Source organism: Arcicella gelida, from assembly GCF_034931025.1.
Lineage (GTDB): Bacteria > Bacteroidota > Bacteroidia > Cytophagales > Spirosomataceae > Arcicella > Arcicella gelida.
On sequence record NZ_JAYGIL010000017.1, the window covers coordinates 1 to 45857 of the forward strand.

At 35.3% G+C, this 45857-nt stretch carries 31 protein-coding genes; 15 read left to right on the forward strand and 16 right to left on the reverse strand.

The window, feature by feature from the left end; genetic code table 11:
* The first annotated feature begins 643 nt into the window (after window positions 1-643).
* The 3 genes from VB776_RS14295 (at window position 644) to VB776_RS14305 (ending at window position 4962) form a co-directional block, all read left to right on the forward strand.
* On the forward strand, window positions 644-1051 hold the full coding sequence (locus tag VB776_RS14295) for a hypothetical protein (RefSeq protein WP_323697393.1): 408 nt from the start codon (window positions 644-646) through the stop codon (window positions 1049-1051).
* 196 nt (window positions 1052-1247) lie between these two features.
* Window positions 1248-3134 (forward strand): SPFH domain-containing protein, encoded by a 1887-nt coding sequence (locus VB776_RS14300; RefSeq protein WP_323697394.1) that lies wholly within the window; start codon window positions 1248-1250, stop codon window positions 3132-3134.
* 400 nt (window positions 3135-3534) lie between these two features.
* Window positions 3535-4962, forward strand: a complete 1428-nt coding sequence (locus tag VB776_RS14305) for an amidase (protein WP_323697395.1) — start codon at window positions 3535-3537, stop codon at window positions 4960-4962.
* 31 nt (window positions 4963-4993) lie between these two features.
* Here the strand turns inward: VB776_RS14305 and VB776_RS14310 are convergent, their stop codons facing one another.
* Complete coding sequence (locus VB776_RS14310) at window positions 4994-5590, reverse strand: Crp/Fnr family transcriptional regulator (protein ID WP_323697396.1); 597 nt, start codon at window positions 5588-5590, stop codon at window positions 4994-4996.
* A 396-nt stretch (window positions 5591-5986) separates the two neighbouring features.
* Between VB776_RS14310 and VB776_RS14315 the strand changes: the two genes are divergently transcribed.
* On the forward strand, window positions 5987-6463 hold the full coding sequence (locus VB776_RS14315) for a cytidine deaminase (protein ID WP_323697397.1): 477 nt from the start codon (window positions 5987-5989) through the stop codon (window positions 6461-6463).
* Between the two features lie 40 nt (window positions 6464-6503).
* The gene (locus VB776_RS14320; RefSeq protein WP_323697398.1) at window positions 6504-7181 is read left to right on the forward strand and encodes a TVP38/TMEM64 family protein; all 678 of its coding nucleotides are present in this window, start codon (window positions 6504-6506) and stop codon (window positions 7179-7181) included.
* On the opposite strand, the gene VB776_RS14325 is transcribed toward VB776_RS14320, so the two are convergent.
* From VB776_RS14325 to VB776_RS14335, 3 genes are all read right to left on the reverse strand, one after another.
* Window positions 7178-7855, reverse strand: coding sequence for a DUF2306 domain-containing protein (locus VB776_RS14325; RefSeq protein WP_323697399.1), 678 nt, complete (start codon window positions 7853-7855; stop codon window positions 7178-7180). The two genes, VB776_RS14320 and VB776_RS14325, sit on opposite strands and share 4 nt — an antisense overlap.
* A gap of 250 nt (window positions 7856-8105) precedes the next feature.
* Window positions 8106-9002, reverse strand: a complete 897-nt coding sequence (locus VB776_RS14330; RefSeq protein ID WP_323697400.1) for a metallophosphoesterase family protein — start codon at window positions 9000-9002, stop codon at window positions 8106-8108.
* A gap of 715 nt (window positions 9003-9717) precedes the next feature.
* On the reverse strand, window positions 9718-11166 hold the full coding sequence (locus VB776_RS14335) for a Gfo/Idh/MocA family protein (protein WP_323697401.1): 1449 nt from the start codon (window positions 11164-11166) through the stop codon (window positions 9718-9720).
* A 211-nt stretch (window positions 11167-11377) separates the two neighbouring features.
* On the opposite strand from VB776_RS14335, the gene VB776_RS14340 reads away from it, so the two are divergent.
* Together VB776_RS14340 and VB776_RS14345 are read left to right on the forward strand one after the other, a co-directional pair.
* Window positions 11378-12499, forward strand: a complete 1122-nt coding sequence (locus tag VB776_RS14340) for a trans-sulfuration enzyme family protein (RefSeq protein ID WP_323697402.1) — start codon at window positions 11378-11380, stop codon at window positions 12497-12499.
* Window positions 12500-12648: 149 nt separating this feature from the next.
* On the forward strand, window positions 12649-13812 hold the full coding sequence (locus VB776_RS14345; protein ID WP_323697403.1) for an acyl-CoA dehydrogenase: 1164 nt from the start codon (window positions 12649-12651) through the stop codon (window positions 13810-13812).
* Between the two features lie 30 nt (window positions 13813-13842).
* Here the strand turns inward: VB776_RS14345 and VB776_RS14350 are convergent, their stop codons facing one another.
* From VB776_RS14350 to VB776_RS14360, 3 genes are all read right to left on the reverse strand, one after another.
* Window positions 13843-17028, reverse strand: coding sequence for a PAS domain S-box protein (locus VB776_RS14350; protein WP_323697404.1), 3186 nt, complete (start codon window positions 17026-17028; stop codon window positions 13843-13845).
* 338 nt (window positions 17029-17366) lie between these two features.
* Entirely contained in the window at window positions 17367-20201 is a 2835-nt protein-coding gene (locus tag VB776_RS14355) for a PAS domain S-box protein (RefSeq protein WP_323697405.1), read from the reverse strand.
* A 382-nt stretch (window positions 20202-20583) separates the two neighbouring features.
* On the reverse strand, window positions 20584-21288 hold the full coding sequence (locus tag VB776_RS14360; protein WP_323697406.1) for an MIP/aquaporin family protein: 705 nt from the start codon (window positions 21286-21288) through the stop codon (window positions 20584-20586).
* Between the two features lie 225 nt (window positions 21289-21513).
* Between VB776_RS14360 and ruvB the strand changes: the two genes are divergently transcribed.
* Entirely contained in the window at window positions 21514-22539 is a 1026-nt protein-coding gene (ruvB, locus tag VB776_RS14365) for a Holliday junction branch migration DNA helicase RuvB (protein WP_184135932.1), read from the forward strand.
* 48 nt (window positions 22540-22587) lie between these two features.
* Here the strand turns inward: ruvB and trpC are convergent, their stop codons facing one another.
* The 4 genes from trpC to VB776_RS14385 all read right to left on the reverse strand — a co-directional run bounded on the left by trpC (window position 22588) and on the right by VB776_RS14385 (window position 26522).
* A complete protein-coding gene (gene trpC / locus VB776_RS14370; RefSeq protein ID WP_323697407.1) occupies window positions 22588-23382 on the reverse strand; it encodes an indole-3-glycerol phosphate synthase TrpC in 795 nt (264 codons plus the stop codon).
* Window positions 23383-23398: 16 nt separating this feature from the next.
* Window positions 23399-24385 carry an anthranilate phosphoribosyltransferase gene (gene trpD, locus VB776_RS14375; protein WP_323697408.1) on the reverse strand — a complete coding sequence of 329 codons (987 nt, stop codon included), beginning with the start codon at window positions 24383-24385 and terminating at the stop codon, window positions 23399-23401.
* Between the two features lie 34 nt (window positions 24386-24419).
* Complete coding sequence (locus VB776_RS14380; RefSeq protein WP_323258396.1) at window positions 24420-24986, reverse strand: anthranilate synthase component II; 567 nt, start codon at window positions 24984-24986, stop codon at window positions 24420-24422.
* Between the two features lie 111 nt (window positions 24987-25097).
* Complete coding sequence (locus VB776_RS14385) at window positions 25098-26522, reverse strand: anthranilate synthase component I family protein (RefSeq protein ID WP_323697409.1); 1425 nt, start codon at window positions 26520-26522, stop codon at window positions 25098-25100.
* A gap of 830 nt (window positions 26523-27352) precedes the next feature.
* Between VB776_RS14385 and VB776_RS14390 the strand changes: the two genes are divergently transcribed.
* Window positions 27353-27925, forward strand: coding sequence for a hypothetical protein (locus VB776_RS14390; RefSeq protein ID WP_323697410.1), 573 nt, complete (start codon window positions 27353-27355; stop codon window positions 27923-27925).
* 73 nt (window positions 27926-27998) lie between these two features.
* Window positions 27999-28742: a class I SAM-dependent methyltransferase gene (locus VB776_RS14395; RefSeq protein ID WP_323697411.1), complete on the forward strand. Its 744-nt coding sequence runs from the start codon at window positions 27999-28001 to the stop codon at window positions 28740-28742.
* A gap of 112 nt (window positions 28743-28854) precedes the next feature.
* Here VB776_RS14395 and VB776_RS14400 read toward each other — a convergent pair whose 3' ends face one another.
* Window positions 28855-30645 carry a MutS-related protein gene (locus VB776_RS14400; protein WP_323697412.1) on the reverse strand — a complete coding sequence of 597 codons (1791 nt, stop codon included), beginning with the start codon at window positions 30643-30645 and terminating at the stop codon, window positions 28855-28857.
* A 36-nt stretch (window positions 30646-30681) separates the two neighbouring features.
* On the reverse strand, window positions 30682-31344 hold the full coding sequence (locus tag VB776_RS14405; protein WP_323697413.1) for an oxidoreductase: 663 nt from the start codon (window positions 31342-31344) through the stop codon (window positions 30682-30684).
* Between the two features lie 56 nt (window positions 31345-31400).
* On the opposite strand from VB776_RS14405, the gene VB776_RS14410 reads away from it, so the two are divergent.
* From VB776_RS14410 to VB776_RS14420, 3 genes are all read left to right on the forward strand, one after another.
* A complete protein-coding gene (locus VB776_RS14410) occupies window positions 31401-35396 on the forward strand; it encodes an AAA domain-containing protein (protein WP_323697414.1) in 3996 nt (1331 codons plus the stop codon).
* Window positions 35397-35564: 168 nt separating this feature from the next.
* Complete coding sequence (locus VB776_RS14415) at window positions 35565-36434, forward strand: UbiA family prenyltransferase (protein WP_323697415.1); 870 nt, start codon at window positions 35565-35567, stop codon at window positions 36432-36434.
* 75 nt (window positions 36435-36509) lie between these two features.
* Window positions 36510-37886 (forward strand): L-serine ammonia-lyase, encoded by a 1377-nt coding sequence (locus VB776_RS14420; protein ID WP_323697416.1) that lies wholly within the window; start codon window positions 36510-36512, stop codon window positions 37884-37886.
* A gap of 8 nt (window positions 37887-37894) precedes the next feature.
* Here the strand turns inward: VB776_RS14420 and VB776_RS14425 are convergent, their stop codons facing one another.
* Both VB776_RS14425 and VB776_RS14430 read right to left on the reverse strand, forming a co-directional pair.
* Entirely contained in the window at window positions 37895-38584 is a 690-nt protein-coding gene (locus VB776_RS14425; RefSeq protein ID WP_323697417.1) for an outer membrane beta-barrel protein, read from the reverse strand.
* A gap of 74 nt (window positions 38585-38658) precedes the next feature.
* Window positions 38659-39513: a hydroxymethylglutaryl-CoA lyase gene (locus tag VB776_RS14430; protein ID WP_323697418.1), complete on the reverse strand. Its 855-nt coding sequence runs from the start codon at window positions 39511-39513 to the stop codon at window positions 38659-38661.
* 603 nt (window positions 39514-40116) lie between these two features.
* Between VB776_RS14430 and lon the strand changes: the two genes are divergently transcribed.
* A complete protein-coding gene (lon, locus tag VB776_RS14435; protein ID WP_323697419.1) occupies window positions 40117-42603 on the forward strand; it encodes an endopeptidase La in 2487 nt (828 codons plus the stop codon).
* A gap of 53 nt (window positions 42604-42656) precedes the next feature.
* Here the strand turns inward: lon and VB776_RS14440 are convergent, their stop codons facing one another.
* On the reverse strand, window positions 42657-44645 hold the full coding sequence (locus VB776_RS14440; protein ID WP_323697420.1) for an OmpA family protein: 1989 nt from the start codon (window positions 44643-44645) through the stop codon (window positions 42657-42659).
* A gap of 524 nt (window positions 44646-45169) precedes the next feature.
* On the opposite strand from VB776_RS14440, the gene VB776_RS14445 reads away from it, so the two are divergent.
* Window positions 45170-45857: hypothetical protein (locus VB776_RS14445; RefSeq protein WP_407653834.1), on the forward strand; the 688-nt coding region annotated here is incomplete at its 3' end.

A 45857-nucleotide genomic window follows, 5' to 3' on the forward strand; every position in this document is an offset into this window, starting at 1 on the left:
AAGAATCCTACCAAAACCTTTATGCAACTCTGGACTGAATGTATTAATATATTCACCAAATGGACAAATATTCAAGTGTCTCATAATCAAATATTTACAAAAACCTTCGGGTAGAGTACATTTTTGCTTACAAGGTTTCGTGTTTTTTATATTGAGTACAATTCTTGTAGTATTAAGACTGAATTAATTGAGGATGAAAATATATAATAAAGGCTTTATTATTATTAATCTTCACTCATGGCATGACTGACAGAAGGATGTTAATACTCAAAATAATTTGATATTCATGCTATGAGTATAGTATTGATGTGAGCGTGATACCCTTTTTACTTTTGAGTCGTAGAAGACAGACCTTCTACTAATTGATGCAAAGAAAAGTGAAAGGGATAAAAAAGTAGTTGTGACTGCAAATAATTGATTGTAATATAGTGTTGGAGCTATTGTTTATTGAAATATTTTGCTACATTCGACCTTGTTAGAGTTATCTCCAATTGTAAAAGCGACAGCAAAAACAAATGTTATATAATTGTTGAATGATGACTTTCTGACGTTCGTGTTGTGTTTGAAAATATACCAATAATGGCTAAAGAATCACTCTCTCAAAAGTAAGTTCAATATATTTTACACATAAAACATTAACAAAATGAAAAATGTAATATGCTTTTTGTCCTTACTCTTTTGTTCTTCTTGCACAATAAATCAAACAGAATACTATGCCATAAGCAAAACGCAAATTAAAGTCTATTATGCTGGAGAAACCTTTATAGATTATATAAAACCGAATGAAGTTTTTATACTATATAATAAAAGCTGGAAGAGTAAATCCAAAGTGAAATATGATAATCTAAAAGGATATATTTACACTAAATCTTCGCTGGATTACACATACACCACTAAACCAAATGTAAGTATAGAAAAAGATTTTAATTCTAATTCGAGCATCCCAAGAATAATTAATACTGGACCTCGTGGGGGCAAATATTATATAAATAAAAATGGCAATAAAACTAAACTTACCGCTATTGAGAACTCTACTAATTGTATCAATTGATACAGTTCAGAGAACACGCTATTATGAAATTTTGACGTTCTTTTACTAATGTTAAAGGTCATAAATTCCCCCCAATCCATTTAAGCTTGCCCCAAACCATTCTTCACAAAACGGAATAATTTCACTCGGTTTTCCTCAAATTTGGTTCATGAACTTAAACATCTGAGTTCAGAAAACAACCAAAACATTTATAGCAATGAACTTTCCTATTTCCACCATCATCAGCATCGCAATTCCTTTGCTATGTTTAGTTTTCTACAAATTTATTTTTCGCTTGTTGGGCATCATTATTATTCCAGAAGACAAAATCGGTTTAGTCACGAAGAAATTTGTCTTGTTTGGTGACAAAAAATCTCTGCCCGAAGGACGAATCATCGCCACCGAAGGCGAAGCCGGTTATCAAGCAAAACCTTTAGCACCGGGGATTTATTTTTGGTATTGGATTTGGCAATTCGACATTACGCTTCAATCACTTACCATTATTCCAACGGGTCAAATTGGTTTGATTTTAGCCAAAGATGGTAAAGAACTTGAAACAGGGTCTATTTTAGCCCGAAAAATTGAATGTGATGGTTTTCAAGATACAGAATCTTTCTTGAAAAATGGCGGTAGAAAAGGGCGACAAACAGCCGTGATTACCGCAGGTTCGTATAGAATCAATACTTTTTTGTTTGAAGTAGTCATTACCGATATTACTGAAATCCATGAAAACATGGTTGGCATTATTACCACAATGGACGGTGCATCAATTGATGCGGGACAAATTGCTGGTAAGTCGATTGAAGGTCATAATAATTTTCAAGATGCCGACGCATTTTTGAGCAAAGGCGGCAATAAAGGTTTGCAGCAACAAGTAATTTTAGCAGGTTCGTACAACTTGAATCCGTGGTTTGTGAAAGTTGAAGAAATTCACATGACCGAAATACCGATTGGTCATGTCGGCGTAGTAATTTCTTATGTGGGCGAAGAAGGTGTTGACCTAAGTGGCACAGAATTCAAACATGGAAATATTGTTGCAAAAGGTTACAAAGGCGTGTGGGCAGAGGCTTTTGGCCCGGGTAAATATCCAGTAAATACTTATGTACAAAAAATTGAAATTGTACCTACAACCAATTTGGTATTAAACTGGGCAAGTGCAAGGTCGGAGTCGCATCAATTAGATAAAAATTTGTCAACCATTACGGTACGTTCAAAAGATGGTTTCCCATTTAATTTAGATGTTTCGCAGATTATCCACATTCCTAATTATGAAGCACCCAAAGTAATTGCCCGTTTCGGAAATATGCACAATCTTGTAAGTCAAGTACTTGAGCCAACGATTGGGAATTACTTTAGAAACTCAGCACAAGATTCAGACGTGATTTCATTTTTAGGTTCAAGAAAAGAGCGTCAAGAAACAGCCAGAAGATACATTGGCGAAGTACTTTCGCAATACAATGTAAACGCTGTGGATACTTTGATTGGTGATATTGTTCCCCCAGAATCATTAATGAAAACTTTGACAGATAGAAAGTTAGCCGAAGAACAAAAAGTTACTTACGACACCCAGAAAATGGCACAGGAAACTCGCCAAGCTTTGGAAAAAGAAACAGCGATTGCCGACATTCAAAAAGACATCGTAAAAGCTGATCAAGGTGTAATCATTGCTGAAAGAATAGCGGATGCTTCGGTGAAAAAAGCACAAGGTGAAGCCCAAAGTTTGAAATTGCAAGCAGGTGCAGAAGCTGAAAGAGTAAGAGTACAAGCCAGTGCGGAGTCTGAAAGAATTAAGTTAATTGCCAATGCAGAAGCTGAAAAAATCAGTAAAACAGGTACTGCCGAAGCTGAGAAAATTTTAGCGATTGGTAAAGCTGACGCAGAAGCTTACAAATTGGCTGTTTCGGCAATGGGCGAAGGAAATTTTACACAATTGAAAATCACCGAAAGTATTGGTAAAGAGAAAATAAAAGTAATGCCAGATATTTTAATTACAGGCGGCTCGAACGACCAAAACGGAGCTTTGAGTGGTTTGTTGGGCTTACGTTTGATGGAAGAAGTAGGTAAAAAAGCTGATAAAGTAGCGACTGAAACCCCAAAAGAATAATTTAACAGAACAGTATTCCCCAAAACCCGTGAGATTTTCTTACGGGTTTTGTTTTTTGCAGGTTTCGGCAAAATAGAGATTGTCTGTAAAACAGTAGAACAAGTTTCCAACTCGTCAATACAATTGATGATTTTTACGAGTTGGAAACTCCTCCTAAGTTCAATTTCATGCTCTTGCTTGGCGTTGTGCTTCACAACGTAAGAGTCTCAGGCGTTCTCGTATTACATTAATTATATAAGTCACATAATTTAATTATTCTAATCTTCTTTCAAAAAATGAGACAAATGTCTCGCTCTAATTGTGTCATATAGCTTCGTCTTGATATTTGTTGTATTCTACTTTTGTATCAGTATTTAAAAGAAAAAAATGCTGTTTATAATAACATTTAAAAAGAAACAAAATGGAAATGCAACAAAGTAAAACAGACGAGCTTTTCTATCAAGATGCGAGTGCTTTGGCGGAACTAATCCGAACAAAAAAAGTATCGCCTGTTGAAGTAGTGAAAGCACATCTTAATCGCATTGAAGATGTCAATCCCAAAATCAATGCAATCGTAACTATTGCAAACGATGTTCTCGAAATTGCAAAGGAAGCTGAAAAAGCAGTAATAAGAGGTGATGAATTAGGTCCTTTGCACGGTGTTCCTTTCACAGCAAAAGATTCTATTGATTCTGCTAAAATCCTTACACAACGTGGTTCACCTATTTTCAAAGGTCGTGTTCCGGATAATGATGCTACAGCTATTGCTCGTATGAAAAAAGCTGGCGGAATTTTGTTAGCCAAAACCAATCTTCCTGAATTTTCTTATTGGATTGAAAGTGACAATTTACTCACAGGGAAAACAAATAATCCGTGGGATTTAACAAGAACCCCGGGCGGTTCAAGTGGGGGAGAATCTGCAGCAATTGCAGCAGGAATGTCGCCAATTGGATTAGGAACAGACTTGGCAATTTCAGTTCGTGGCCCGGCAGCACAAACAGGAATCGTTTCGCTGAAAGCAACTCACGGACGAATTCCTATGACAGGTGTTTGGCCTCGTGTTCCGCATCGTTTCTGGCATCTGGGACCAATGGCTCGCAGTATTCGAGACCTTGCACTTTCATTTTCGCAATTAGCTGGTGCGGATGGACTTGATAGTTTTTCAAGTAGTGTACCTCGCTTTGACAAAAATGTTTGGCAGCTACCTTATCGTCCTTTGCGAGTTGGTTGGATGACAGGACCTGGATTTGGTCCTGTTGATGCGGAAGTTACAGCAACAGTTAAAGCTGCCGTAGAGGCCCTACAAAGTATAGGAATTTTTGTGGAACAAGTGGGTATTCCAGCACTTGAACGTGACTTTGCGTTAGACGTTTTCAATCGCTTACACATCATGGAAATGAAACCTGCATTTCGACAAGCCACTGCTGGCCGTAGTGAAAATGAAATTTATAAAATGGCGAAAACAATGTTGTCTTTGCCTGACACTTCAATGAATGATTTTATTGATGCAGAGCAAGCCGCAGAACGTATTAAGGACGGTTATGCACAATACTTCCAAAAGTATGATGCACTTATAACGCAGGTGTTGCCAATTCCTGCACACAAGCACGGTGTGGAAGAATTTATAATCGACGGACAAAAAGTAGATGCAATTTATTTGCAAGGTGCAACCGTTCCACTTAATGTAGCAGGTTTGCCGGGCATTTCAATGCGTTTTGGAACAAGCAAAGAAGGTTTACCTATAAATATCCAAATTGTCGGCAGTTGGTTTGCAGAATCAACCATATTGTACGTAGCTTCACTGTTAGAAAAACTAAGTCCTACTCAGGGGCTTCACCCAAGTTTTTAAATTAAAACGATAAAATAACAGTTCTTCCCATTTATTCGGAAGAACTGTTATGTGGTCGAGCAAATTCATTTCTGACACGACTTAGTGTTTTACGAGAAATCCCTAAGTAAGAAGCTACCATATGCAAAGGAACTTTGTTAAATACTTTTGGATATATTTTTTGAAACTCTAAATAACGTTCTTCGGGTGAACTACTGATGAGCAAATAGATTCGTTGCAAACTTGTTTCGTATGCACGGGCTGTGAGCGCATCGTAAAATTGTTTGAAAGCAGGGATTGTCTCAAGTAATTTCAACCAATCCGATTTTTGCCAAACAATAACAGAACTTGCTGTCAACGCTTCAACGTTGTAAAGAGAAGGCGTTTCGTTGTTAAAACTTTCTTGGTCTGTCATCCACCAATTTTCTACGCCAAAACGAACCGTATGTTCGTCTCCATTTTTATCATAACGATAAAGCCGGCAACAACCACTCAAGATAAAACACATTTTTCGCCAAACTTCGCCATCGTGCAAAATCGATTGTGATTTTCGTAGCTTCTTTATAGTACCCAATGCAAGAATAGTCTCAATATCTTCATCTGATATTGCAACTGATGAACGTAGATATTTTTCAAAAACTTCGGTCATTTGCTTAAAATTCAATTTGCTTGCATTAGTAAGTAGTTAGTCAGTTTGACAGGTTTGTAATGCAAGTTTTTGTATATTTTACATGTGTCTATTCATTAATAGTGCATCGCTTAAAATGATCGCCAACTCGTAAATATACACATGTTTGCTGTTTTTAAAGTTAATTAATTGTTACAAACAAAGCTATTATTAGCTTTGTTATAATTTATTTCCGTGGCTGGTCTCCCGACCATAGTTGCTAGGAAATAACGCCAAGAGGGTTTTTTCCTAACTATTAATACCAGTTTTCTTTCATACAATCATCTTTTCAAAAATATCATGAACTATTCTAAAGTCTTTTTTCGTTATAGTTTTCCCCATCTAAAAAACTAATGAAAAAATATAGAAAGAACTGATATGCAGAAACTTAATTTAACAATCACCCTCGAAACGTACAATAACGACACTGAGCTGTCGGTATTAGAAAATAAATTATTGAACGAAGCTCGCAAAGCTACCTACAAATCGTATGCACCTTACTCAAATTTCCATGTAGGTGCTGCCATTCTTTTAGATGATGATACCATTGTGATGGCAAATAACCAAGAAAATGCAGCTTTCCCATCAGGTTCTTGTGCTGAACAATCGGCTATTTTTTGGGTCGGGGCGAACTATCCTGAACGAAAAATAAAATCTATTGCAGTAATTGCTCGTCCCGGAAAAGGTGATGTATTCAGAGGTGTTTCTCCTTGTGGAGCTTGCCGACAAGCGATGTTGGAGTATGAAGTTCGCCAGCAAGAACCTATTCGTTTTATCATGTTAGGAGCAAACAATCAGATTTTGGTCACAGAATCAATTGGAGATTTACTCCCAATCAAATTCACTGATTTTTAAGTTTTTTGTAGAATGCCTAGTAGGCATCTATCTTTGTGCAATGTTAGATTTCCTCCAGAAAAATACTTTTTCAATAGTTTATACTTTCTTTTTGGGCTTAATGCCCATTTTTGCTAGCTCCAGTATAAGCTATTGGCTCATTATGCACGAGCAGGAAGTCCAACATTTTACGATACTTCAATGGACTTTGGTTTATATCGCTTCATGTTTTAGCATGGCTTTTGCCCTTACTCCTACTACTTTCATTGCTTTATTGAGTGGCTATTTCTTGGCCTGGAATGCCTTCGCTCCTATTGCCATTAGTTATTGGCTAGCTTCATACTTGGGTTTTAAAGTAGCGAAATTGATAGATGGTGGAAGATTTCTGAATAAACTTTCAGAAAAACCTAAAGTAAAAGAAGTATTGGATAATCTTCAAAAAGACGAATTCAAGATTATTTTATTGGCTCGTCTTTCGCCTGTTTTGCCTTTTGCCGTTACCAATGTGCTGTTTTCTTTCTCAGGAACGAAACTAAAAAACTTTCTGACCGCAGGTTTTATCGGAATGCTACCAAGAACTATTCTATCAATTTGGTTAGGAACACAAGCACAAGAAATCCGTAAACTGATAGAACACCCAAGTCAGGGAAGTAGTATTCAGTTTATCATTTTTGGATTAATATTGGTGTCTATGTTGGGGTTGGGATACTTTATTAAGAAAGCATTTGGTCGTGGCTAAAGCTTCCCCTTAGCCTTCTCCATATAATACCTACGAGTTCTACCAATTATCACTCCGCCGATTACTCCTGGGGCAATCCAAACTACTAAGCTGGGAATATAAGGAGGATTATTCACCACCAAAAATGCTGTAACCGTAGCAATGTAAGCTCCGCCCATTCTGGAAATATGATTCTGAAACCAATATCTTGCCTGAAAAGGAACAGTATTATCAATTAGTTTCTTCCCTGAAAATACTCTTAAATCTTCTGTAGCCATCAGCAAAGAAAAGATGCCAAAAACATTAAATAAAATGGCATAAAAAGTAATCCCTTTTTGATAAGCCAATACTCCAAAAGTCATCATGGCGAAGGCACTTATGATGGTTAAGATAGCACCAATCCAATCAATTAATTCGGGGGCTAAATTTTTCTTCATACGTACTAATCTTGCTCCCGTGAAAGTATTATAAAAGCTAAAAACAGCAATTCCTGCCAAGAATATCAATCGAAATTCCATTTTGAAGCGAATTAATGCCGTTAATGCTACTAAGAACATCGCCCAATAAAATACATTTCCCCAAAATACATGTGCCTTCCCACCTTTTTGGGCAAACATGGGTACTAAACCAGCAGCGAGTGCTGTAAAACCTGCTACAATATGTACGTACAAAGCCATTTTTAAAATCATTTCCATCTGCGTATTCGTTTTGTGATTTGTGTTTAGATTTTTGTTTTTTGAATGGCTCAAAGGTAGGGCTACCTCACAAAATGGTAAAATACTTGGGGAAATGAACAAGAGATTGGGATGTTTGACAAAGTGGAGGGGACTTTGAACAAATTTGGGACATTTGACAAAGTGAAATTGAGGAAAATAATAGCAGGGAAGTATTCAAAAATCAGGTTGTCGTGTTATGAGTACTACAACCTGATTAATTTTTTATCTATCAATAATTAACATATTTTTCTTCAAAACTACCATCTGCATACAAATCCAAAACACCATAACCCGGAGCTGTTTGCTTATTATTACCTTTCCACCAAGCACCACTTACAGCACCATTACAGATATAGGTTACATTATTATATTGTACTTTATCTCGCAAATGTACGTGTCCGCTCAAGCAAATTTTAACATTGGGATGTCGATAAAATAGATTGATAATTTTAGCGGTATCGGTGTGCATATTACCTCCTGACATTTCCCATTTGTTTACAATGTTATCTTTAATCATTAAAGTAGCTGTAAGAATAGGAATATGCGATAGTACAAGGATTGGCGTGGCTGGATTGGTATTTTTTAGCTCATTTTCAAGCCAAGCAAATTGTTCATCACCTAGTTTACCAATGTACCAAGTATTGTCAAGGTCGAGGTGGACGCTATCGAGGATGATAAACTTCCAGCCACCTTTTTCTATGCTATAATAGGGTTTTGTAAGACTCAATTTATCTAAAGTATATTGTTTGCCATAAACGGCTTGTCCTTTATTGTTTTCACTCCACCAAACATCATGATTTCCTAAACAGTAATGAGCAGGGATAGAAGATTCGGCTTTGATGATGTCTTCCAATAATTTCCATTGACTATTGATGTTGGTCAAGTTTTCTTTGTTCATATCAAAAACAATATCGCCGCCATTCAAGATAAAATCTACTTTAGGACTTTGTTGCTGAACGTGACGAAGACATTTAGCAAATTTTGCAGGAGCTTCTAACTCGTTTTTTAAATGAACATCGGTAAGATGTGCTACTCTTAATACAGGTTTTTTCTCTTTTGAGGAATTAATCAATGAAGGGACTAACATCAAACCTCCAATATTTTTAATGACTGATCTTCTTTCCATAATTGTTCTTATTGAATGAATAGTTTTGAGTATAATAAGCACAAAAGTAAAGCCTTGATGCCTACAATAGATATTGGTACTGTGATGATATTATTAAGAGATGATAAACCACATAACTCATCCTTAATTAGTTAGAACGAACTTTAAAAATTGAAGAGGATACAAGATACAAATACTTACTGTATTGAGTAAATAAAGGGCTTATTCGGTAGATTGAAGGAGCTATTGAGTAACATAAGCTAGTTGAATGTTAAAACTCCTTACATGATTAAGATATAGAGCTTGGGCAATTAGATTTATTGGATTGTACTTTAGATATATAGCTCAGGTATTTAGATTTATTAATTTGGCTTTTAGATATATAGCTTAGGTATTTAGATTTATTGATTTGGATTTTAGATATATAGCTTAGGCAATTAGATTTATTAAATTGGAATTTAGATATATAGTTTAGGCAATTAGATTTATTGGATTGGATTTTAGATATAAAGCTTAGGTAATTAGATTTATTGAATTGGAATTTAGATATATAGTTTAGGTATTTAGATTTATTGAATTGAAATTTAGATATAGAACTTAGGCAATTAGATTTAATGGACAGGCTTTGAAAGATAGTAATTAGGTTTTCATTAGAGTGCGACTTAAGTCGCACCCTAATGAAAGAAATATTTGAATAATCTTTCTTGTACCTAAAAAAAAGTTTATTTCCTTGATACTATAAATTCCAACCCTGACGGTACTCTCGCTTCACAAACTGATTTGCTTCGTCGAAATTGGTGATTTTCATCTCTTTCCCATCCCAAAGCAGTTTCTTTCTTCCATTATAGTCAAATTCTTGTAACCATTGCTTGTCTTTTTTAGGAGTACGGAAGAAGTAACTTCTAATGGCTAAATTTCCCATCAAAACCGCTTCCGACATTGGTCCAGAGTAATCAAAAGAAGAACTTAAAGGCTTATGTTTTCCGTAACCATCTCTACAAGCTTGCAACCATTGTTGGTAATGTCCAGCACCATCCGAACCTACAACTCTTTCAATCGTGATAGGCAGTTTTTCGCCTTTTGCTTTTAGGCTATCACTTCCCCAAAGTGTAGGATTTGAGCCATATACACCACACATCATTACGCCTTTTGTACCAAGCAATAATACGCCACCACTCCAGTCACCTAATTTTACATCAGCAGGAATTTCATCAGGACGCTCAGGCATCAATCCTCCATCGTACCAAGTCATTTTTACATCAGATTTTCCTTTTCTTGGAAATTTCAAATGAATCATAGAAGCAGCAGGATAACTTTCTGGGAAATATCCTTCTTTGAAAGGCCCCGTCCAAGCAGTGTTCGCAATACTACATTCTACTTCCGAAGGATAACCCAAACCTAATACTCTGTAAGGCGGATCCATCATGTGGCAAGCCATATCGCCCAAAGAACCAGTTCCGTAATTTACCCAACCTCTCCAGTTGAAAGGATGATAATCTGGTTGGTAATCTTCCCAAGGTGCAGGGCCAAGCCATAAATCCCAATCTACTTCTTTGGGTACTTCTACTTTTCCTGTGGGTTTAGCAATACCTTGTGGCCAAACGGGGCGGTTTGTCCAAACATGAACTTTTGATACTTCACCAATCAATCCTGCTTTATACCATTCCATCATTCTACGTACACCATCGCCCGAAGAACCTTGGTTTCCCATTTGCGTTACTACTTTTTGTTGTACTGCCGCTTCGGTCATTTTACGCACTTCGTAAATATTATGAGCCAAAGGTTTTTGTACATACACGTGTTTACCCAAACTCATCGCTGCCATTGCTGAAACATAGTGCGTGTGGTCGGGCGTAGAAACAGTCACGGCATCAATGTTATCTTTTTCTTTTTCCAGCATGATGCGGAAATCTTTATACTTTTTAGCCGCTGGAAATTTCTCGACTGATTGCTTCATTTGGCGATCGTCTATATCACAAAGTGCTGCAATATTATTTCTACCGCTGTCATAAGCTCCCATAATATCCGACCAACCTTTACCTCCGCAACCAATGGCTGCAATATTGAGTTTATCGGAAGGAGCAATGAAGCCCTTTCCTCCTAAAACATGGCGAGGTACAATGTAGAAACCCGCCATTGCTAATGAGCTTTTCTTGAGAAAATCCCGTCTTGAATTGTTTTCCATATTCATAAACTCCTTTGCCCAAACAGGAGTGGTTTAAAGCTTTTACTGATTCGAATGGGCAAATGAATCAGTTTGGTTTGCTAATGATTCTTGAATATAATAAGTTTATTGATTCATTACTAAAGATATACTCGTTGAAATTAGCTTTTGTACTGTGATATGATGAATTGATTATGTTATTTTGAGAAAGAATTCCAAACACTTCACTCAAATGAAAATTGAAACTTTAGCGATACAGTCCACCCAAATGCACGATGCAAACGCTGGTGCTGTTATTTCACCCATTTATTTATCCACTACTTTTGAGCGAGAAAGCGATGGCTCATATCCACACGGTTATGTTTATTCAAGAGCTGATAACCCGAACCGCCAATTACTTGAAAAAAGTATTGCTTTACTCGAAAACGGAGCTGTCGGATTAGCCTTTGCTTCGGGCATGGCGGCGACAACAGCTTTATTTCAAAGCTTAAAATCAAGCGACCATATCATTACGCCAGACGATGCTTACTTTGCTACGAATGTATTAATTACAGAAGTATTCGGACAATGGGGTTTGTCTATGACGACAGTGGATATGACGGATTTGGAAGCCGTAAAATCTGCCATTCAGCCGAATACTAAATTATTTTGGATAGAAACACCATCAAATCCACAATTGAAAATTGCCGATATTCAAGCCATTAGTGAAATTGCAAAAGGAATCGGGGCTTTAGTTGCCGTTGATAATACTTGGGCAACACCCATTTTACAAAGACCTTTAGATTTGGGGGCTGATATTGTGATGCACTCGACCACGAAGTATTTTGGTGGACACAGCGACGTATTAAGTGGTGCGTTAATTATTAAAGAAGAAGGTGAATTATCGAATAAATTAAGAACAATTCAGAAATTAACTGGCGGAGTTCCTTCGCCTTTTGAATCTTGGTTGATAGCGAGAGGCATTAAAACTTTAGCTTTAAGAGTAAAAGCACAAACAGAAAATGCGGGGAAGTTAGCTGATTTTCTAAGTACTCATCCACAAATTGAAGCAGTACATTATCCAGGGTTAGCAACTCATCCGCAACACGAAATTGCTAAAAAACAAATGTTAGGCGGTTTTGGAGCGATGCTTTCGGTACAAGTAAAAGGCGATGCTAAAAATGCGATGGAAGTTACTGGAAAACTCAAACTATTCACAACTGCAACCAGTTTGGGTGGCGTAGAAAGTTTAATCGAACACAGAAAATCAGTAGAAGGAACAGACAGCCCAACACCCGATAATTTACTTAGAGTATCGGTAGGTTTAGAAAATATTGAAGATTTAATTGATGATTGGACAGTAGCGTTGAAATAAGTTTTAAAGGAGGTTTCGCAAGAGCCTCCTTTTTTGATGCACTTCCTACAAATTTATGCTCGTGTAAAAATAAAATTGCAAATTTTATTATGCAAGCATACTATTTTATATATTTGAGTAATAATCTCAATATAAAAACTTGATTTAACATGAGTGATTCAATCTTTCAAGGTTTAAATCTTCAACTATCAGAAGAACACCTTGCCGTACAACAAGCAGCTCGTGATTTTGCTCAAACAGAATTACTTCCAGGAGTAATAGAACGTGATGATAAAGAATTTTTTCCAGAAGAATTAGTGCGAAAAATGGGCGAACTGGGTTTTCTGGGCATGATGGTTTCGCCAGAATATGGAGGTGGAGGCATGGACACGATTTCTTATGTATTGGCGATGGAGGAATTATCAAAAATTGATGCTTCTGCTTCAGTAATGGTTTCTGTGAATAATTCTTTGGTTTGTTACGGCTTAGAAGCCTTCGGAACGGAAGAGCAAAAACAAAAATACCTTGTGCCTTTAGCAAAAGGCGAAATCATCGGGGCATTTGCTTTGTCTGAACCCGAAGCAGGTTCGGATGCTACTTCGCAACATACCACTGCCGAAGACATGGGCGATTATTACTTATTGAATGGCACAAAAAACTGGATTACCAATGGCGGAAGAGCCAGCGTATATTTAGTAATGGCACAAACGCATCCAGAACTAGGTCATAAAGGTATTAATTGCCTGATTGTAGAACGTGGAATGGAAGGTTTTCAAGTAGGAAAGAAAGAGAAAAAACTAGGAATTCGTGGTTCTGATACACATTCGTTGATGTTTACCGATGTGAAAGTACCCAAAGCAAACAGAATAGGAACGGATGGTTTTGGTTTTAAATTCGCCATGTCCACTTTAAATGGTGGCAGAATTGGCATTGCAGCACAAGCTTTGGGAATCGCCTCTGGGGCTTACGAATTATCGTTGAAGTATTCAAAAGAACGAAAATCATTTGGCAAAGCCATTGCCGAACATCAAGCAATACAATTCAAATTAGCAGATATGGCAACGAGTATTGAAGCTGCAAGATTACTTTGTTTCAAAGCGGCTTTCGACAAAGACCAACACAAAAGTTATGTACAGTCGGCGGCGATGGCAAAATTATTTTGCTCGCAAGTAGCGATGGATACTACGATAGAAGCGGTACAAATTCACGGAGGCTACGGTTTTGTGAAAGAATTTCATGTAGAAAGGATGATGCGTGATGCCAAAATCACACAGATTTACGAAGGTACTTCAGAAATTCAGAAAATGGTAATTGCTCGGGAAATTCTAAAATAAAAATGGAGGCTTTCATACCTCCATTTTTATTTACTCTTCTTCAAGTACTCTTTGTAATACTTTCACTGAATAGTTTGCTATTACTTCTAATTTAGCAAATTCAGATTTAATAATTGAAATATCAACCATTGCTTTCGCTTTATCTTCAATTGATTTCAATAATCCACTTTCATTGACACCCATTGAAGAAAATGAAGACTTCAATTTATGTGCCGTTGATTTCGTTAGCACATAATCAACGTCCTCAATTGCCTTTCTGAGTATGTCAAAATCAATAGGCATTTGGTTTAAATATAATTCAATAATTTCTTGTTCAAACTCTTTGTTTCCGTCAGATAATTCCCTTAAATAGGATAAATCTACGATTCCTTCTAGATTCTCTTCCATGTTACTTTCGTTGTTTTGACCATTTATTTCTGCATAATTGATAATTTTATCAAATAATTCTTGAGGTACAAAAGGTTTTGGTATATAATCGTTCATTCCGATTACCATACATTTTTCCTTTTCACCTACCAAAGAATGCGCAGTCATAGCAATAATTGGCGTATTAATTTTTAATGTTCCTCTTATATATTCTGTTGCCTGATAACCGTCCATTTCAGGCATTTGTAAATCCATCAAAATTACTTCATATTGGTTCTCCTGAACTTTCTCTACGGCAACTCTTCCGTTTTCAGCTAGTTCTGCAATGAATCCAAATTTACTAAGTACTTTTAAGGCTAACTTCTGATTAAGTGGATTATCTTCTACCAAAAGTACTTTTACTTCTCGTTCACTTTTTAAGGCTACCGAATTTTTAGCGTCGTTTTCGTTATTTTTGTCTTTCACATCAATGCCAAAAGGTAAGCTCACATAAAAAGTTGACCCTTTGCCTGGCGTACTTTCTACCCACAAATTACCATTTTGAAGATCTGCTAAAGATTTTGAAATACTTAAACCTAAGCCTGTTCCTCCGTATTTTCTGGTAGTATCGCTATCTGCCTGTGTAAACCTATCAAAAATTGATTCTAATTTTTCAGCAGGAATACCAATACCCGTATCCATTACACTAAATAAGATTGTACATTCCGTTGATGATTCTTTCAGAAGTTCGACCAAAATCTTTACTCTTCCTTTTTCGGTAAATTTGATAGCATTATTAGTCAGATTGAGTAAAATTTGATTTAAACGAGTAGGGTCACCGATAACAAACGTTGGAATATTTTCATCTACAACACTGCTCAATTCTAAGCCTTTCTCTTTTGCTTTATGATTTAAAACAGCTTTGGCATTTTTCAATAAATCTTTAATATTGAAAGTGATTTTTTCGATAACAATATGTCCTGATTCAATTTTTGAAATATCTAAAATATCATTAATAATCCCTAATAAATTCTCTGACGCAATATTGATATTTGATACATAATCACGTTGCTCTTCTTCTAGTTCTGTATCTTTCAATAAATTAGAAAAACCAATAATAGCATTCATAGGTGTACGAATTTCGTGGCTCATATTTGCCAAAAAAGTATCCTTTGCAAGAGCGTTTTTCTCTGCATTTTCTTTTGCTTTTATCAATTCCTTTTCCATCAATATTCTGTCGGTTATATCTACAGCGTTACCAATTATGTATTGTTGTCCGTTTATCAATTCCGAAAGTACATTATTGTACATCCAAGTTCTGGGTGAACCATTTTTATGGAGTACTCTCATCAGACCTTTACTGCTGCCTTTATGAAGAATTTCATCAAGGTATGCTTTTACACCTTGGACAGACGATTCAGAAACGATATCAAACAAACTTCTTTGTAAAATTTCTTCTTTGGTATAACCCACCAATTCTGCTCCAGCAGGATTAATTGTTAAGAAATTTCCATAAATATCGTGCGTACACATCAACCCTTGTGTATTTTCGAAGAAGCCTCTGTGTCTATTTTCACTAATTAATAATTGATTTTCCCAAACTTTTTTCTCTGTTATATCTTTGGCAATTCCCATAAAGCCAGTAATAACATTATCGTCATTTCTTAGGGAAGTAACAGAAAGTTCTACGGTCAATCTTGATTTATCTTTTCTGATATAAGTCCACTCATTACTATCAGCAACGCCTAATCTAGCTTTTGCATGAAAAACTTCATGCCCAGGTTCAAGCGTAATTCCTAATTCTTGCGATAGCACTTCGGCTCTTTTTACTACTTCTTCTTTATCATGAATTATTTCAGGCGTTACTTTTCCTACTACTTCATCGGCGAGATAACCCAACATTTTTTCAGCACCACGATTAAAGGTTTTAATCACACTGTTGGTATCAACTGAAATAATTGAATAATCTGTACCATTCAAAATGATATTTTGAATCTCTGAAAGTTTTTCTATTTCTCCTTTTAGGCGTTTGTAATCTGTAATGTCTCTGGCAATCGCATAAAGTGTTCCCGTAGCAATATCGGGAGTAGCAACCCATTCTAAAAATTTATAATCACCCGATTTTGTTCTGAACCGATGCGTAAAGTTTAAAGACAATACTTTATTTCCTAAATTCTCAATTTCTTCTTTTGTTTCTTTAAGATCATCAGGATGTAAAAAATCGTAAAAAGATTTGTCAATTAAATCAACATCATCCCAACCCAAAGTTTTGCAAAAAGCAGGATTTATCTTTTTGAAAAGACCATCCGTTTTTGCAATACAAATCATATCTTTTGATTCTAAGAATAGTTTTTCATAATTCTTAAGAATCGCTCTTTCTTTACGGGCTACAATTTGAGCGGCAACTTCTTTTCCTAAAATTCTTAATGCTAATTGTTGTTCAGCATCTAATTTTTTGGCTTTAGTATCAATTACACAAAGCGAACCTAGTGCAAAACCATCTGGGTCGATAAGTGGATATCCTGCATAAAATCGTATTTCAGGAGCATGCTCAACTAATGGATTATCCCGAAATCTTTCATCAAGTGTTGCGTCTTCTACTTCAAAAATATCTTTCCCTACGATAGTATATTGGCAAAATGAAATATCTCTAGCTGTTTGATTGGCATCTAAGCCAATATTAGATTTAAACCATTGTCTATCTTTATCAATCAATGAAATCAAAGAAATTGGCACACCGCAAATTACGGAAGCCAATTTTGTTAGCCTATCGAATTCTTCCTCAGGTAAAGTGTCGAGTATATTATACTCGTCTAATGTTTTTAACCTTAAGTCTTCATTCTCTGGTATTGGTAAATTCTTTTTCTCCATGATTGAAGTATATTAAAATAAATAAGGAGCTACCAATTATGGATCTCACAAATCAACAAATAATAAAATTTAGTAACAATTACTCAAAAGTAATAACAATTCCAGTCAATGACTTAGTATTTATCAAAGATTTTTACTGTGAAAAATAAAACATTCATCATTGATTTCATTCCTCAAATTGTTATTATTCAAGGGACTATTTTTCTATTACTTATTAATTGTACTATAATCTACCTATTCGTTTTATTTAAGGCTTAACATTCTATTTAAAAATCGAAATGATATAAAGAAAAAAATGGTTTTAGCTTATTTAAGCTATCACATTTCAATGTGTTTTTTTACTTTAAAAGCTCTACAGCCTGTAAGTTTTCAGCTACTTGTATGTTGATAAAGCTCGCTATTTTATTGAACAAATCTTTAGGAGAAAAAGGTTTAGTAATGTAATCATTCATTCCAACTGCAATACATTTTTCTTTTTCTCCAATTAATGAATGTGCCGTCAGTGCAATGATTGGTGTATTATTTCCAAGCTTTGTCCTGATAAATTGTGTGGCTTGATAACCATCCATTTCTGGCATTTGTAAATCCATCAGAATAACATCATATTGTTTTTCCTGTACTTTCAATACCGCTATTTTCCCATTCTCAGCAAGCTCTGGGAAAAACCCAAATCGCTCCAGCACTTTCATTGCAAGCTTCTGATTTAAAGGGTTATCTTCTGCCAACAAGATTCTTGCTTTTTTATGTGGGTCGATTGGTAGAAGATGAGTTTCTTGTTTTTGAATGACCTCTCCTTTTACTTTTTTGAAGGATAAATTGAAGTAAAACGTAGAGCCAACGTGTTCTTCACTTTCTACAAAAATGTTCCCGTGTTGTAATTCTATTAATAACTTTGAAATACTTAAACCCAAACCTGTTCCGCCAAATTTTCGAGTTGTATCTGAATTCGCTTGTGCAAAACGGTCAAAAATAACCGCTAATTTATCTTGTGGAATACCAACTCCAGTATCAATAATCTTGAACAAAATAGCGTACTCATCTTCATTTTCACTTTGTAAATCAAGTACGATTTTCACAGAACCTGTTTCTGTAAACTTGATTGCATTATTGGTGAGGTTTAATAAAATTTGGGTTAAGCGAGTCGGGTCGCCCAGTACAGTGTGAGGAATAGCATCTGGAATTTGATAATCAAGCTCCAGATTTTTACCGATTGCTTTGTAAGTAAGTACTGATTTGATGTTTTTGATAACTTCGTACAAATTAAAAGGCACAGATTCTATCACCAAATGCCCTGACTCAATTTTTGAAAGGTCAAGGATGTCATTAATAATTCCTAGCAGATTTTCGGCAGCAGTATTTATGTTTGATACAAACTCTTTTTGCTCAGAATCTAATTTGGTTTCTTTCAATAAATTGGCAAAGCCCGTAATCGCATTCATAGGTGTGCGGATTTCATGGCTCATATTTGCCAAAAACACATCCTTGGCATGGGCGTTTCGTTCTGCTAAGACTTTAGCACTGATTAATTCCCGCTCCATCTTAATACGTTCTGTCATATCGACGGCATTGCCAATTACATACTTTCTACCATCTAATAATTCAGAAAGTACGCTATTAGATAGCCAAGTTCTAAACGAACCATTTTTATGAACAACTTTCACCAAACCTTTATACGAACCGTATTTGGCAATCGCCTCAAGATAACTTGTCATTTTATCTTGTATTCTTTGAGGAGTAATATCAAAAAGATTTTTTGATAAAAACTCTTCAGTTGTATAGCCAAGTAAAGCCGCTCCAGCAGGATTTACCGTTAGAAAATTCCCTTCAAGGTCATGCGTACACATCAAACCTTGTGAGTTTTCAAAAAAGCCTCTGTGCTTTTCTTCGCTTAATAACAGTTTACGTTCCCAAGTTCTTTTGGCAGTAACATCTTGAACTTGTCCGATTACATTTAAAGGTTTTCCTTTATGGTCTCTTACGATAGTTGCTACCAATTCAACCCAAACTTCTGTATTATTTTTGGTGATATATCGATTTTGAACCGTTATCACCGATGATGCGCCTGATAATAATTTAAAAAAATAATCATCACTCATTTTCAAATCTTCGGGATGGATTAAATCTCTAAGACTCAAAGATAAAAGTGCTGTTTTATCGTACTGAGTAATGGTTGCAAAGGCTTCATTTACTTCTATAAAAATACCCGTAGCAAGCTGGGCAATAAACATTCCTGTTGCGGCATTATCAAAAGTTTGTCTGAACCTTTCTTCGCTTAAAGAAATCTGTTTGTCTTTAATTCTTTTCTCGTGAATATCCTGAAAAGTACCATACAATCGCACACATTTCTGTTGTTCAAACGTTGTTTTTCCAGTTACTCTTACCCATTTTTTGAGTCCCTGATAGGTAATAATTTGTACTTCAATATCGAATGGCTTCCCAATTTTTATGGCATTCAAAATAGCTCTTATGACAGCTTTTCGGCTTTTCCCATCTCTGAAAAAATGTAATGCTTCCTTGAAACTTGGATTAGCGTCGTTCGGCACTTCATGCAATTCACGGGTGACATCCGACCAGAAAAATGTTTTCTTTACTAAATCTATTTCCCATCCACCAACACGAGCCACACTGTTGATTTCCTCTAACATTTCAGTAAATCTTGATACACTTACTGTTATTTCTTGTAATTTGTGAAAGTCTTTTACAAAGGCTTTCAATGCTTTTTTAGCAGAAAGTTTATCCGTAATTTCAGCAACTATATTTTCTAAAGCATTGATTTCTTTAGGCTTTAGCGTTTTGGCTTCATTTCCTAATAATGAAAGTACACCAATGGTTTCTCCTTCGGTAGTAGTCAAAGGAAATCCTGCATAAAAACGAAATAACTGTTCTGAAAAGAAAGAAAGATAAGAATTGGGTTTTGGCTCTCTTGAAATATCTTCAAGAATAATGAATGATTTTGAATTGACTACTTCCTGTGCAAGTAATGATAAATTTGAAACGAATGTTTGATCTTCAATCAATGGAATTGTTGTAATCCAGTTTGAATTTCCATCTAAACGTGAAATATATGCCAGAGGGACATCGCAAAGCAAAGATGCCAAATTTGTAAGATGGCTAAAGTCATCTTCAAACGAAATCCCTTTAATAGCGTTGCTTTGTACTTCTTTTTTTAACATCGTTTTCCTTTTATAGAGACTAGAGTAAAACAATCTTTGGCGACAAAGATTTATTTACTTTCAAAGAATATCTGTTGGTTAAGTTGTAAACTGGGGACAAATACTGAAAGCTATATTGAACTCAAACAAATCTTCATTTGAATATGCAAGATATAGAATGTAGTATTTTTATCGAAAATTTCATACAGTAAGTTAGTACTTTTTTATGAATCTTGAACAAAACTAAAGTGTAAGGACATAAAAAAAGATAAAATTTTGATTTAGTTATCTACTAACTCATCAAGATTTTATCTTATTAAAACTGCTTCTAAATAATAAGGTATCTCAAATTTTTAAAATATCATTACAAAACTCAATATTATAAGGCAGTTATATTTTGATTTTATTGGATGGTATTTAAAACCAATGCTCCTAAAATTGCTCCTAAAATAGGACCAACGACAGGAACCCACGCATAAGACCAATCAGAAGTACCTTTGCCACTAATTGGTAAAATGAAATGAGCAATACGTGGACCTAAATCTCTCGCAGGATTAATAGCATAGCCCGTTGCTCCCCCCAAAGAAAGTCCAACAGACCAAACCAAAATGCCAACAACAAAAGGACCTAATCCAGTTTCAATACTCCCAAATGAACCTAATGCAATAATAGCAATTGCTGTGGCAAGTAATTCGGCAAGTACATTGGCAAAGGCATTTCTAATGGCAGGAGCAGTACTAAAACAAGCTAATTTTAGCCCTTTGTCTTCTGTAATTGCCCAATGGGGCAAATATTGCAACCATACTAACGTCCCTCCGAGTGCTGCTCCCAAAATTTGAGCAAGGATAAATCCCAAAGCATTAGACCAGTCTCCCGATTTTACAGCCTCAGCAATAGTAACTGCTGGGTTTAAATGTGCCGCTGGACTTCCAAATTTAGTAGAAACAAAAATACCCATCGTTACAGCGAAAGCCCAACCTGCAGTAATGACTATCCAACCACCATTTTCTCCTTTAGAGCCTTTTAATAATACCGTGGCAACAACGCCATTGCCTAAAAAAATTAATACTGCTGTGCCGACAAACTCGCCTAATAGCGCTGAATTCATAGTTGGTTAGATATTTAATAGTTTTTTATTGAGAAATAATTGTACAAATTAAAGCAAAATTTCTAAATATAATGTTGTAGAAATGTTAAAAGTGAAAGCCTTTTCAGAATGTTTTTATCAGACTAGAAAATGGCGTATTTTTGAACATTCAGAACGAGTTAAAAGAAAATTAACTGAAAGACGATTTGATAACAATTCCACATTTCAGTTAATTTTCATCAGAATATGAGAGAAGATTATTTAAAAGGAAATAAAGAAACGCTTTCTCCCGTAGAAAAGGAAATCGAAAGAGCACTCAGACCGCTCTCTTTCGATGATTTTGCTGGGCAAGATAAAGTATTAGAAAACTTACAAGTATTCGTAACGGCGGCAAGGTTGCGAGAGGAAGCTCTCGACCACGTCCTTTTGCATGGACCTCCGGGTTTAGGAAAAACTACACTATCGAATATTGTAGCCAATGAATTAAAGGCAAACATCAAAATTACGTCTGGACCAGTATTGGATAAACCTTCTGATTTAGCAGGTTTATTGACGAATTTACAGCCTTTTGATGTATTGTTTATTGATGAAATTCACCGATTGAACCCCATCGTTGAAGAGTATTTGTATTCTGCAATGGAGGATTATAAAATTGATATTTTGTTAGATTCTGGGCCAAATGCCCGAAGTGTACAAATTTCATTGAATCCATTTACATTGATTGGTGCAACTACTCGTGCAGGAATGCTGACTTCGCCTTTAAGAGCGAGATTTGGAATTAATTGTCGTTTGGAATATTATGATGCAAAATTATTGACAAGTATTGTAAAACGTTCAGCACAGATTTTGAACACTCCAATTGACGATGCAGGGGCTTTTGAAATTGCACGCAGAAGTAGAGGAACACCACGTATTGCAAATAACCTCTTGCGGAGAACTCGTGATTTTGCACAAGTAAAAGGAAAAGGAGTCATCACAATCGAAATTGCAGAAATGGCTTTATTGGCTTTGGATGTTGATCAAAATGGTTTAGATGAAATGGATATTCGTATTCTTACGACCATTGTAGAAAAATTCAAAGGTGGCCCAGTCGGTTTATCAACCATCGCAACAGCTTGTGGCGAAGAAGCAGAGACAATTGAAGAAGTATATGAACCATTCTTGATTCAAGAAGGATTTTTAAAGCGTACTTCTCGTGGACGAGAAGCCACAGAGCGTGCCTATGTTCATTTGGGAATTGTTCCAAAGTATCGAAATGGAGAGCTGTTTTAGCGTGAAAAATCCCTTGAACCGTCTGATTCAAGGGATTTTTATATGCTTTTACTTCCTCACCTCATCAATAAAGCTTTTCAAAGCCTCCGCAGGATTTTCAGTTTTCATAAAGGTTTCACCGATTAAAAAGCCTTTGTAGCCAACTGATTGTAATAATTTAATCGTTGATGCTTCTGAAATACAGCTTTCTGAAATCTTGATATATTCTGCTGGAATTTTCTCTGCTAATTCCAAAGAAGCATTTACATTTTGTTCTGCAAAGTTTTTCAGGTTACGGTTATTTACTCCCACCACATCAATGTACTGATTCAAGCTACGATTTAATTCTTCTTCGTCATGGATTTCTAGCAATGTTTCCATGCCTAATTCTTTCGTCAACTTACCTAAATCTTTGATACGTTGTGGTGTTAAATTAGCGGCAATTAATAAAATCACGTCTGCTCCCAAAGATTTCGCTTCGATGATTTGGTACTCATCAATCATAAAATCTTTACGAATCATCGGAATGGTTGGATTCGTGCGACGAGCCTTTAAAAAATCTTCACTTGAACCGCCAAAGAATTCAAAATCTGTTAATACTGAAAGGCAAGCCGCTCCAGCTTTTACATAACCTGATGTTACTTCTTCTACCGTAACATTTCCGTTAATGATTCCTTTCGAAGGCGATTTTCTTTTAAATTCAGAAATGATTCCCGAAGAAGCGGGATTCAGTAAACTTGTCTTTAATGAATTATTTGTTTTGGCGAAAAAGCCACTTTTCTCTAATTCTTGCACAGTAACTTGCTCTTTGCGTTGAGCTACTTCTTGTGCTTTATGAGCAATGATTTTATCTAAAATTGTCATTTTTCTCTAAATATTTTTACTGAATAAATTGCTTGAAACCCACTAATGCTTTTCCACTTTCTAAAGATTCTTTGGCTTTTAATACAGCATCTGGCAAAGTTAAAGTATGGTCTGCACAATATAAAGCTGTTGCAGCATTGGCTAAAACGGCTTGTGTTTGGGCTTGTGTTCCTTTATTTTCAAGAATATTGATTAATATTTTCGCTGATTCTTCAACCGTATTTCCTCCGTGTAAATCTTCTTGTTTACATCTTGTGAAACCTAATTGCTCGGGTGAGTACGTTTCTTCTCCTTTTACCGTAATCAATTTAAAATCAGAAGTAAGAGAAATTTCGTCATAGCCGTCTAAAGCGTACACTACGCCAAAATGTTTATACGATTTCTGCAATAGCTCACCATATAATTTCAATACATCAAGATTATAAACGCCAGTGATTTGCTTTTGCACCAAAGCAGGATTTAAGATTGGACCAAGCATATTGAAAAAGGTTTTCATACCTAATTCTTTACGGATTGGACCCACAAAACGCATCGCTGGATGAAATAATGGGGCGTGTAAAAAACAAATGCCCGAAGTTTCTATTTTCTGACGAAGATAGGCTGCATCATTGCTAAATTTCACACCTAAGTACTCCAATACTGTTGAAGAACCAACCGACGAAGACACGCCATGATTTCCATGTTTGGCTACTGCCTGACCAGCACCCGCTACCACAAAAGAAGCTGTCGTTGAAATATTGAAAGTATCTTTTCCGTCTCCACCTGTTCCGCAAACATCCATTGGATCGTAGGCGGAAAGGTCTATCGTTAAGGCTAATTCTAACATGGCATCTCTGAAACCTGCCAACTCTTCTGTTGTGATAGGCTTCATCATGTAGGTTGTTAGAAATGCCGCAATATGACTATTGTTGGCTTCGCCTCTGGCAATGATTCCCAAGGCTGCTTGGGCTTCTTCTTGCGTGAGGGCATTACCTTCTGTTCTTTTTTGTAAGTATTTTTTCATCTTTCGTGTTCGGTAAGTAGCGTTTTTGTTTTTACTAGATTTTCACCCAGTTTTCTACCATTTTCACACCGTACTCTGTTAAATACGCTTCTGGGTGAAACTGAACACCTCTTACATCATATTTACTATGTGCTTCTGCCATTACATAACCTTGTTCGTCGAGGGCAGTTACTTTCAATTCTGCGGGCATGGTATCTTTTACGACCGTCCATGAATGATAACGACAAACATTTACTTCATTTGGCACTCCTTGGAAAAGTACTTCTGTTGGGTCAGTAATGATACATTTGGTTGTTACGCCATGCAGTACATCGCCCATGTTGTGTAGTTTTGCTCCGAAGGCTTCACCAATGGCTTGATGACCAAGACATACGCCAAAAATAGATTTCGTAGGGGCATATTCACGAATCACATCTAATAAAATGCCTGCTTCTTCGGGAATTCCCGGGCCGGGCGAAAGTAAGATTTTATCATACTTGCCTACGGCTTCTAATGAAATTTTATCGTTGCGGAATACATCCACTTCATTGCCTAAATCTTTTAAGATATAGACTAAATTATACACGAATGAATCGTAATTATCAAGGACTAATATTTTCATGGTTGTATCGAGCTGTCAGCTTTAAGCAATGAGCCTTGAGCTTTATTAATCATTTATATTTTAATTTGACAGAATGTTGATAATCTTCAGCTCAAAGCTGATAGCTATCTGCTAAATGCTTTCTGCCATCTCCAAAGCTTTTCTCAAAGCCCCTAATTTCAATTTGATTTCTTGCATTTCGTTTTCAATCACCGATTTGGCTACTACGCCCATGCCTGCTTGGTAATAAAGCGTATTGTTTTTACTCATAAAAGTACGAATGGCAATGGCATGATTGAAGTTTCCGACAAAATCCATGTAGCCAATCGCTCCGCCGTAAATATGACGATTTACGTTTTCTAATCGGTTAATGATACTCATCGCATTATGTTTTGGTGAACCCGAAAGTGTGCCAGCAGGGAAAGTATCAGCCACCAATTGTAGTGGATTCGTTCCTGCCGTCATTTTTCCAGTTACTTTAGAAACCAAGTGAATCACGTGTGAATAAAACTGTACTTCTTTAAAAGTTTCAACTTTTACCACATCCGAACTTCTTGATAAATCATTTCTGGCTAAGTCAACCAACATGACGTGTTCAGCAGATTCTTTGGGGTCGGCTAATAATTGACGAGCCAATTCTGCATCTTTTTCGTCATCGCCTGTTCTTCTGAAAGTTCCTGCAATAGGGTGAATTTCAGCCATTCCATTCTTAATCCCTATTTGTTTTTCGGGTGAAGCTCCAAAAATTCTATATTTTTCATAATCGAAATAGAACATATAAGGCGATGGATTGATAGAACGCAAGGCACGATATACTTGGAAATCGTCGCCTTCAAAAGTACGACTAAAACGACGAGAAGGTACAATCTGGAAAACATCACCACGCAAACAATGTTTGATACATTCCTGAATAATCACACGCATTTCATCATCCGTATAATTGGTCGTTTCTTCGCCCGTCAATTTGAATGATTTTGTTGCATAATGTGGCATATCCAACAACATTTCAAGCACTTCTAAACCTTTTACTTGGTCTGCCTCTTTCTCTTTTTCACCATTATATTGATGCTCGTACAAATACAATTCATCTTTGAAATGATTGATGGCTATCACATAACGATATACATGATAAATGATGGATGGCATTTCTGTATTTCCGTTTTTCTCCTGAATTTCAATGTCTTCAAAATATTCAACGGCATCATAAGCGATATGACCAAACATTCCATTTGCCATTGGTGCGTAATCAGGCTGACGTTCCCACTCAAAGCGTTTGGCAAAATCCATCAAAGCTTTTACGGCATCTTTGCGATTTGCCAGTGTAAAAGTTTCTGTACTTCCATCTGGGAAAGTCTGTGTTACAACGTCATTATCAATGACGATACTTGCCACAGGGTCGCAGGCGATATGGCTATAGCCATGTTCTTTTCCGTGATAATCGGCACTTTCTAGGATAACCGAATTTTTGAATTTATTACGCAATTTCAGAAAGATTCCAACGGGCGTAATGGTATCTGCTAAACGTTTCTTCTGGGTTGTTTTTACTGAAAAAGTCATGCTTATTTTTAGTGATTTTAAAGAGCAAAGAAAAAGGCTTACTGGTTGAACAGTAAGCCTCTTCGTGAAGAAATATATCTTTATCGAAAATACATTATAACGCTGTTCAACGGACGCTTGTCAGTTGCCACCACCATGCTGTATTTTTGAAATTGTTTGTCATTGTCTGATTTTTATTTGCACAAACTTAGTATTAAAAAATTAGATTCAAAAAATATTGCATAAAAATTTCCAGAAAGGCATTTTTTGCAAGCTTAATGAAGGTAATTACTTCCCTCCAAGTTGAAAAACCACAATATCTTTTTTAACTAATCAATTCCAACAAGAAATAACAGAGAAATACATGTATCTAATCATTTTCAACAAGAAATAACATAGAAACACTTGTATCTAATCGTTTTCAATAAGAAATAGTACAGAAACACTTGTATCTAATCATTTTCAATAAGAAATAGAAGAGAAACACTTGTATCTAATCATTTTCAGCAAGAAATAACATAGAAACACATGTATTTAATCATTTTCAATAAGAAATAGCAGAGAAACACTTGTATCTAATCATTTTCAACGTGAAATAAAAGAGAAACACTTGTATCTAATCATTTTCGAAGTGAAATAACATAGAAACAAAATGATTCACTTTAAAACAATTTGAAGGAAACAATCTCTTAGGCATTTGTTGACTGCCACATACATTTTTAGAAAAGAGTTTTATGATTTTTGGGGGAATTGAGTGAAATTGTAGTACTTATTTAAGGTATGTTTTAAACAGTACATCAGTATTAGAGAAAGTCTCATGTTACAGTCTATATAAAATCATAAAATTCCAGATGGGTTTAAAAATAAGTACAATCGCCGCAATACCAGAAAATGTAAATAGGAGCTATTATTTGTACATTTTGGATTATTACAATTGGGATGAACCAATTAGCAATACATTGCGAAATAGTTTTGATAAATTAGCAAAATTTGCTGCTGACAATGATTCTGTAGCTATTCAAGGTATTCCGGAAAGTCACTTTTATTCTGAGTTAATGTCTTGGGAATCAGTTAATGGTATTGACCCAAAAGAATTACTCCCAGCTTTGATGATTACAACAATTCACCCAAAGTATTTTTTAGAAGGTCATAATAATCAATCTTACAGGAAAAAGATTCCAGAAGACAAATTAGTTTTTGTTGAAATTGGAAAAGTTTGTAACACGCCACAAGATGTTTTGAAGCTCATCGAAAAAGTGTTTCAGGATATAAAGGACAAAAAAGAAATAAAAGATTTTAAAATAAAAAAGGAGTTAAAAGGAGGTATTGGCAAAATATTAAATGACACAATAATACTAGAACCTAATATTGCTGGAATTGGAGTAAATATTAACAACATATTCAAATTCCTTTCCAAAAAATAAAGTATTACAACTTCTAGTTGTAAACTCTTCTACGACCAAAAAGTGTTACGCTCAAACCCAAATAATAAACATCATGCCCAAAGATAATTTCTCAACACAAGCAGCACTTTATGCTAAATTTCGTCCTAAATATCCTGCTGAATTATATGATTTCTTACTCTCAAAAGTAACAAACTTTGATAATGCTTGGGATTGTGCCACGGGTAATGGACAAGTAGCTTCGCATTTATCAACAATATTTCAAGAAGTTTTTGCGACAGATATTTCGCAAAAGCAGTTAGATAATGCTCATCAGGCAGATAATATTCATTATTCAATTGCTCAGGCTGAGCAGACAGAATTTCCAGCAAATACTTTTGATTTGATTACTGTCGGACAAGCCATTCATTGGTTTGACTTTGAGCGTTTTTTTGCAGAAGTACATCGTGTTGCTAAGCCAGAAGCCATTTTTGCAGCTTGGGGTTATGGTACTTTGACAATAGATAATGAAAAAGCCAATGCGATGTTTCAAAATTTTTATCAAGAACAAATTGGTGAGTATTGGGATGCTGAACGTAGATTTATTGATGAGGAATACCAGGGTATTCCTTTCCCTTTTGAAATGATAGAAAGTCCCAAGTTTGCGATGAATTATCAGTGGACACTCTCAGAATTAGAAGGTTACTTGAATACTTGGTCGAGTGTGCAGAAGTATATCAAAATTCACCATGAAAATCCTGTAGATGGCTTTATCGAAAGTTTAAAAGCTATCTATAAAAGTTCAGATATTTTCATGGTGAATTTTCCTGTTTTTATGAAGATTGGAATTGTAAAATAATATTTTTCAATTTTACTCTTTTACTCATGACTTGGAGTCATGCCATGAGTAAATTTCAGTTTGAAATACTAATTACCAACCACTATTTATTAATTACTATTTAAGAAGTAGATTACATCTCAATCCCAATCCTCTTCATCAATTCGCTCGCATTAAAACTATGGCAAACGCCTTTGCGGAGTTTATAATCGAATACTAAATCATCATTGATTACTTCTGATGAAAAGCTATAGTTTTTTACAAAGTCTTGTTCGTCAAATTCATCTCCCAATTCTACGTCGTGTGTAGAAATAAAACCAGAAGCTGAGGTTTTGTGTAATTGCAACATCAAAGCTCTTGCTCCTTCATGGCGGTCTTTTGAGTTTGTTCCTTTCAGAATTTCATCTAAAAAGTACAGTATTGACGCTTTGTTTTGCTCGCCTGCTCCTACTTCATCAATCAATTGCTTCAAACGTTTTAGTTCAGCATAAAAAGATGAAGTACCTTCTTCCAAAGAATCATTGCTTCGCATGCTGGTAAATACTTGCAAAGCCGAGCATTCAAAACTTTCCGCACAAACAACGCCGCCCGTCAACGCCAATACGACATTAATAGCAACTGTTCTTTGGAAAGTACTTTTGCCCGACATATTCGAACCCGTAATGATAATGGTTTTTCCTCCGCCAATCAGTTCAATATCGTTTGAAACTCTTTTATTATGGCGAATCATCGGGTGTCCCAAAGCTTTTGCTTTTAACAATACTCCTCCAGCAACAATATTAGGTTGAATAAAAGTAGGATTGGCAAAACGATAACCCGCCAAACTATTCAAGGTTTCAAATTCGGCAATGACGGCCAACCAAGTAGGCAAATTCTCACGATGATTAGCTTTCCAATTTTCTAATTTGATAAAGTATTGAATATCCCACAGAGTTGGAATACCCACTACAAAAGCAAAAAAAGGATTCGTTCTATTCGCCATTTTATTCAGAATATCTTCTAAAGAAAGAATGGCGGGACTAGCCTCTGCAATTTTACTTTTTAAAGTTTGGAGTTTTTCTTCTTGAAAATCTTCACTGACAATCAGTTCAGCTAAGGCAGAATATGCTTTCATCGCACCAGCAATGCGATTGGTTTGATCGAGTGCAACGGTTACTTCATTAAATATTTGTTTTAAAATCAAACCATGAATTCCCATCAAAACCAACACGATATAGATAGGCACAAAACCCAAAATCCAAGCCAATATCAGAGGAATGGTGATATATGGCAAAAAGCGAGCAATTTGAAATAAAGGTTGTTGGATTTTTTGATTGGCTGGAGCATCGTTCCAAGCCAATAATTGATGAGTTGGTTCGGATACTTCATCAATCAACATGGCGGAAGCTTCTAAATTTTGTCGCCAATCTATTTTCTCCGATAATTCTTGAATGGCTTTTTGTCGATTGGCAATTTCAGTCGTTTCCGCTGGATGCAACAGCCAATTTGCCAGCATTTTCGCCCCACCAAAAGTATGGGTTCGATTCAGTAATTTATAAAGCGATTGTTTCCCGAAAATATCTAAATCGCTTGCATAAAAATGATTATCTTCTGCAAATACTTCACCCGTTTCTGTACGAGTAAAACGGTTTTCTGCACGTTGAATTTCATCTTCGTTCAACGTACTTAAAATTCTGTTTTTATCTCTTAAATACTTTATTTTTAAATGTTTAGTGACAGAAAACAAAAACAAGGCGATGCCAATAATAAGTACTAAAAGCGTATAAGCAAAATCATAAAATTCGTAGCAGAAGTATCCAATCGCAGCAACAGCCACAAACAAAATAGCCCTAAAAACAGCCCATTGATTATATTGTTTTTGGAATTGCTCAGCAAGGTTTTGGAAATGTATTTTTCGAGATTGAAAGGTTTCTAGGGGTGTCATAAACGGTATTTTTTCAACAAAGATAGGGAAAGGGCTTTAAACATTATCAAAGCTTAGTAATGCTTGCAACTCATCCGATTCAAAGAAATGTACGCCTTTCAAGCCTTTATCAGCTAATACTTGCATCGCTTTGGCGATTTGTGCGGCTTCAATTCCTCTGTATTTTTTCAAACTTCCTACCAAAAGTGGTGAAATTACTTTGGCTAAAACAATCCCTATTTTCTCGCCAAAACGAAATTCTTGTCTGTTGCCCAAAATAAAAGATGGTCGAACACTGATGAAGTTTTCAAAACCTAAAGCTTTTATTTTCTGTTCTAAATCTCCTTTTGTTCTCAAGTAAAAACTATTTGAATTCGCATCCGAGCCAATAGATGAAACCAAAATATACTGTTTTACACCATTGGTTTTGGCAATTTTTCCAAATTCATAAGGATAAGTACAATCAATTTTATATTGTGCTTCTTTAGAACCTGCTTTTCGCAAAGTTGTTCCCATCGCACAAAACAAATCGTCGCCAACTATTTTTGTAACATCAGGTTTATCGAAATCGACGCTTTCTTGTCGCAATTTTGGATGTTGAATATCCAAAGGTTTACGAAGCAACAACGTTACTTTCGAATAATCGGGGTTATCAAGTATTTGTTTGACCAATGTACTGCCTACCAAGCCAGTAGCACCGATGATTATAGCTGTTTTCATATTAATTTCCAGATTTTCGTGTAAATTTGAATAAATCTGTTCATCTAATAAGCATCGTGGAAGAAAATACTTTACATTCTATCCTGAAATCATATCAAAAAAGACTTACTAACCTGAGTACTAGGAATAAGTCTTTGCTACTTTCATCAGCAACTGAGCAGTTTTTAGATGTTCACGAACTTGATTTTCTTCAAAATACTCCTTCTTTTCAGCTTATTGAGCAGTTAATTGCTCAAAAAAATACGATTACGCTTTGCGAAAAACATGATCCACGTTTTGAAAAAGTAAACGAAATCAGCAAGAAACTGCGTAAGATTTCAAGACATGAAAAACTGATTGAAGAAGAGCGTGGTTCGGAAGATTTATACATTGGTTATCCGATTGTAAAAGGTAAATTTTCAGATGGAACGGTGGTTCGTTGTCCTTTACTTTTTTTTCCTGTTCATCTTGATTGCATGTTGCTTCCTCAGAAAAATGCTGGAACGGATGAATCTTTGAGCGAAATCTGGCAAATAAAACAAAGAGACGAAGTTATTTTCAATAGAAGTTTTTTGCTGGCGTATTCTTACTTCAACGAGATTCAAATCTCAGATGATTTTTTAGATAATTCCTTGGAAGATTTCTCAAAAAATGCACTTGAATTCAGAACGCAATTGTACGAGTATTTGAAAAACTCTCCTTTAAAAATCAATTTCAATCAAGATAATTTCACGAATCAATTAACGCATTTTGAAAAGATTGCTAAAACGACTTTAGAAAGTACCGAACGTAACGGTGAACTGACTTTATTTCCACAAGCGGTTTTAGGAATTTTTCCACAAGCTGGTTCTTTTTTAGTGCCAGATTATCAATTTTTGATTGATACTTTAGCCAAAAATGAAAACAAAACGGTTGAACATCTTTTCCCAAGTGATTTTGAAGAAGCAATTCAGATTAGAGAAGAACAATTATTAACGCCATTTGAAATTGATATTTCTCAGGAAAAAGCTTTGCGAGAAGTAAAGGCTGGACAATCGTTAGTCGTTCAAGGTCCTCCGGGAACGGGAAAATCTCAATTAATCTGTAATCTCGTTGCCGATTTTACGGCACGTGGCAAAAAAGTTTTGGTGGTTTGTCAGAAGCGAGCAGCTTTGGATGTTGTGCAGGAACGTCTCGCAAAAGTTGGGATGCGTGCTTTTGTTGGTAATGTGCATGACTTTAAAAATGACAGAAAAGCTCTTTATGAACAAATTTTGCATCAGATTGAACAAGTAGATGCTTATCAAAAGCAAAATCAAAGTTTGGATGCCATTTTTATTGAAAGAAATTTCAGCCAGCAGAGTAAACAAATTGATAAAACTTCTGAAGAGTTACAGACTTTTAAAGACGCTTTATTTGCCGTAAACGAATGCGGAATTTCTATCAAAGAATTGTATTTGACAAGCTCTGCAAACGATACTTTTGTAGATTTAGAGGCGTATTATAAATATTTCAACTTTACAGAAATCAAAGATTTTGTTGAGAAATTTAAGTTGTACTTCGCTTATCAAGAAAAGTTGGGAAAGAATGACGCAAGTCTTTTTTGGCAAAATCGTCTTTCGTTTCAACATCGCCAATCAATAGATATTTCACTGATTGCCAAAACTATTAAAGAGTTGACGCTTTTCGTTCAAGAACTAGAACATCAATCTCAAAAAATACTGGATAAAAAGCTGTCTTTAGATTCCCTCCAGAAGATTTCACTTGAAAAAATAAAGCTACAAAACCTGTTAAATAGTCTTTCAACAGACAAAGTATATCAACTTCTCACAAGAAATTTGTCACAAAAAATCAAGACAAATACAAGTAAAATCTCTAGTTTAGAAGCAGAAGTTGCTCAATTTTTTGCGGGACAAGGCATAGAAATTACTCTACCAAGTGCAGATTTATTGACGTTTTCTGGAAAAATAAGTAAAGCCATCAATGCCAAAACCAATACTTTTGAAAGCATTTATTGGTCGCTATTTTCAAAAGAGAAAAAAGAAATTCAGCAACTTGCCATAGCCAACGGATTAAGTATTGGGCCAGATGATTTAAAAAAACTACAAGAAAGAATTCAACACAGAATTGGTTTAGAAAAATGGTGGAAAGAATCGGCTTATTTATTTGGGGATGGATTTTCAAAAAATGCAGCAAGTAACGAAGACGTTATTTGGCTCAGAAAAGGCTATCGTTGGTTTGAACGTCATTTTCAAATGTTGTATCAAGTAGCCAAAGCAGAAACGATTTTTAGAAGTATCAAAAATGTTCCGCTGAATGAATGGACGAGTTTTTCTTGGTCAGATTTTCAGCAAAAAGTAAAATTTCTAATTGAAAAATCAACACAATTAGAAGAACAACAAGTGCTTTGGAACGTAAATTTATCAGCGATTCAAATCAATGAATTAGCCAATTTACAACACGGAACGTTGGTGATAAAATACTTGCAAGAACATTTTGATGATATGCAAGAATTTGACGCTTTGAAAGCCGAGTGCAGTCACACAGAATTAGCGGTTATTCATTTATTTATTGACGAGAAAAATCCACTTGATAGTTTTTTAAACAGTTTAAAACTAGCTTGGATTAAAGATATTGAAACAAAAAATCCGATTTTAAGAGGAGTAAGTTCTTTGAAAATTAGTCAATTAGAACATCAATTACAAGAAGCTGTACACCAAAAACAGCAGTTGAGTAAAGAAATTTTATTGCTAAAATTACGCACACTCAGCTATCAGAATTTAGAAAAAAATCGTTTGCAAAATGTGGTTACTTATCGAGATTTAAAACATCAAGTAGCCAAAAAAAGGAAATTATGGGCTGTTAGGCGATTAATTGCGGCTTATTCAGATGAAATTTTCAGATTAGTTCCTTGTTGGTTGGCTTCGCCCGAAACGGTTTCGGCCATTTTTCCGATGGAAACTGAAAAACCATTTTTCGATTTAATCATTTTTGATGAAGCCTCACAATGTTTCGCTGAACAAGGAATTCCAGCACTTTTCAGAGGTAAGCAAGTCGTGATTGCAGGCGATTCAAAACAATTACAACCGAATGATTTGTACAGGTTAAAATTTGAAAATGAGAACGATGATTCGCCAGCTTTAGAAATTGATTCTTTGTTAGATTTGGCTTGTCAGTACTTGCCACAAACGCAGTTGCGTGGGCATTATCGTAGTCGTTCGTTGGATTTAATTGATTTTTCAAATGAGTACTTCTATAATAATACGCTTCAGCTTTTGCCAGATTTTCATGAAATCAACAAAGCAGAACCTGCGATTCGATACTTAAAAGTAAATGGTATTTGGGAAAATAACAGTAATCTTGAAGAAGCAGAAACGATTATTAATTTGGTTGAAAATCTCAAAAATGATTTCTCTCAAAAATCAATCGGCATTGTTACTTTTAATTTCAAACAACAAGGTTTAATTCAGGATTTATTAGAAACAAAGGCTTTTACTTTAAATAATTCAGGAAGTGAAATTGCTCCCATTTTTGTAAAAAATATCGAAAATGTGCAGGGAGATGAACGAGACATTATCATTTTTTCAATAGCTTATGCACCTGACCAAAACGGGAAAATGAGTATGCAATTTGGTTCGCTGAATCAGCAAGGGGGCGAAAATCGTTTAAATGTGGCGATTACTCGTGCCAAAGAAAAAATATTGATTGTCAGCAGCATTTTGCCACATCAATTAAATGTTGGCGATACGCTAAACGAAGGACCAAAATTATTGAAAAGCTATTTAGAATATGCTTTGTCGGTATCGGAAGGAAATTATAAGCCCAAACCATTTTCTTCAACCAATTATCAAGCAGATTGGTTATTGAAAGAACAAATTGCAAAGTACAATCAGCAAAATGTAAAAGAATTGCCATTTGCTGATATTACAGTAAAAACTGGAGAAAAATACGAATCACTTATCTTGACCGACGATGATTTGTATTATGAACATATTTCTCCAAAAGAGACTTTTGCCTACATTCCAGCAGGATTAAAAGCCAAAGGCTGGACTTTTGAGCGAATTTATAGCCGTAATTTCTGGAAAAATACTTGATGATTTTGGATTTGGGATTTCTGATTTCGGAGTAATTATAAAATATAAAAACTGTAGCGTCAACTCTCGCAGTTGCCGAAGAGAATCAAGGAGTTTACAGATTATGTTTAGCTAGAATTTTAAAAATCACTCATTCACTAACTCGCTTAATCCCTCAATAATCGAAGTATGAAAAATATTCTTTTGCATCTCAGGATTCCTTTTTCTTTTTTCCTAATGCCTGTTTATTGGTTTGCTTTAAGCCAAACAAATCAAACAGATACAACAATCAGTATTGGTGTTTTTATCCTTTTGCATTTACTGATTTATCCTGCCTCAAACGCTTACAACAGTTATTATGATAAAGATGAAGGTTCAATTGGTGGTTTAGAAAATCCTCCGCCTGTCAGCAAAGAACTTTTTTATGTAGCTTGGGCATTAGATATTTTGGCGATAATCATTGCTTACTTTCTTGCTGGTTGGATTTTAGCTTTGGCTTTGTTCATTTACAGCAGCGTTTCAAAGGCTTATTCTAACGATAAAATCAGACTCAAAAAATATCCTATTCTAAGCTGGATTACAGTCGGTATTTTTCAGGGAGCTTTTACTTATTTAACCGTCATTCAAGCAGTTGACAATGTTTTGTTAAGTGATTTAATGCAAGAAAAATACTTGTTTCCTACTGTGTTAAGTAGCTTTAATTTATTAGGATTTTACCCGATGACACAAATTTATCAACACGAAGAAGATGCCAAACGAGGCGATTTAACCATGAGTAGATTATTAGGAATCAGAGGTACTTTTTTATTCACTGCGGGTATTTTTCTACTGGTTACTATTGGTTTTTTCTTCTTTTTTCAGGAAAAGGAAATCTTTAATTTCTCTGCTTTTATTGTTTATCTGATTGTAATGTCTCCAGTCTTAATTTTCTTCAATGTTTGGTTTTTGAAAGTATTAAAAAATGAACAATTAGCTGATTACAAACACACGATGCAACTTAACTTTTTGGGTTCTATTTGTTTGAATGTTTTTTTCGTGTTACTTTTTCTGAGCAAGTAACCTAGTTGATGAATAAGTATCAGGATTATTAAAAAGATGTATATTTAGCCTCTAAATACAATACTCAACAAACTTATGTCTTCTCAAGCTATTACTACTTCCATTTTTGATTTATTCAAGGTTGGTCCTGGGCCATCAAGTTCGCATACAATTGGTCCGATGAAAGCATCTTTCGATTTCCTGAAAGAAATCAACCTTTTATCAGCACCAGCAACTTCTCAAAACCTTAGTATTGAAATCCATTTATACGGCTCGTTAAGTGCAACAGGCAAAGGACATGGCACAGACAGAGCCATCGTTGCGGGATTGATGGGCTGGAAACCAGATACTTGTGACCCTATAAAATTTCTGAAAATTCTCAAAAATACTGCTGAAAAATATCCAGTCAAATTCCATGAATATATTATTGAAGTAAATGCAGATAATTTTTTCTTTCACAAAGGAAAATACGATTCTCCTCATGCCAATACGATGGTGTTAAAATTGAAAGATGAAGAGCAATTAATACTTGAGCATGAATATTATTCCATCGGTGGCGGATTTATTTACCGAAAAGGAGAAAAACAAAATACTAAAAGTACTGCAATACTTCCTTTCCCATACACCAGTATGAAGGAATTAAAAGCACATTTGAGTCGTGAAAAAATTACTTTAACAGAACTCATGTTGGCAAATGAAATGGCTTTGACGGGTACTTCAAAAAAGGAAATCGAATATAAGATTGATACCATTTTAGATTTCATGCACAAAGCAGTAAAACGTGGTTTGAAGGATAATAGAGTATTGCCTGGCACGATTAAATTACGTAGAAAAGCACCTTTACTTTATCAAAGAGCTAAAAACTTGGCGATTACGAGCGATAGTTTTTTGATTTTTTTAAATGCTTATTGTCTGGCAGCTTCTGAAGAAAATGCGGCTGGAAACATTGTAGTTACCGCTCCAACTTCGGGTGCATCGGGTGTAATTCCGGGCATTACTTATTTGATTAAAAATCATTTTCATTATGCTCCATCCTTAATGCGAGATGGCATGTGGGCGGCGGCGGCAGTTGGTTTTTTGGTAAAACATAATGCGAGTATTTCAGGTGCAGAAATGGGTTGTATGGGAGAAATCGGTTCGGCATCAGCAATGGCTGCTGCGATGTTGACTTACTGTGCAACAAAAGATATTAATGCGATGGAATCGGCTGCTGAAATTGGTATTGAACACCATTTGGGCATGACTTGCGACCCAATCGGGGGTTATGTTCAGATTCCGTGTATCGAACGCAATGCGATGGGTGCAGTAAAATCTTATAATGCTTTTTTACTAGCAACTTCTGGCGATAGTTCTTTACAGAAAATTTCTCTAGACAGCGTCATTAAAGTAATGAAAGCTACTGGAAAAGATATGTCTAAAAAATACAAAGAAACTTCAGAAGCTGGTTTGGCTCTGAGTGCTACGGAATGTTAGGATATAAATTAAAACTTATATCCTACAGCCCATTCAAAGCCACCAATATCATTTATTTTTGGTCCATCAACATAATCTTTCAAACCATTATCAAAAGGGTCATTTGGTTGAAACTTATCATAAAAATACAAATCTTGTCGCTCTTGCTTAGAAAAGCCTTTGTAATATCTCAATTCAAAATTCAACGGAATTTTCTTTAAGCCATATACTAATCCCAGATTTATTCCATAATCAATTTTTGAGGTGCCAAGTGAAGAGCTGTCAAATTCTTTTGCTTTATCCCTCAACCAGTCACTATCCCATGTCCCACTCTTTAAAAAAAGCGATCTTTTTAGTGAATAACCAATATAAGATCCCGCTTTTAACGAAAAACCAGTATTCTGGTTATTGTTTTTGTTAAGATGAAGCTTCAAATGTACTGGCAATTCAACAAAGGAATTAACTATTCCTTCATCTCCATAAGCTAAAGTAGCACCTATAGAATTTAAATACGATACATTAACAATGTGTCCTCTTACAGTTCTATTTAATTCAGTACTTAATGATAATTTGTTTGTTAGTGGTACTTCATACGACAAACCGATGTTGGGTAAACTAATAATTTGGTCAGAAAAACTCAAGCCAATTCTCGCACCAAATTTTTGAGAAAAAGATAATGTACTTTGTAAAAGTAGTAAGATGAATAGAAGCTTTTTCATAGAATTTTATGTGTTAAATGTTTTAGAAATAATAATATGTACAACGTACTTATTACAAGTAAATTGAAAAATTTCTATATAAAAACACGCCTACTTTCTTGAACAGCTTTTCTGAAAGCAGATAAATTTAGTCCTAAATCAATTTGTTTACTTTCGAAAAACTCAATCAAATTTTGAGTGTTGATATTACCGACTAATTCATCTTCCGCCATTGGACAACCGCCAAATCCTCCGATGGCACCATCAAAACGAGTGCAACCAGCCTCATAAGCCGCTTGGATTTTGGGTAACCAAGCATCGGCACGGGCATGAAAATGTCCGCCAAATTCAATATTCGGATAAGTTGGAATTAAAGTATTAAAGATTGAAGTAATAATTTCAGCATTTGCCAAGCCAACAGTATCTGAAAGAGCAATAATTTTAATGCCAAGATTAGCCATCTTTTCCGCCCAATTCGCTACAATTTCACCATCATAAGCATCTTGATATGGATTTCCAAAAGCCATTGAAAAATATACTACCAATGCTTTATTATTCTTCAAACAAAGTGCTTGAATGGCTTCTACTGTTTTAAAAGCTTCTTCAACAGAAATATTCGTGTTGCGTTGTTGAAAAGTTTCTGAAATAGAAAATGGGAAACCTAAGTATTTGATTTTTTCGAAAGTAACCGCCTTTTCTGCTCCACGTAAATTTGCGATGATAGCCAGTAATTTCGTCTGAGAATTACTTTCTTCCAAAGCACGATACACTAATTCTGTATCTGCCATTTGAGGAATGGCTTTTGGCGAAACAAAACTGCCGAAATCAAGCGTATCAAAACCGACTTCTAATAATTGCTTGAGGTAAGTAATCTTTTGTTCAGTCGGAATTTGCCTTTCCCAGCCTTGCATGGCATCTCGTGGGCATTCTACCAGTTTAATGTTTTTCATATTTTAAGGTTCATTATTGAATGGACAACAATGATTTTAGATTGTTTTTTGAAGTACCGAATTGACATTAAACATAGCTTTTTTCTGATGAAAAACAAAAATCCCGACCATTGCTGAATCGGGACTTTGTAAAAGTGGTCAGGTAATTATTTTAAATGAATGGAATCCCAAACATTTCAAAATCATCTTCTATCTTAAATAGTACAAGATGTTCAACATAAAACCAAACTTTATGGGTGAATTAAAATAATCAATATGAGATTTTAAATGAATGTTTTTTGTTTAAACCATAACGAAAGGATTTTGGCTTTAGTCTTTTAACATACTTTTTTAACAAAACTGAGTAAAAAACCGTTGTAAATCCTATTAAACGCATGCCAATATGTCAATTGGCATAAGGTTTGACCGTTTAATAAATGAAATTTGTTTGTATAATTTTTAAGTGTAATTTTATAACTTCTGTCATTGTGGCAGAACATTTCATTTGAATTTGGAAATAGTCGTTACTAAATTTCAAACTATTCTCCACTTAAATTAAATCGTGTTTAGCCAGTTTAGCTACATCATCACATTACATATTTCCAAATTTGCATAATACATAATATGAGTCTAGATAAAAACTTTTTAAATAACCTTAAGCTTGCCGAAATTTCTGATTTCGATGGCATTGAATTAATTCCTCTTGGTTCAGAAGGAGTTGATGATGAAAAACTTGGAAAACTTACTGACGAATTACCAATATTACCTATTCGAAATGTTATTTTATTCCCTGGAATGGTAATTCCAATTACTGTTGGAAGACAAAAATCTGTTCGTCTGGTAAAAAAAGCATACAAAGGCAATAGAACAATTGGCGTAATTACCCAAGCCAATCCGAATAAAGAAGAACCCGTAGGGGAAGATTTATACAAAGTTGGAACGGTAGCACATATCATCAAAATGATTGTTTTACCGGGAGGAAACACTACGATTATTGTTCAAGGACGTAAGCGTTTTGAGGTAGATACTTATATCAAAACAGAGCCAAACTTGATTGCGAAAGTAAAATATTTAGAAGATAATTTACCTTCAAAACTCAATAAGGAAAACAAAGCCTTGATTCAATCTTTGCGAGAAATGGCTACAAGAATTTTATTCTTGAATCCCGAAATTCCTCGTGAAGCACAGATTGCTTTAGACAATATTGAATCACCAAACTTTCTGATTCACTTCCTTTCTGCCAATGTCAATGCTGAACTAGCCGAAAAGCAACAATTGCTAGAAACAATTAATGGACTTGAGCAGGCTAGAAAATTACTTGAATTGATGATGACCGATATTGATTTATTGGAAATCAAGCGTGAAATTCAAAGTAAAGCAAGTAGTGATATAGACCAGCAGCAGCGTGATTATTATTTGCGTCAGCAAATTAAAGTTTTACAAGAAGAATTGGGCGTTGATAGTCCAGAAGCTGAACTTGATAAAATTAGGGCAAAAGGAGCAAATAAAAAATGGAGTAAGGAAGTCGGTGACCATTTCCAAAAAGAATTAGCCAAATTACAACGCACCAATTCGATGTCGGCAGAATATCCGATGTTGATGAATTACGTTGAATTATTGGTTGATTTACCTTGGAACGAAATCACAAAAGACAATTTTGACCTTAAGAAAGCTCAAAAAGTACTTGATTCAGACCATTTCGGACTGGAAAAAGTAAAAGAAAGAATCATAGAATACTTAGCCGTATTAAAAATGAAGGGCAATATGAAAGCCCCAATTTTATGTTTATACGGCCCTCCGGGTGTTGGAAAAACCTCTTTGGGTAAATCTGTAGCCAAAGCTTTAGGTAGAAAATATGTAAGAATGGCGTTGGGCGGTTTGCATGATGAATCTGAAATCAGAGGACATCGTAAAACCTACATCGGTGCTATGCCTGGGAAATTAATCCAAAATATTAAAAAGGCAGGTTCTGCAAATCCTGTTTTTATTTTAGATGAGATTGATAAAGTAGGCTCAGACCACCGTGGCGATCCTTCTTCGGCTTTGTTAGAAGTACTTGACCCAGAGCAAAACAATGCGTTCATGGATAATTACTTAGAAATTGAATATGATCTTTCTAAAGTATTATTCATCGCTACGGCAAACTCTTTGGATAGTATTCATCCAGCACTTCGTGACCGTATGGAAATCATTGACATCAGTGGTTACACGATGGAGGAAAAAGTACAAATTGCCAAAAAACACCTTGTTCCAAAACAAAAAGAAGAACATGGTCTAGAAAATAAAACCTTGAGTATTACGGATGCTGCTTTACAAAAATTAATTGAAGGCTACACTCGTGAATCTGGCGTTAGAAAACTAGAACAACAAGTAGGTAAATTGATTCGAAAAGTAACGAAATCAATTGCCATGCAAGAAGAATATCCAAAGGTGATTAAACCTGAGGAGGTTGTGAAGTTATTAGGACAAGAGTATTTCGATAAAGATTTATACGAAACAAACGATACAGCTGGCGTAGTAACAGGTTTAGCTTGGACTCCTGTTGGTGGCGATATTTTATTCATTGAATCAATCTTGAATCGTGGAAAAGGTGGCGTTACTTTATCGGGTCAGTTAGGCGATGTAATGAAAGAATCAGCAATGGCTGCACTTTCATACTTGAGAGCTCATGCTGATGAATATGGTATTGATTATAGAATTTTTGATAATTATAACCTTCATATTCACGTTCCAGCAGGTGCAGTTCCTAAAGATGGACCATCGGCAGGGATTACGATGACAACGTCTATCGCCTCGGCTTTAACACAGCGTAAAGTAAAGCCTAATTTGGCTATGACTGGAGAAGTAACCTTACGTGGTAAAGTATTGCCAGTTGGCGGTATCAAAGAAAAGATTTTAGCTGCTAAACGTGCAGGAATTCAAGAGATTATTTTATGTCATAAAAACAGAAAAGACATCGAAGAAATCACACCGTCTTATATTTCAGACCTTACTTTCCATTTTGTGGATATGGTTGATGAAGTACTAAAGATTGCTTTGATGGAAGAAAAAGTTTCAAAGCCAATCAATTTTATTTTTCCAGAAGATAAGCGAGAAGTAATTTTAAATTAGTCATAAAAAAAGCGGAAGATTTAGGTCTTCCGCTTTTTTGTTGCTTTCATCTATTACTTCACCGAAAGTACTTTAAACTCTGTTCTACGATTTAGCTGATGTTCTTCTTCAGTACAATTTACACCGTCGGCACATTTGTTTACTAATTGGCTTTCTCCATAACCTTTAGCTACAATTCTGGCAGAAGAAATTCCTTTTGATATAATATAAGCAACTGCCGCATCGGCTCTTCTTTGCGATAATTTAGCATTATACTCTGTCGTCGCTCTTGAATCGGTGTGTGAACCTAATTCTAGCCTAATGGTTGGATTATCATTTAAAATCTGAACAATTTTATCCAATTCTGGTGAGGCGTCACTTCTAATATCCGCCTTATCTAAATCATAATAAATCGGGGCAATTTGGAAGATTTTTGTAATTTCTTTCCCAACTTCTGGTTTATCTAATTTAATACTTGCATAAAAAGTAGTATCAGTTTCCGCTTTTGTAAGAAGCTCTAATGGTACTGATTTCCCAAGCATCGTAAATGGCTCACGTTTGGTAAAGTAGCCATTTTTTTCAGTGACAATTGTATAAGATTTATCTTCTTCCATTTTCACTTTGCCAAAAGTACCTTCTGATTTTGTATAAATCTCCTCAATAGCTTGGTTCGTTGAATTATCAATAATGGCTACTTTTACTTCATCCAATGGCTGATTGTTCATATCGGTAATACTTCCTGCCAAGAAATAACGAATAATTTTCTTTTTAGGCGTTTCTTTAGCAATTACTGGTACATCGTACTTTTTATCAGGCTGTGTATTTTCGAAATAATAAATATCGTCATCTCCTTTTCCTGAATCACGATTTGAGGCGAAATATCCTTTGGTAGAATCTATGGCAACCAAACCAAAATCATCAAAACGAGAATTTAATGGAATGCCTAAATGTTCTACTGAAATTTCTCCATTTTTACGAGTTGCCACGAATAAATCTAAACCTCCTAAACCTGCGTGACCATCCGAAGAAAAATATAATTTTCCATCTGCTGAAACATAAGGGAACATTTCATCACCAGCAGTATTAATATCTGCTCCTAAATTAATAGCTCTACCAAATCTGCCCGCATTGTCAATATTGGCACGATACAAATCAATTCCCCCTTTTCCACCAGCACGATTCGACCCAAAATAGAGTGTTTTATTATCAGCAGAAAAAGATGGGCAACCATCCCAAGCCAATGAATCTGAGACTGAAATTATTTCTGGTTCTGTCCAAACGCCATCAATATTTCTTGAAATGTATAAATCTACGTCAGGAGATTCATCAGAACGTTTTCCCGCATTTCCTCTGGCAAAAACCATCATTTTACCATCTTTAGAAAATGTTGGCGTCCCTTCATTTGCATTATTTTTGAAGATTGTCGTGCTGAAAAGCGAAGGATTTCCTAGTTCTGTAGGACTGTTCAGCGAAGCTCTGTATAAACCTAAGTAAGGCAAACCGTTACTTTTATAGATAATATCTTTGCGTGAAGCCGTAAAAATCAAATCGTTTCCTTGAATAATCGGAGCGAATTCAGCACCAGTAGAATTGATATTCAAAGGTTTTAATTCGATGTACGTTTTTTTATTGGCTAAAGCTTCTACTTCCTCTAATTGGTCTATTTCTGCTTGAGCCTTACTTTTGAATAATTTACTTGGTACGCCTGAAAGATACTTTTCTAAATTTTGAGCAGCTTCTTGGTACTTCCCTTGCATTTTTTGCGTGGTTGCCAAATGATAACGCAAATCATTTTCTCTGCTTCCCGCAGCCAATGCTTTTTCATAAAATTCGCCTGCTAAAATGCTACGATTCGATAATCGAAACGACTCGGCAAGTAAATAATTTGTTTTAGCCAATTCATAATTTGCTGCAGATGCCTTTTTTAATTCTTTAATGGCTAATTCGTATTCACCATTGTCAAATTTTTTCTGACCTTTTTTAAACGATTGAAGTGCTGAATTACAACTATTCAACAAGATTATCGCTGAGAAAAGAGCTATAAGTTGACGAAATTTTTGCATAGTTTTCTTTAAGAGAATTGATTTGATTAATCTGAGTAAGCTAAAATTATCTTTTCACAAACCTTCAAAAGGAGTAAAATTTACTCAGAATACGGTAAATATAACCAATTTATAAACGAGTTTTGGCCTAAAATGATTGTACTTAATAGATTTTAATTTAGCCTTAAAATTCAAACAATTCTAAATTGATAAAATAGACCGTTTTTAGGATGCTATTTTACTTCATTTCGAGAAGCTTTAAGCTAGTAAAATCAGACATATCAAATCAAGAAAAAAATATTTGAAAATTTGTACTTTAATAAGTATTTAAAGTTTAAAATATATTGTACCTTTGCGAGCCTTTTGGCAAAAGTTGATTTTTAAGTTTCTGAAAGTGAATAACTTATTTTTAATTATTCGATAATTTATTTCAGGATTCAGCCATTTAAAAATTTTATTTTACAGCAGTGATGTTGCAATATTTTAACTAAGACATCTGCGATTTAGAAACAGATAATTTTCTAAAATCGTTGATAAAATTAACAATGAGAAAGCGAATCGAAAAAGAAGATTTGGGCTTCGAAAGAAGACAACAAACTCGTGAAAGAAAAGACGAGTTAAGTCGTGAATTAGGACGTGATGTTCCTGCAAGAAAGACTTACGGAGGCGAGAGACCTCAAGGTGAAAGAAGAGAATTTAACTCAGGTGAACGTCGTGACTTCAAACCACAAGGCGAAAGAAGAGAATTCAACTCGGAACGTCGTGATTTTAAACCACAAGGCGAAAGAAGAGAATTTAATTCAGGTGAACGTCGTGAATTTAAACCACAAGGCGAAAGAAGAGAATTCAACTCAGGCGAGCGTCGTGATTTCAAACCACAAGGCGAAAGAAGAGAATTCAACTCGGAACGTCGTGACTTCAAGCCACAAGGCGAAAGAAGAGAATTTAATTCAGGTGAACGTCGTGAATTTAAACCACAAGGCGAAAGAAGAGAATTCAACTCAGGCGAACGTCGTGATTTCAAACCACAAGGCGAAAGAAGAGAATTTAATTCAGGCGAACGTCGTGACTTCAAACCACAAGGTGAAAGAAGAGAATTCAATTCGGGCGAACGTCGTGATTTCAAACCACAAGGTGAAAGACGAGAATTCAACTCGGAACGTCGTGAATTTAAACCACAAGGCGAAAGAAGAGAATTTAATTCAGGCGAACGTCGTGACTTTAAACCACAAG

Bases quoted from the DNA above. Each gene is read 5' to 3' on its own strand.
- trpC (WP_323697407.1), bottom strand. From the start codon at position 23,382: ATGACAATTTTAGATAAAATCATTGCTCATAAAGCACAAGAAGTAGCT.
- VB776_RS14340 (WP_323697402.1), top strand. From the start codon at position 11,378: ATGAAAATTGAAACTTTAGCGATACAGTCCACCCAAATGCACGATGCA.
- VB776_RS14415 (WP_323697415.1), top strand. From the start codon at position 35,565: ATGAAAAATATTCTTTTGCATCTCAGGATTCCTTTTTCTTTTTTCCTA.
- VB776_RS14320 (WP_323697398.1), top strand. From the start codon at position 6,504: ATGTTAGATTTCCTCCAGAAAAATACTTTTTCAATAGTTTATACTTTC.
- VB776_RS14380 (WP_323258396.1), bottom strand. From the start codon at position 24,986: ATGAAAATATTAGTCCTTGATAATTACGATTCATTCGTGTATAATTTA.
- VB776_RS14310 (WP_323697396.1), bottom strand. From the start codon at position 5,590: ATGACCGAAGTTTTTGAAAAATATCTACGTTCATCAGTTGCAATATCA.
- VB776_RS14390 (WP_323697410.1), top strand. From the start codon at position 27,353: ATGGGTTTAAAAATAAGTACAATCGCCGCAATACCAGAAAATGTAAAT.
- VB776_RS14330 (WP_323697400.1), bottom strand. From the start codon at position 9,002: ATGGAAAGAAGATCAGTCATTAAAAATATTGGAGGTTTGATGTTAGTC.
- VB776_RS14325 (WP_323697399.1), bottom strand. From the start codon at position 7,855: ATGGAAATGATTTTAAAAATGGCTTTGTACGTACATATTGTAGCAGGT.
- VB776_RS14350 (WP_323697404.1), bottom strand. From the start codon at position 17,028: ATGGAGAAAAAGAATTTACCAATACCAGAGAATGAAGACTTAAGGTTA.
- VB776_RS14335 (WP_323697401.1), bottom strand. From the start codon at position 11,166: ATGGAAAACAATTCAAGACGGGATTTTCTCAAGAAAAGCTCATTAGCA.
- VB776_RS14395 (WP_323697411.1), top strand. From the start codon at position 27,999: ATGCCCAAAGATAATTTCTCAACACAAGCAGCACTTTATGCTAAATTT.
- VB776_RS14295 (WP_323697393.1), top strand. From the start codon at position 644: ATGAAAAATGTAATATGCTTTTTGTCCTTACTCTTTTGTTCTTCTTGC.
- VB776_RS14400 (WP_323697412.1), bottom strand. From the start codon at position 30,645: ATGACACCCCTAGAAACCTTTCAATCTCGAAAAATACATTTCCAAAAC.
- VB776_RS14315 (WP_323697397.1), top strand. From the start codon at position 5,987: ATGCAGAAACTTAATTTAACAATCACCCTCGAAACGTACAATAACGAC.
- VB776_RS14305 (WP_323697395.1), top strand. From the start codon at position 3,535: ATGGAAATGCAACAAAGTAAAACAGACGAGCTTTTCTATCAAGATGCG.
- VB776_RS14355 (WP_323697405.1), bottom strand. From the start codon at position 20,201: ATGTTAAAAAAAGAAGTACAAAGCAACGCTATTAAAGGGATTTCGTTT.
- VB776_RS14420 (WP_323697416.1), top strand. From the start codon at position 36,510: ATGTCTTCTCAAGCTATTACTACTTCCATTTTTGATTTATTCAAGGTT.
- VB776_RS14430 (WP_323697418.1), bottom strand. From the start codon at position 39,513: ATGAAAAACATTAAACTGGTAGAATGCCCACGAGATGCCATGCAAGGC.
- lon (WP_323697419.1), top strand. From the start codon at position 40,117: ATGAGTCTAGATAAAAACTTTTTAAATAACCTTAAGCTTGCCGAAATT.
- VB776_RS14405 (WP_323697413.1), bottom strand. From the start codon at position 31,344: ATGAAAACAGCTATAATCATCGGTGCTACTGGCTTGGTAGGCAGTACA.
- trpD (WP_323697408.1), bottom strand. From the start codon at position 24,385: ATGAAAAAATACTTACAAAAAAGAACAGAAGGTAATGCCCTCACGCAA.
- VB776_RS14345 (WP_323697403.1), top strand. From the start codon at position 12,649: ATGAGTGATTCAATCTTTCAAGGTTTAAATCTTCAACTATCAGAAGAA.
- VB776_RS14360 (WP_323697406.1), bottom strand. From the start codon at position 21,288: ATGAATTCAGCGCTATTAGGCGAGTTTGTCGGCACAGCAGTATTAATT.
- ruvB (WP_184135932.1), top strand. From the start codon at position 21,514: ATGAGAGAAGATTATTTAAAAGGAAATAAAGAAACGCTTTCTCCCGTA.
- VB776_RS14300 (WP_323697394.1), top strand. From the start codon at position 1,248: ATGAACTTTCCTATTTCCACCATCATCAGCATCGCAATTCCTTTGCTA.
- VB776_RS14385 (WP_323697409.1), bottom strand. From the start codon at position 26,522: ATGACTTTTTCAGTAAAAACAACCCAGAAGAAACGTTTAGCAGATACC.
- VB776_RS14425 (WP_323697417.1), bottom strand. From the start codon at position 38,584: ATGAAAAAGCTTCTATTCATCTTACTACTTTTACAAAGTACATTATCT.
- VB776_RS14440 (WP_323697420.1), bottom strand. From the start codon at position 44,645: ATGCAAAAATTTCGTCAACTTATAGCTCTTTTCTCAGCGATAATCTTG.